The organism is Mesorhizobium sp. L103C119B0, from assembly GCF_000502235.1.
Taxonomy (GTDB): domain Bacteria; phylum Pseudomonadota; class Alphaproteobacteria; order Rhizobiales; family Rhizobiaceae; genus Mesorhizobium.
Map to the genome: position 1 here is coordinate 1 of NZ_AYXE01000012.1, position 56309 is coordinate 56309.

General features: G+C 62.3%; 55 protein-coding genes, 1 tRNA gene and 2 pseudogenes (1 of these 58 running past the window's edge). 23 read left to right on the forward strand and 35 right to left on the reverse strand.

Features of this window, described 5'->3' with window-relative positions:
• Positions 1-213 precede the first annotated feature (213 nt).
• Positions 214-459, reverse strand: coding sequence for a hypothetical protein (locus X728_RS1000000171660; RefSeq protein WP_023804518.1), 246 nt, complete (start codon positions 457-459; stop codon positions 214-216).
• A 276-nt stretch (positions 460-735) separates the two neighbouring features.
• Positions 736-972 (reverse strand): helix-turn-helix domain-containing protein, encoded by a 237-nt coding sequence (locus tag X728_RS147145; protein WP_023716174.1) that lies wholly within the window; start codon positions 970-972, stop codon positions 736-738.
• 165 nt (positions 973-1137) lie between these two features.
• On the opposite strand from X728_RS147145, the gene X728_RS01000000166920 reads away from it, so the two are divergent.
• Complete coding sequence (locus tag X728_RS01000000166920) at positions 1138-1500, forward strand: helix-turn-helix transcriptional regulator (protein ID WP_196815087.1); 363 nt, start codon at positions 1138-1140, stop codon at positions 1498-1500.
• A 165-nt stretch (positions 1501-1665) separates the two neighbouring features.
• On the opposite strand, the gene X728_RS147140 is transcribed toward X728_RS01000000166920, so the two are convergent.
• The 4 genes from X728_RS147140 to X728_RS147125 all read right to left on the reverse strand — a co-directional run bounded on the left by X728_RS147140 (position 1666) and on the right by X728_RS147125 (position 5315).
• Entirely contained in the window at positions 1666-2919 is a 1254-nt protein-coding gene (locus X728_RS147140; protein ID WP_023832144.1) for a CapA family protein, read from the reverse strand.
• A gap of 74 nt (positions 2920-2993) precedes the next feature.
• Complete coding sequence (locus X728_RS147135; RefSeq protein ID WP_023832145.1) at positions 2994-3842, reverse strand: transporter substrate-binding domain-containing protein; 849 nt, start codon at positions 3840-3842, stop codon at positions 2994-2996.
• Positions 3843-3893: 51 nt separating this feature from the next.
• Positions 3894-4643, reverse strand: a complete 750-nt coding sequence (locus tag X728_RS147130; protein ID WP_023832146.1) for an ABC transporter permease subunit — start codon at positions 4641-4643, stop codon at positions 3894-3896.
• Positions 4644-4655: 12 nt separating this feature from the next.
• The gene (locus X728_RS147125; protein ID WP_023832147.1) at positions 4656-5315 is read right to left on the reverse strand and encodes an ABC transporter permease subunit; all 660 of its coding nucleotides are present in this window, start codon (positions 5313-5315) and stop codon (positions 4656-4658) included.
• A gap of 272 nt (positions 5316-5587) precedes the next feature.
• On the opposite strand from X728_RS147125, the gene X728_RS147120 reads away from it, so the two are divergent.
• The gene (locus X728_RS147120; protein WP_023832148.1) at positions 5588-6535 is read left to right on the forward strand and encodes a LysR family transcriptional regulator; all 948 of its coding nucleotides are present in this window, start codon (positions 5588-5590) and stop codon (positions 6533-6535) included.
• Between the two features lie 158 nt (positions 6536-6693).
• Here X728_RS147120 and X728_RS147115 read toward each other — a convergent pair whose 3' ends face one another.
• Positions 6694-7788 carry a site-specific integrase gene (locus tag X728_RS147115; RefSeq protein ID WP_023832149.1) on the reverse strand — a complete coding sequence of 365 codons (1095 nt, stop codon included), beginning with the start codon at positions 7786-7788 and terminating at the stop codon, positions 6694-6696.
• A gap of 128 nt (positions 7789-7916) precedes the next feature.
• On the opposite strand from X728_RS147115, the gene dusA reads away from it, so the two are divergent.
• Positions 7917-8909: a tRNA dihydrouridine(20/20a) synthase DusA gene (gene dusA / locus X728_RS147110; protein WP_031195676.1), complete on the forward strand. Its 993-nt coding sequence runs from the start codon at positions 7917-7919 to the stop codon at positions 8907-8909.
• A gap of 5 nt (positions 8910-8914) precedes the next feature.
• Here dusA and X728_RS147105 read toward each other — a convergent pair whose 3' ends face one another.
• Together X728_RS147105 and X728_RS147100 are read right to left on the reverse strand one after the other, a co-directional pair.
• Positions 8915-9619, reverse strand: a complete 705-nt coding sequence (locus X728_RS147105) for a TIGR02281 family clan AA aspartic protease (protein ID WP_023832151.1) — start codon at positions 9617-9619, stop codon at positions 8915-8917.
• Positions 9620-9632: 13 nt separating this feature from the next.
• Positions 9633-9866 carry a DUF1289 domain-containing protein gene (locus X728_RS147100; RefSeq protein ID WP_031195677.1) on the reverse strand — a complete coding sequence of 78 codons (234 nt, stop codon included), beginning with the start codon at positions 9864-9866 and terminating at the stop codon, positions 9633-9635.
• Between the two features lie 187 nt (positions 9867-10053).
• On the opposite strand from X728_RS147100, the gene X728_RS147095 reads away from it, so the two are divergent.
• Complete coding sequence (locus X728_RS147095) at positions 10054-11052, forward strand: nicotinate-nucleotide--dimethylbenzimidazole phosphoribosyltransferase (RefSeq protein WP_023832153.1); 999 nt, start codon at positions 10054-10056, stop codon at positions 11050-11052.
• 9 nt (positions 11053-11061) lie between these two features.
• Here X728_RS147095 and X728_RS147090 read toward each other — a convergent pair whose 3' ends face one another.
• Positions 11062-12585 carry a HAMP domain-containing sensor histidine kinase gene (locus X728_RS147090; protein ID WP_023832154.1) on the reverse strand — a complete coding sequence of 508 codons (1524 nt, stop codon included), beginning with the start codon at positions 12583-12585 and terminating at the stop codon, positions 11062-11064.
• Between the two features lie 75 nt (positions 12586-12660).
• Here X728_RS147090 and X728_RS147085 point away from each other — a divergent pair, with 75 nt between their 5' ends.
• The 4 genes from X728_RS147085 (at position 12661) to X728_RS147070 (ending at position 15187) form a co-directional block, all read left to right on the forward strand.
• Complete coding sequence (locus X728_RS147085) at positions 12661-13284, forward strand: thermonuclease family protein (RefSeq protein ID WP_023832155.1); 624 nt, start codon at positions 12661-12663, stop codon at positions 13282-13284.
• Between the two features lie 39 nt (positions 13285-13323).
• A complete protein-coding gene (locus X728_RS147080) occupies positions 13324-13935 on the forward strand; it encodes a glutathione S-transferase (RefSeq protein WP_023708349.1) in 612 nt (203 codons plus the stop codon).
• A complete protein-coding gene (locus tag X728_RS147075) occupies positions 13935-14552 on the forward strand; it encodes a uracil-DNA glycosylase family protein (protein WP_023708350.1) in 618 nt (205 codons plus the stop codon). Before X728_RS147080 ends, X728_RS147075 begins: the two co-directional genes overlap by 1 nt.
• 143 nt (positions 14553-14695) lie before the next feature.
• Entirely contained in the window at positions 14696-15187 is a 492-nt protein-coding gene (locus X728_RS147070) for an Lrp/AsnC family transcriptional regulator (protein WP_023832156.1), read from the forward strand.
• 47 nt (positions 15188-15234) lie between these two features.
• On the opposite strand, the gene X728_RS147065 is transcribed toward X728_RS147070, so the two are convergent.
• The 14 genes and pseudogenes from X728_RS147065 to moaA form a co-directional block, all read right to left on the reverse strand.
• Complete coding sequence (locus X728_RS147065) at positions 15235-15804, reverse strand: DUF3299 domain-containing protein (RefSeq protein ID WP_023832157.1); 570 nt, start codon at positions 15802-15804, stop codon at positions 15235-15237.
• 46 nt (positions 15805-15850) lie between these two features.
• Positions 15851-16096 carry a GNAT family N-acetyltransferase gene (locus X728_RS1000000171665; protein WP_280791736.1) on the reverse strand — a complete coding sequence of 82 codons (246 nt, stop codon included), beginning with the start codon at positions 16094-16096 and terminating at the stop codon, positions 15851-15853.
• A gap of 18 nt (positions 16097-16114) precedes the next feature.
• Entirely contained in the window at positions 16115-16435 is a 321-nt protein-coding gene (locus X728_RS1000000171670) for a hypothetical protein (protein ID WP_245266171.1), read from the reverse strand.
• Positions 16395-17099, reverse strand: a pseudogene (locus X728_RS01000000166930) (DNA alkylation repair protein). Before X728_RS01000000166930 ends, X728_RS1000000171670 begins: the two are co-directional and overlap by 41 nt.
• Before the next feature lie 9 nt (positions 17100-17108).
• Entirely contained in the window at positions 17109-17978 is an 870-nt protein-coding gene (locus X728_RS147060; protein WP_023755279.1) for an NAD(P)-dependent oxidoreductase, read from the reverse strand.
• A gap of 104 nt (positions 17979-18082) precedes the next feature.
• Positions 18083-18913, reverse strand: a complete 831-nt coding sequence (locus X728_RS147055) for an ABC transporter permease (protein WP_023832158.1) — start codon at positions 18911-18913, stop codon at positions 18083-18085.
• Positions 18910-19626 (reverse strand): ABC transporter permease, encoded by a 717-nt coding sequence (locus X728_RS147050; RefSeq protein ID WP_023669007.1) that lies wholly within the window; start codon positions 19624-19626, stop codon positions 18910-18912. The genes X728_RS147055 and X728_RS147050 overlap by 4 nt, the downstream gene beginning before the upstream one ends.
• Before the next feature lie 75 nt (positions 19627-19701).
• Positions 19702-20487 (reverse strand): ABC transporter substrate-binding protein, encoded by a 786-nt coding sequence (locus tag X728_RS147045; RefSeq protein ID WP_023688509.1) that lies wholly within the window; start codon positions 20485-20487, stop codon positions 19702-19704.
• A 318-nt stretch (positions 20488-20805) separates the two neighbouring features.
• Positions 20806-21309, reverse strand: a complete 504-nt coding sequence (mobB, locus tag X728_RS147040) for a molybdopterin-guanine dinucleotide biosynthesis protein B (protein WP_023832159.1) — start codon at positions 21307-21309, stop codon at positions 20806-20808.
• On the reverse strand, positions 21306-21938 hold the full coding sequence (gene mobA / locus X728_RS147035) for a molybdenum cofactor guanylyltransferase MobA (protein WP_023706846.1): 633 nt from the start codon (positions 21936-21938) through the stop codon (positions 21306-21308). Before mobA ends, mobB begins: the two co-directional genes overlap by 4 nt.
• A gap of 7 nt (positions 21939-21945) precedes the next feature.
• The gene (locus X728_RS147030; RefSeq protein WP_023832160.1) at positions 21946-22866 is read right to left on the reverse strand and encodes a DMT family transporter; all 921 of its coding nucleotides are present in this window, start codon (positions 22864-22866) and stop codon (positions 21946-21948) included.
• Positions 22867-23093: 227 nt separating this feature from the next.
• The gene (locus X728_RS147025; RefSeq protein ID WP_023832161.1) at positions 23094-23450 is read right to left on the reverse strand and encodes a hypothetical protein; all 357 of its coding nucleotides are present in this window, start codon (positions 23448-23450) and stop codon (positions 23094-23096) included.
• Between the two features lie 96 nt (positions 23451-23546).
• Positions 23547-24047: a hypothetical protein gene (locus X728_RS147020; RefSeq protein WP_023832162.1), complete on the reverse strand. Its 501-nt coding sequence runs from the start codon at positions 24045-24047 to the stop codon at positions 23547-23549.
• A gap of 52 nt (positions 24048-24099) precedes the next feature.
• Complete coding sequence (moaA, locus tag X728_RS147015) at positions 24100-25095, reverse strand: GTP 3',8-cyclase MoaA (RefSeq protein ID WP_031195678.1); 996 nt, start codon at positions 25093-25095, stop codon at positions 24100-24102.
• Positions 25096-25293: 198 nt separating this feature from the next.
• Here moaA and X728_RS147010 point away from each other — a divergent pair, with 198 nt between their 5' ends.
• Together X728_RS147010 and X728_RS147005 are read left to right on the forward strand one after the other, a co-directional pair.
• Positions 25294-25647, forward strand: a complete 354-nt coding sequence (locus X728_RS147010) for a DUF971 domain-containing protein (protein WP_023668999.1) — start codon at positions 25294-25296, stop codon at positions 25645-25647.
• A gap of 65 nt (positions 25648-25712) precedes the next feature.
• Positions 25713-26324 carry a pyridoxamine 5'-phosphate oxidase family protein gene (locus tag X728_RS147005; RefSeq protein WP_023820733.1) on the forward strand — a complete coding sequence of 204 codons (612 nt, stop codon included), beginning with the start codon at positions 25713-25715 and terminating at the stop codon, positions 26322-26324.
• A gap of 26 nt (positions 26325-26350) precedes the next feature.
• On the opposite strand, the gene X728_RS147000 is transcribed toward X728_RS147005, so the two are convergent.
• Positions 26351-26803 carry a MarR family transcriptional regulator gene (locus X728_RS147000; RefSeq protein WP_023668997.1) on the reverse strand — a complete coding sequence of 151 codons (453 nt, stop codon included), beginning with the start codon at positions 26801-26803 and terminating at the stop codon, positions 26351-26353.
• Between the two features lie 48 nt (positions 26804-26851).
• Between X728_RS147000 and X728_RS146995 the strand changes: the two genes are divergently transcribed.
• Positions 26852-27760: an alpha/beta fold hydrolase gene (locus X728_RS146995; RefSeq protein ID WP_023832164.1), complete on the forward strand. Its 909-nt coding sequence runs from the start codon at positions 26852-26854 to the stop codon at positions 27758-27760.
• 45 nt (positions 27761-27805) lie between these two features.
• Here the strand turns inward: X728_RS146995 and X728_RS146990 are convergent, their stop codons facing one another.
• Positions 27806-28204, reverse strand: a complete 399-nt coding sequence (locus tag X728_RS146990) for a rhodanese-like domain-containing protein (RefSeq protein WP_023682502.1) — start codon at positions 28202-28204, stop codon at positions 27806-27808.
• Positions 28205-28266: 62 nt separating this feature from the next.
• A complete protein-coding gene (locus tag X728_RS146985; protein WP_023668995.1) occupies positions 28267-28875 on the reverse strand; it encodes a TetR/AcrR family transcriptional regulator in 609 nt (202 codons plus the stop codon).
• 101 nt (positions 28876-28976) lie between these two features.
• Here X728_RS146985 and X728_RS146980 point away from each other — a divergent pair, with 101 nt between their 5' ends.
• Positions 28977-29723: a 3-oxoacyl-ACP reductase family protein gene (locus tag X728_RS146980; protein ID WP_023832165.1), complete on the forward strand. Its 747-nt coding sequence runs from the start codon at positions 28977-28979 to the stop codon at positions 29721-29723.
• A 212-nt stretch (positions 29724-29935) separates the two neighbouring features.
• Positions 29936-31816, forward strand: a complete 1881-nt coding sequence (locus X728_RS146975; RefSeq protein ID WP_023832166.1) for a murein L,D-transpeptidase — start codon at positions 29936-29938, stop codon at positions 31814-31816.
• Between the two features lie 97 nt (positions 31817-31913).
• Here X728_RS146975 and X728_RS146970 read toward each other — a convergent pair whose 3' ends face one another.
• The 3 genes from X728_RS146970 to X728_RS146960 all read right to left on the reverse strand — a co-directional run bounded on the left by X728_RS146970 (position 31914) and on the right by X728_RS146960 (position 33558).
• Positions 31914-32384 (reverse strand): hypothetical protein, encoded by a 471-nt coding sequence (locus X728_RS146970; RefSeq protein ID WP_023668992.1) that lies wholly within the window; start codon positions 32382-32384, stop codon positions 31914-31916.
• Positions 32385-32475: 91 nt separating this feature from the next.
• Positions 32476-33216 (reverse strand): lysozyme inhibitor LprI family protein, encoded by a 741-nt coding sequence (locus tag X728_RS146965; RefSeq protein ID WP_050589935.1) that lies wholly within the window; start codon positions 33214-33216, stop codon positions 32476-32478.
• An 84-nt stretch (positions 33217-33300) separates the two neighbouring features.
• Entirely contained in the window at positions 33301-33558 is a 258-nt protein-coding gene (locus X728_RS146960; RefSeq protein ID WP_023668990.1) for a PepSY domain-containing protein, read from the reverse strand.
• Positions 33559-33915: 357 nt separating this feature from the next.
• Between X728_RS146960 and X728_RS146955 the strand changes: the two genes are divergently transcribed.
• Positions 33916-35688: an adenylate/guanylate cyclase domain-containing protein gene (locus X728_RS146955; RefSeq protein ID WP_023832167.1), complete on the forward strand. Its 1773-nt coding sequence runs from the start codon at positions 33916-33918 to the stop codon at positions 35686-35688.
• Between the two features lie 129 nt (positions 35689-35817).
• On the forward strand, positions 35818-40140 hold the full coding sequence (locus X728_RS146950) for a cytochrome P450 (protein ID WP_023832168.1): 4323 nt from the start codon (positions 35818-35820) through the stop codon (positions 40138-40140).
• Positions 40141-40170: 30 nt separating this feature from the next.
• Here the strand turns inward: X728_RS146950 and X728_RS146945 are convergent, their stop codons facing one another.
• Positions 40171-40857 (reverse strand): Crp/Fnr family transcriptional regulator, encoded by a 687-nt coding sequence (locus X728_RS146945; RefSeq protein WP_023668987.1) that lies wholly within the window; start codon positions 40855-40857, stop codon positions 40171-40173.
• Positions 40858-41469: 612 nt separating this feature from the next.
• Here X728_RS146945 and X728_RS1000000167895 point away from each other — a divergent pair.
• The 5 genes from X728_RS1000000167895 (at position 41470) to X728_RS0135540 (ending at position 49099) form a co-directional block, all read left to right on the forward strand.
• Entirely contained in the window at positions 41470-43638 is a 2169-nt protein-coding gene (locus X728_RS1000000167895) for a DNA/RNA non-specific endonuclease (protein ID WP_196815088.1), read from the forward strand.
• Between the two features lie 11 nt (positions 43639-43649).
• A complete protein-coding gene (locus X728_RS146940) occupies positions 43650-44627 on the forward strand; it encodes a trypsin-like peptidase domain-containing protein (RefSeq protein ID WP_023832170.1) in 978 nt (325 codons plus the stop codon).
• A gap of 304 nt (positions 44628-44931) precedes the next feature.
• Positions 44932-46062, forward strand: coding sequence for a hypothetical protein (locus X728_RS146935; RefSeq protein ID WP_155923996.1), 1131 nt, complete (start codon positions 44932-44934; stop codon positions 46060-46062).
• The gene (locus tag X728_RS146930; RefSeq protein ID WP_023832172.1) at positions 46059-48719 is read left to right on the forward strand and encodes a DNA/RNA non-specific endonuclease; all 2661 of its coding nucleotides are present in this window, start codon (positions 46059-46061) and stop codon (positions 48717-48719) included. Before X728_RS146935 ends, X728_RS146930 begins: the two co-directional genes overlap by 4 nt.
• Before the next feature lie 107 nt (positions 48720-48826).
• Positions 48827-49099 carry a hypothetical protein gene (locus X728_RS0135540; protein WP_023832173.1) on the forward strand — a complete coding sequence of 91 codons (273 nt, stop codon included), beginning with the start codon at positions 48827-48829 and terminating at the stop codon, positions 49097-49099.
• Between the two features lie 38 nt (positions 49100-49137).
• Here X728_RS0135540 and X728_RS146925 read toward each other — a convergent pair.
• Positions 49138-49212 (reverse strand) — tRNA-Val (locus tag X728_RS146925).
• A 129-nt stretch (positions 49213-49341) separates the two neighbouring features.
• A complete protein-coding gene (locus tag X728_RS146920) occupies positions 49342-50025 on the reverse strand; it encodes a phosphoglycolate phosphatase (RefSeq protein ID WP_023691328.1) in 684 nt (227 codons plus the stop codon).
• A gap of 154 nt (positions 50026-50179) precedes the next feature.
• Between X728_RS146920 and rpiA the strand changes: the two genes are divergently transcribed.
• The 3 genes from rpiA to gor all read left to right on the forward strand — a co-directional run bounded on the left by rpiA (position 50180) and on the right by gor (position 53031).
• Positions 50180-50911 carry a ribose-5-phosphate isomerase RpiA gene (rpiA, locus tag X728_RS146915; RefSeq protein ID WP_023832174.1) on the forward strand — a complete coding sequence of 244 codons (732 nt, stop codon included), beginning with the start codon at positions 50180-50182 and terminating at the stop codon, positions 50909-50911.
• Positions 50898-51515, forward strand: coding sequence for a DUF2059 domain-containing protein (locus X728_RS146910; protein WP_023668979.1), 618 nt, complete (start codon positions 50898-50900; stop codon positions 51513-51515). Before rpiA ends, X728_RS146910 begins: the two co-directional genes overlap by 14 nt.
• A 124-nt stretch (positions 51516-51639) precedes the next feature.
• Positions 51640-53031, forward strand: a complete 1392-nt coding sequence (gene gor, locus X728_RS146905) for a glutathione-disulfide reductase (protein ID WP_023832175.1) — start codon at positions 51640-51642, stop codon at positions 53029-53031.
• A gap of 74 nt (positions 53032-53105) precedes the next feature.
• On the opposite strand, the pseudogene X728_RS01000000166935 reads toward gor, so the two are convergent.
• A pseudogene (locus X728_RS01000000166935) lies at positions 53106-54292 on the reverse strand (magnesium transporter).
• A gap of 289 nt (positions 54293-54581) precedes the next feature.
• Positions 54582-56309, reverse strand: the 3' portion of a protein-coding gene (locus X728_RS146900) for an ABC transporter ATP-binding protein/permease (protein WP_023682514.1). 159 nt of this gene lie beyond the right edge of the window; only the last 1728 of its 1887 coding nucleotides appear in the window; its start codon lies off the right edge, out of view; its stop codon occupies positions 54582-54584.

Genomic DNA, 56309 nt, shown 5'->3' on the forward strand with positions numbered 1-56309 from the left:
CCTGGCTAGGGCTTGGATTGCGCCCTGTCAGGTCGATTCCATTGCGGCATGAAAGTCCGCTTGTGAAAATTCGTGCTTAGAAGCTGACAGTCCCCTTTCGGCCCCTTTTCAGTCGTTCAATGTCACCTGTGCGGATGGCCGCACCTAGTGCAAAAAGCAAGCGGGACGTCGGCGATGAGATTTAGACGATCGCTCGAAGCTGCGCGTTGTTCGCTATTGCCGTTTGGCCAAGCGCACGCCAGCGCCACCGCCGTTTTCCGAAATGAACTCGATGCCCGCCCTTTCCAGGGCACCACGGATCGCATTCCGATTTGCTATTGTGATTGGAGGGACGCCATCCGCAGCTTCTGCGCGCCTAACTGTGGCTACTCCCACGCTCGCCGCATCGGCCAAATCTTCGGCACTCCAACGTATTAATCCTCGCGCTCCTCTGATCTGGGCGCCCATAATTTCTTTCATATCATCTAATTTCAAGTTGATCACTTATGGCTCATGTGATATGAAACCGCTCACATAGTTTTTCTGCTTCCAAAGTTTCATAGGAGCAGGGGCTCACATTTGGACTCGGCTGAGGACGTGCGTCGGGGAGTCATCCCAGCCTGACCACAACCAAGCTTCAGGAAACTCGGATCATGGCTGATTCCGACAATACCACGACTTTGCCTCTCGTCACCCGCCGGAGGGTAGTTGTGGCGGTTGCAGCTGCGAGAACCTGTCCTTCCGCCAACGGGACATTCAAGCCTGAGGATCTAAGAGCCGAACACCTTCACCCTTTTGACCAGCGGATAAGAATTCGACACCCGCCTTTATCAGGGCCGCCTCAATGGCCTGCAAAGTGCTGATCCGGGAATCTACCTTGCCGTTTTCCAACCGGGTCAGAGCGTTCAGCGACACGATTGCCTTGTCCGCAAGCTCCTGCTGCGACCAACCAAGCAAAGCTCGTGCGGCTCGAATCTGTCGTGGACTGACCATGAGGCCACAATCGGCAGGCAGATTTTCTTTGCCACCAATAGGGTCATTTTGCACCCCATAAGGTATATAAAATGGCGAGTCGACCTGCAGATCACATCGGTGCGGAGAGCCCGGCGCGTGGCGACAGACTCTCTGTCCGGCTGACTAATGGAGGATCGAAAGGCCTTGTTGAAACCGCAACGCTCAGTCCTCCTTCGGACGGGGCCGAAGCCGAAGATCGAAAGCGACCCGCATCCCGCCGATCAGCATGTCGGCAGGCAGATTGCGACGGTTCGCGTCCAATCGGACGTATCGCAAGCCCAGCTTGCCCGATCCATCGGCATCAGTTTCCAGCAGCTGCAGAAATACGAGAACGCGCGCAATCGCGTGAGCGCGTCGATGCTTACGAGATCGCCAGTTCGCTCGGCGTTCCTGTCGGCCGCTTCTTTGAAGGCCTGCCGGGAAACGATGAAACCCGCGTCGAGGCGCGGCCCCTGCCGGTCGATGAGCGCCTGGATTTCATTGCCAGCGCGGAGGGTCGGCGACTGATTGAAGGGCTAGTGAAACTTCCGCCGCGTGTGCGCGGTCGCGTCTCGTCCCTGATCGCGGCGTTAGGAGAAGAACTGGCCCAGCTAGACACAAAGGCAGATAGCGAGACGGGCGGCGAGTCCCCGCCGGCGGAATGCAAGACGGTGTGAGCGGTCGGTCGGGCCGTCAGCCGAATTTTCGTGCAGCGGGCAGGACGATGCGGCCGCAAGTCGGGGACACTTCGATTTCGACGCCGAACGCCCGCGATCGGGTCGCGAATCCCTCGAGGATGTCTCGCGCCGCGCTTCCAGCGACGGCGACGGGTACCAATCTGCCCGTTGCTGATCCGAGAGACTGAGCTTTCGCGCCGATCACGACGGGCAGGAGGTCTATTCCTGCGAGGTTTCCGCTCCCATCATAGCGGCAGGCCGCGACGATGCTTTGCCAGACTTCCGGTGGATCCCATTCGGTTTCCTTCGGGTGGACGTGGAAAAGGAAATTTCCGAGGCCGTAGAAGATCGGCGAGCCATTGTAGATTTCCACTGCCTGCAGCACCGGAGCACCGTGGCTGACGAACAGGTTGGCGCCGGCGTCGATGCACATCCTGGCAAAGGCCTGCACCCAGCGCGGCACGTTCTGCCAACCTGGTTCCCAATCATGGTGGTGCAGATAGGCAATGACGAAATCGCCTTGTGCCGCGGCGTGCCGGATGGCGGACAGATGGATGGCTGCGCTCTGCTGGTCGACTTCGATGAGGCGGCCGAAATCGGCGGCTTGCGTGAACACGGTGCCGTAGAAATTGATCTCCTTGCCGGCTGCCACCTCTACCGGGTCCTCCGGTTGCGCATAGTTGGCCAGTTCAAACGGGGAGCTTTGCAAATGGGCGCCCAGCCTTGCCAGTCTGCTGAAATGTCCGTCCGGCACCCCCATCTTGCGAACGGTGCTCAGGCGATTGACGCCCGGCCGAGCCGGCCGGAAGGCCGTACGGTCTTCGGCATACATGTTGGTCGGGCCAGGGCCTGCATCCATCGCAAGAAGTGCGACCTCGCGCGCGCCCAGCTGGCGGCGGCCCGGTTTCCTCGCATCCGTCTCGTCGGCCCCGATGCCGGCATGGAGGAAGCCCCGCGCTTCCACCTCCTCCAGCGTCGACAGGATGCCGCCAACGCCGAGATCGAAGGCGTGGTTGTTTGCGAGCGCAAGCGCGTTGAAACCGTTCGCCTGCAATGCGTCGAGCACTTCAGCCCTGGAATATCCGAAGTATTTGCCCTTGGTCGGCCACCCGCCGTGCTTGCCCAGGATCGTCGACTCGAAGTTGGTGAAGACGACGTCGCCTTGTCGCAGGAAGTCCGTAACCGCGATGAAGCGTTCGTCTTTGATGTCACGGATATCGTGCTTGATCAGGGATTGGCCGGTAACGACCGCGCAGAACTGGTCTTTCATGGGGCTCGCCTTGAAGGAGGGGAGGGCGCTGGCATTCCGGCCGGCGCCACGTCAATGTCGAAGTCGGTTGCTGCCTATTGCGCGACTGCAGGCGAGATATCGCTTTTGAACCATTTCAGGCTCAGCGCCTTGATCGTCCCATCCTTGGTGGCCGCGTCGATGGCCGCGTTGAACCTGGCGAGCAACTCCGTATCGTCTTTGCGCAGACCTGCGCCGACGCCCGGCCCCCAGAGCCCGCCATTCAGTTCAGGGCCGAAAAACACCACATCCGAACCGGAAGGCGTCTCCAGGAAATCCCGCCAGGTGAAGTAGTCGGCGAGACCGCCGTCGATGCGACCCGCGGCAAGATCGAGCTTCATGTTGTCCTGGCTGTCATAACTGCGGATGGTCACGACATCGCCCAGCATCTCCTTCACGACCGCTTCCGAATTTGACGAGCGCAGGGCCCCGATCGCCTTGCCGGCGAGTGTCGATCTGAGGCGTTCAATGGTCGCCTTCTCCTTGTCCCCGATGGTCGAGAGGTTGACCTTCTGCTTGATGTCGCCAGGATCGAGACCCAGGTTCTTGCGCACAACGAACTGGTTGAAGCCGGTGGCGTAGGGAACGGAGAATGCGATCTTCTGCTTGCGCTTTTCCGTGATCGCCATGCCGGACATGATGACGTCGAACTTGCCGACAAGCAGTGCCGGGATGATCCCGTCCCAATCCTGCGGGACAAAGGTACATTTGATCTCGATGCGACGGCACAGCTCCTGTCCAACATCGATATCGTAACCGTAGAGTTGACCGTTCGCGTCGGTGCTGTCCCAAGGCGGCGAGGCGCCTTCGGAGGCGATCGAAATGACGCGCTCGCTTTCGGCGCTCGCCGGGAATGCCGACATCAGGGATGCGATAGAAACAGCAATAGCCAGGGGTATGCGCATGATGCACCTCTTCGTTGGTTTGGATAGGAAGGGCTGCCAAAAACCCGCAGGTCAGGGCAGGGGCGTCGTGATCTCTGGGTCAGGTAGGGCGGGGCGCAATCGCGCCTTTCGTCGACGCACCGGATGGCCGTCCGTCGACAGCCGCCGTTCCAGGAATTGGATCGCCTTTACGGAAATCGATGTCAGCGATAGATAGATCGCTCCGGCGACGATGAAGATCTCGTAGGGCGCGAACGTCGTCGAAACCATCTGTCTCGCCATGCCGGTGATTTCGAGCAGCGTAACGGTGCTCGCCAGGGACGAACCCTTGATCATCCCGACGATCTCGTTCCCATAAGCCGGAAGCGAAATCCTGAAAGCGATCGGGAAGGTGACCAGGCGAGCGATCTGCAAGCGTTTCAAGCCGAGAGACGTGGCCGCCTCGGTGACACCCTTAGGTACGGACTGGAGACCCCGGCACAGGATCTCGGTGGTGTGTGCCGCGCTGTTCAGCGAGAATGTCAAAAGGGCGCACCAGAAAGGATCGCGCAGGATGACCCAGAAGATGCTGGCTCGCACCGCCTCGATCTGAGCGAGGCCATAATAGAGCAGGAAGAGTTGAACCAGCATCGGCGTGCCGCGTATGACATAGGTGTATGCCAGCACCGAGAGCGAGAGGCCGGGACGTCCGAACGCGCGGATGAAGGCCAGCGGCACGGACAGAAGAAATCCGGCAGTCAGTGACAAGACCGTCAGGGTCAATGTGAGACCAACACCGGAAGGCAGGACAACCAGTGCGTCAAACATCAGGCCGAGGTTCATGGTCGCTCCCTCCTACCGGCCGAGGGCCGGATAACGTCGCTCAGCCAGCCGGATCGACAGCAGCGTGACGGTGGTCAGCGAGAGGTAGAGAGCGGCGGCGGCAAGGTAAAAGGTCAATGGTGCGCGCAAGGATCCGGCCCCCACATACGCAACGCGCATGATGTCGGTCAGACCGACGATGGAGACCAGCGCGGTATCCTTGAAGAGCGAGATCCAGAGATTGCCATAGGCCGGCAGCGCCAGCCGCAGCATCTGCGGTCCGATGATGAACACCCAGCGCTGCCAGGCGTTCAGCCCAAGCGACTTTGCCGCTTCGGTTTGACCCGCGGGTACCGCCGCAATCGCGCCGCGAAACACTTCGGTCGCATAGCCGCTGAAGACGACCGAGAGCGCGATAACGCCTGCGGTGAATGCGTTCACCTCCACGTACCGGCCGGCGATCTTGCTGGCAAGGGTCGTTCCGCCGAAGTAGATGAGCAGGATAATGAGAAGTTCTGGCACACCACGGACAACCGTCGTGTAGGCCGTCACGACGCTGTTGAGGCGCGGCTGTGCCGTGCCCTTCGAAATGGCCAGAAACAGCCCGAATGCCGTACCCAGGCAGCCGCTGACAAGAGCCAGGCTTATGGTCACGGTGAGTGCGACAACAAACTGAGTAGTAAAACCACCCATGGGGCGCTTTCCTCGACTCGCAATACCGCAGGATACGCCGGCCCTTTGTCGCGCGGACTCAGACGTATAACCCAAGGTTGCGAATTGTTATATTCGTAATTTGGAGTTAATTTGAGATATTAGTTCATTCTATCGCTTGAAATTGCGCACTCAATCTATAATTTTTATTATTTTATCTATAACGCACCGTTATATACTGAGGAGGTTCGTTGCTTCCCAGGTTGGCGTTATCTGCTTCCCGGGTGGCGTTATCAGGGAAAGGAGCGCAGGGAATGGAGTTGCTGCAGAGCGACCTGAAGCTCCGTCAACTGAAGGTCTTCCGAGAGGTGTTGCGGGCCGGTTCGACAAGGCGAGCGGCGGCAGCGCTCGGGATAAGCCAGCCGGCCGTCAGTCAACATGTGAAGCAACTCGAGACCACGCTCGGCATCACACTCTTCAAGAGATCAGCCAACCGCATCGTCCCCTTGCAGGAAGCCTGGGAACTCCTGCGAAACGTGGAACTTGCCCTGACGTCGCTGGATCGGCTGGAAGCGTCGATCTTCGCTATGAAGAACGAGGAAAAGCAGAGGATTGCGATTGCCGCGCCTTCTGTTTTCGGTTTCGTGACCTTGCCCAAGGTCGTGGCGATCATCCACTCAAAGACCGCCTCGAATGTCCGGTCACTTTCGGGAAGCTACGAGCAGATCGGCGAGCACATACTGTCAGGGCGTGCCGAACTCGGAATCTCGAGGCTGCCCTTGGATCCAAATCTGTTTGAGTGGGCGCCGCTTGGGTCGGCACGAAACGTATGCATCTTTCATCCCGACCACCGTTTTTCAAAACAGACCTGTATCGATGCTCACGACCTGGCAGGCGAAACGATCGTTGACATCGATCCCCAGTTCGCCGCCCACCAAATGAACTTCAATGCCTTACGCTTCGCCGGCGTTGAGCCGGACATACTGGTAGAATTCGATTGCAACGGTCACGAAGCCGGATACGTCTCGGCTGGCCTAGGCATTTCGATAACCAATGAGATCATTGCGCGTGAGTACGCGGCGTTTCACTTGGGAATAAGGCCAGTGGAGCCGTCCGCGCTCTATCACTACGTTGCGATTTGGCAGAAGGGCCGGACCTTTTCCAGCGTATTGAATGTCTCGCTCGAGGCGATCATCGCTGCGTTTTCCACGGAGCCGCCTGCGGTTTCCTTTGGAAGCGCCAATTTATTGGCGGTCGGCTAGGCTGCCCTCGCAGCTCTTGACCGTGTGCAGGGTTTCCGGCTGAGATGCGTATGTCAACGCAACATCTTCCAATCCTTGCGACCCGTGACAACATCGCTCAATCCATCCTGGATTCGTCGTTGTCCTCCCAGCAACGGCGGATGTCTGGCAATGTGGTATTAACCGATTGCTTGCCGCAACTCCGCATGTGGCGGTGTTTGTTGAAGCCTCGCCGCGATCACATGAAGTTGCTCCGGCCTCAAGTGGGTATACCGGCGGAGCATCTTCCAATCCTTGTGCCCGGTGACCATGGCGACCTGCTCGATGGTGAAGCCAGCTTCGAACAGGCGGCTTGTGCCTTCGTGACGCAGGTCGTGAAAGTGCAGATCCTCGATCTCAAGTTCATGACAGGCACGTCGGAAGGCGGTTCCGGCCGACTTCCCATTGTAGGGGAAGATGCGTCCCTTTCCCTCAGTGGAGAAACGCTGCTCTTCGAGGATCGCGCGGGCGTCGTAACCACTCACATCGAGGAGCGGGATACGCATGTGATTGCCCTTTTTGTGGCGTGGGTCCTTGCGATCTCGTATCAGCAGGGTGTTGTTGCGGTCGTTCAGGTCCTCCCACGTGGCGTTGCAGATTTCCCCGAGCCGCATGGCGGTGGCGATCGCAAAGCGGATGATCTTGTCGACGGGGATAATCTGGAAGTTGTTTTCTCTGAAGTACCGGATCAGGGCCTCTATCTCGCCAAGTGTCGGTCGCCGATCGCGTTCGTTGCCCTTGCCAACAAGACCCAAGCGGGCGAGGGCGACACGACCAAGTTCCACCGGCTCCGCTGAATAAGGCAGTCCATACACAGACGCGCCGTGCACCAGCAATGTCCGGAGGTATCCGATGTCTATTCCAACGGTGACAGGTCCGGCGCCTTCCTCGGCTCGTTCCTTGCCGAACTTTATGACCTGTTCGCGACTGAGATCCGCGATGTTGAGCCTTCCGAGCCTGGCTCGTAGCAGGTCCAGGCTGAATGCCTTCGAACGCCCGATCAACTTGCCAACTTCCGTCATATCGGCGATATGCAGGTCGATCAGGTCGGAGACCGTTTTGATCCCGTCCTTGTGCTTGGGAGCAGGCTTCTGACCCAGGCCGATTTCTCGCTCAATTCGGCGCGCCCACATCTCGGCGTCCTTGCGGAACGAGAAGCTGGTGCTGAGGTAGTGGCCCTTGCAGCGAACCTGCACACGCCACTTGCCGGAAGCCAACTTGTTGATGGATGCCATGGGTGGTCTCTTTTTCGTGCACGCTGTGTGCACAGGGAGGGGTACAAAATGCGAAAACTGACGGATATCGTGTCGTACAAACGGCGAACGTGTGCACGTTTTAAGGCCCTGAAAATACGAGAAAAAGCGTGATAAATCAAGACCATAGGATTTCCGTTGCGCCTATGATGGATTGGACCGACCGGCATTGCCGGTTCTTCCACCGCCAGTTGACGCGGCGTGCGCTGCTCTACACCGAAATGGTGGTGGCGGACGCCGTCATCCATGGTACGCGCGAGCGGCTGCTTGGTTTTGACGAGACCGAACATCCGGTGGCACTGCAACTCGGTGGCTCCGATGCGCAAAAGCTGGCTGAGGCGGCGCGCATCGGCGAGGGCTTCGGTTACGACGAGATCAATCTCAATGTCGGCTGTCCGTCCGACCGCGTCCAGTCCGGCACGTTCGGCGCCTGCCTGATGAAAGTGCCTGACCTCGTCGCCAATTGTGTGGCGGCGATGAAGGCGGCGGTGAAAATCCCGGTGACGGTCAAATGCCGCATCGGCGTCGACGAGCAGGATCCGGAGCCCGCGCTCGACGCGCTGGCCGACGGCGTTTTCGCGGCCGGCGCCGACGCGCTGTGGGTGCATGCGCGCAAGGCTTGGCTGGAGGGTCTGAGCCCGAAGGAAAATCGCGACATCCCGCCGCTCGACTATGACAGGGTCTATCGCCTCAAGGCTAGAAAATCGAACAAATTCATTGGCATCAATGGCGGCGTTCAATCGCTCGAAGAGGCGGCTCGCCACCTCGATCATGTCGATGGCGCCATGCTTGGCCGCGCCGCCTACCACACGCCAGGCATCCTGGCCGGCGTCGACGCGGCATTCTACGGCGACAAGGCCGGCGCCTACGATTTTGCCGCGCTGATCGACGCGATGGCCGACTACGCCGCGCGGCATATCGAGCAGGGCGGGCGGCTCGGCCACGTCACCCGCCACATGGTCGGGCTGTTCCACGGCCTGCCGGGCGCGCGCCGCTTCCGGCAGATACTGTCCACCGACGCGACGAAACCCGGCGCCGGACCGGATGTGCTGAAGGCAGCGTTCGCTGCCGTCGATTTCGACCGTGTTGAAAAGGCCGCTTAGGCAGTTCAGTCGCGCAGAATCATCCGGTCGCCGCGCACGTCGAAACCCGACAGGGAACCGATGAAGTTCATGCCGAGCAGGCTCTGGCTGAGCGCGCCGGGCGCGGCGACCATCACCTGCATGTTCTTGCGCACGATGCCGCCGATCGCCAGTTCGTCGGTGCGCACCGAAGCGGCGCGTGCCATGCCATTGGCGGTCGAGACCGGGACGGTGAAGCTCAGCGCTGCCGGATTGAAGCCGGCCGCCTCCGCGTCTTCGGCGGTGAGCACTGTACTGGTCGCGCCGGTATCGACGACGGTGCGGATCGGCGCGCCGTTGATCGTGATGCGGGCCTCGAAATGGCCGCTGTCGGCCTTGTCCAGGGTCACGGTGGCATGGCCGTCCTCGACGCCGAGCGCCAGCGGGCTGCCGGGAACGAGGCCCGCCGTCACCCGGCTGGCGAAATCCTGCAACTCGTAGCGGTACTGGTAGCCGGCGACGAGCGCCAGCACGATCAGGGCCCACGTGCCGAGATTGCGGGCCATGACGCCGAGCGGCCTGCCGGACCGGACAAGGCCGGCGCTGACGAGCAAGCCGATCGCCCCCAGCCAGACCAGACGGCTGAAATCGTAATTCTCGATGCCGAACGTGCTGCCGGCGTCGTTGTTGATCATAAGCAGCACCAGCCCGAGGCCGATTGCCGCCATCACCATCCAGAACAGTCGGTTCATTGGACCTGCCGTTTCAAGAGAGGACGCCGCGCTCGCGCGCCATGCGGCTGCGGCGTGTTTCCCGGCGCGGCCGGCGCTCGACCGTTTCCAATCGGGCCGGCAACTCGGCCATGACGCTGCGGCGTAGCTCCGGCGTCATGCCCATCCAGGCGCCGATTTCATCACGCGTGCGGCCACAGCCGAAGCAGAAGCCGGTTTTCATGTCGATCGAACAGACCAGGATGCACGGGGATTCGATGGCCGTCATGACTTTCTCTTGCAGGTTCCGTCCGGAATCCCTCGTTCCATCTCCACATGGTGCAACGGCAAAGCCAATGCAAGCCCTTCGGAATGCGGCGCGGGCAACCGCTTTCGCGCCAATGTCGAGGGGAGTTGTGCCGGCCGGGCAAGGCGGTTATGCCGCTGATCAACCACAGGGGATGATCAGGACCGACATGACCAGCGCGCTGCCCTTCGACGATTTTCGCAATCTGCTGGCGAGCCTGCCGGCTGCCGATACAGTCGCGGAAAACAGGGTGCGCACCCTGTTTTCCAAGGCCGACAAGCCGAAAGCCTCGCTTGGCCGCATCGAGGACATCGCCGCCTGGCTTGCTGCCTGGAGCGGGCGCGCCCCGCCGGCGGTGAACCGGCCCCTGATGGCGATCTTCGCCGGCAACCATGGCGTGACCCGCCACGGCATCTCGCCGCGCCCTGTCGCTGCGACCGCAAACGCCGTTGAGCTGTGCGCTGCCGGCGGTGCGGCAATCAACCAGATCTGCGTCGCCAACAATCTTGGCCTCAAGGTGTTCGATCTGGCGCTGCACATTGCGACCGCCGACATCACCGAGGACGCCGCCCTCGACGAACGCGGCTGCGCCGCCACCATGGCCTTCGGGATGGAAGCCATCGCCGGTGGCGCCGATCTGATTTGCCTCGGCGATCTCGGCGTCGGCAACTCCACCGTTGCGGCGGCCTTGTGCGTGGCCCTGTTCGGCGGCAGCGGAGCCGACTGGGTCGGCCCCGGCTCCGGTGCCGACGCGGCCATGCAGGCGCGCAAGGCTGATGCAGCCGATGCAGCCGTCGCCTTCCATGGTGCGGCTCTGAAGGACCCGTTGGAAGCACTGCGCCGGGTCGGGGGCCGCGAGTTTGCGGCCATTGCCGGCGCCATCCTCGCCGCCCGGATGCAAAAAATCCCGGTGCTGCTCGACGGCTTCGCCGCGACCGCCGCCGCTGCCGTGCTGCATGCCGCCAACCCAGGTGCGCTCGACCATTGCCTGCTGGCCAGTCTGTCACCGGAGCCCGGCCAAAGGCTTGCCGCCGAGCGGCTCGGCCTCAGGCCGCTGTTCGATCTCGGCATCAGCCATGGCGAAGGGGTAGGGGCCGCCCTTGCCGCCGGTCTGGTCAACGCGGCGGCGCTTACCAGTTCGGGCATGGCGGCGGCGGTCAAAGCCTAGAACAAGCTGTCAGCGTCGGCGAGCCGCCGCGACCGCCTTTGTCGGCAGCGCCGGCAGTTCCTCCATCACTCGGGCGAGCGGGAAGATGGCGATTGCCTCGGTGCCTTCGCGCAATTTCGACTGAAGTTCGAATTCGCCGCCATGCATGGCGAGCAGGCCCTGCACAATCGGCAGTCCGAGCCCGGTGCCCTGTTCGGCGCTCTTGATGGCGATCGAGCCCTGGCCGAAGGCCGACAGCACGATCGGGATTTCGTCTTCCGGTATGCCCGGCCCATTGTCCTTGACCGAAATGTACTGGCCGCCGCCCGCCGTCCAGCCGACGCGCACGCGAACTTCGCCGCCGGTGGCGGTGAATTTGATGGCATTGGACAGGAGGTTGAGCGTGATCTGCCGCACCGCGCGCTCGTCGGCGAACAGCCGCGGCAGGGCACTTTCGAAATCCTGGACGATGCGGATGTCCTTGTTGCGCGCCTTCAATTCCATCATGTGGCAGCAATCTTCGGCGATGTTGAGCAGCATCACCGGCTCTTCGTTGAGCTGATAGCGGCCGGCCTCGATGCGCGACAGATCGAGGATTTCGTTGATCAGGTCGAGCAGATGCTGGCCGGAATCGTGCACGTCGCGGGCGTAGTCGCGATAGGTCGGGTTGCTCATCGGCCCGAGCACCTCATTGGCCATCACCTCGGAAAAACCGAGAATGGCGTTGAGGGGCGTCCTCAGCTCATGGCTCATAGAAGCAAGGAAGCGCGACTTCGCCAGATTGGCGTCTTCGGCCCGCCGACGAGCTTCGTCCGACATCGATTTCGCTGTCTCCACCTCGGCGAGCAGCGCGTCCTTTTCGGAGCGGAAGGACAGAAGTATCAGCGACGAGCGGTTGAGATGGCGCGCGATATAGGCAAAGAACGGCAATGCCGCGACCAGCAGGGCGACCATGATCGTCCCGACCGGCACCCAAAATTTCGTTTCAGCATAGGCATAGACCGCCACCGGAACGACGAAGGTGGCAAGCAGAGAGCCACGCAAGGACGACGCCATGATAGCGGTCGCCGCCATGGCCAGCAGCAGCACCACCGCCTTGGCGGCCTGGAACTGGTCGATCTGGCAGGTGGCGCAGCCGAGCCATGCGAACCACGCCCAGCCGAGGCCGCACAGCGAATGTCCGATCAGGAATTCCCTGCGGGTGCGAACAGGATTGAGCTCGGCGGCTTCGGTGCGCTCGACGCGGCGCGCCATGAAGGCGACGATCGAATAGCAGATCAGGGTGAACAGCGCCCAGACGCTGATCTGTTTGTCCACACCGGCCAGCAGCCCGGCCGCCGCGAACGCCAACACCAGCAGTGGGATGATGGCTGCGCCGCGCACCATGGTCCCGGCATGCAGCTTCAGCAGCTCGCGGTCGAAGTCGAGATTGCCGACCTGCTGCGAAAGACGGTCGCGCGTCTTGCGCACCGCGCGCGCCACATCGCTGTTGCGGTGCGGTTTCCGGCGGTCCACAATGAATTTATCCGCTGTGTTCGAGCGTAGCAGAGGCATGGAAACTTCGATTTATGCGCGCAGCGATCTCAATTCGTTAAGCTACGTTCGAATGATTAAGAGACTGTTTGCCATATGAGCCGTTCGTGGTCGCCAAGGCCGCGCCGGCGATACCATCCGCCGCCGCCGCGAAGCCTGTGGCGCAAGCTGCTGGATTACGCGCTGACGGTCATTCTGCTCGGCCTGCTGATCCTGCTCGCCGCACGCCTCGACCGTTTCGAGACGCGCAAGGCGCAAGGGGCGGCGATCGTCAACGATGGCGATTCACTCACCCTTGGCACCGAACGTATCCGCATGCGCGGCATCGACGCTCCGGAATACCAGCAGATCTGCCGTAGGGATGGCGCAGACTACGCTTGCGGCAGGCTGGCACGCCAGGCGCTGGTGCGGCTGATATCAGGCAATCCGGTGACCTGCAGCGGCTGGCAGCGCGACCGCTACGGCCGCCTGCTCGGCGATTGTAAGGCCGGTGGCAAGGATCTCAACCGGGCCCAGGTTGAGGCCGGCTGGGCCATTGCCTATGGCGATTTCGACGCCGAGCAGGCCATTGCCCGCGCCGGCAAGGTTGGCATCTGGGCCGGCACTTTCGATGCGCCGCAAGAGTGGCGCGAAAGCCACCACGACGGCCCGCTCGAAAGAAAGCACGGCACGCTGGCTTCGGTCGGTGATGCCTTGCGAGAGATGTTTCGCTTCTGGTGACGAGCACTATAGTTGAAGGACCAGATCGGGAGGATAAGCATGAAACTGTTCGACGGCGGCCGCGCCCCCAACCCGCGGCGAGTACGGGTTTTCCTCGCCGAGAAGGGCATCGCAGTGCCGCTGGTGCCGGTCGACATGGGTGCGATGGGGCACAAGCAGGAACCGGTCAGGTCGCGCAACCCGCTGCAGCGGCTGCCGGTGCTCGAGCTCGACGACGGCACCATTCTCACCGAATCCGTCGCCATCTGCCGCTATTTCGAGGAACTGCATCCCGAACCGGCGCTGTTCGGGCAAGGCGCGCTCGGCAAGGCCAAGGTCGAGATGTGGCAAAGGCGCATGGAGTTCAATCTGCTCAGCTGCGTCGCCCAGGCTTTTCGCCACATCCATCCGGCGATGAAGGAATGGGAAATTCCGCAGATCCCCGAATGGGGCGAGGCCAACAAGGCGAAAGCGGTTGAATTCCTGAAACTGCTCGACCCCGAACTGGCAAACCGCGAATTCGCCGCCGGCGACGCCTATTCGATCGCCGATATCACCGGCATGATCGCCATGGATTTCATGAAACCGGCGCGCATCAAAGTGCCGGACGAGTGCACAAACGTGCTGCGCTGGTACAGTGCCGTCTCCAGTCGCCCGAGCGCTTCCGCCTGATGGAGGCGGAACTCGAACGCCTGACGGCAAAGGTCCGCGCCTGCCGCATCTGCGTCGACACTCCAGTCGGCAGGCCACTGCCGCACGAGCCGCGCCCGGTGCTGCTGCCATCATCCAGCGCCCGCATCCTGCTCGCCGGCCAGGCGCCAGGCACAAAGGTGCATTCGTCCGGCATGCCGTTCACCGACGCGTCCGGCGACCGCTTGCGAAGCTGGCTGGGCGTAACCAGCGAGGAATTCTACGACACGGAAAAATTCGCCATCGTGCCGATGGGGTTCTGCTTCCCCGGCCAGGACGCAAAGGGCGGCGACCTGCCGCCGCGCCGAGAATGCGCGCTGGCCTGGCGCGCGCCGCTGATGGCGCTGATGCCGCAGATCGACCTCGTCTTGACAATCGGCTCCTACGCGCAATCCTGGCATATGGGCGCCACGCGCCGGCCGTCGCTGACCGAAACCGTGAAGGACTGGCGCACCATCTGGGATGCGCCGGCCAGCCTGAAAGTGCTGCCGCTGCCACACCCGTCATGGCGCAACTCAGGATGGCTGAAGCAGAATCCATGGTTTGAAATGGATTTGCTGCCGTTTCTGAGATCGGAAATCCGCTATCGCATAGATTAGACTTTAAGCAAGATATCACTCGCTTTTGTGCCATCCGGCAGAATTTCTTTCTTGTGAAAGGTCGAAATAAGAGGGAGTATAGCCAATCTATTCCCAAAGCGCGTCGCGCCCGAGGGAACGCGGCCTGCACCAGGAGCACCTTAATGGATCGCCTCGACAGAAAAATTCTCCGCCTCCTGCAGGAGGACGCGACGCTCGCGGTTGCCGATGTCGCCAAGAAAGTCGGCCTGTCGACGACGCCGTGCTGGCGCCGCATCCAGAAGCTGGAGGAAGAGGGCGTCATCAAGCGGCGCGTCGCCATCCTCGACCACGAAAAGGTCAATGTGCGCGTCACCGCCTTCGTGTCGATCCGCACCAATTCGCACAGCCATGAATGGCTGCGGCGTTTCTCGGAAGTCATCCAGGAATTTCCCGAAGTGGTCGAATTCTACCGCATGAGCGGCGACGTCGACTATCTCCTGCGCGTCGTGGTGCCCGACATCGCCGCGTATGACGCCTTCTACAAGCGGCTGATCGCCAAGATCGAGATCCGCGACGTATCGTCGTCCTTCGCCATGGAGCAGATCAAGTACACGACCGAAATGCCGCTCGACTACATGCTGCTGGACAAGGAATCCGGCGCCAACGCGGCCTGAGCGCGGTTGTCCGTGACTGGGCGGTGACGCTGCACAGCAGGCGGCGCTTAGTCTTTCTTTTTGTTGAGGAAACTCCAGGGCGAGTTGACCGGCAGCGTGATCGTGTCCGGCACCGTGTCGACTGCCACCACATCGGCTTTGCGTAGGGTGTAGCCGGACTGGATGATGCTGACGCCGTCGAGAATGAACAACTGGCTCTTCTCCAAGCCGGGCCGCAAGGCGCCGGTCACGGCAACCGACTCATAGGACTGCGACATCTTGTAGGGACGGGCCGGCGTCACCAGCACGATCTGGTTGGGCGGCGGCGTCGGCATGTGGCTGCAAGCGCCTGTCCACGGCACCAGCAGGAATTGGTAGACGAGATCGCCATCACGGTCGACCGGCAATGCGTAGCCGGCTAATTGTACTATCTTGTCTTGCAGGTTGAGCGACAATGTCTCGCCACGATCGGGCAGTTTTGCCGCAATCATCGGCAGGCCGGCATCTTCGGCCACCGCCTGCGTCGCAGGACGCAGATCTTTCCAGAAGATGTGCGCGGTTTGGCCTGAGGCGTTGGTAGCGGTGAACACCAACAACGCGGCTGCAAGCGCCAAGGTCGATTTGAGAGGACTGCTCATCGGCCGCTTCCTTTGTGCAGGAGTAAAGACGCCGCGGCCGATCGCGTCAACGCTCGAGCCGCATCACATGTCTGCGAGAGCCGGCCATGCCGACCTCATGGAACCCGCGAGCGATGAACATGTCGCGAAACCCCATGAAACGGTAGCTCGGCGATGCCTCGCCGACCGGGTAGGCCTCGATCACGCCGGCGCCCTTGGCAAAGGCGTGATCTATGGCAGCGTCAAGCAGCGCGGCCGCCAGCCCGCCGCCGCGCAGCGCCCTTGGCACATAGAAGCAGACGATCGACCAGATGCCGGTCTCGTCATCGTCCTATTGCGACGTCAGCTTCCGATATGTCTGGCGCGGCGCGACCGAGCACCAGCCGACGGTCTTGCCGTCAATCTGGGCCAAGATTCCGACCGGCGTGCCGGCCTCGACAAGCGCCATCATGGCCCGTTTCAACTCGGCGTGCTGAACATGCTCGCGGCGGCCGGGCAGGGGCCGCCAGGCCATGCACCAGCAATACTTCGGACGCCCTTGCGCTTCGAAGAGGCCTTCGAAATCGGCGCGCGTCTGCCGCGTCACCTCGGTGAACCGGACGTTGGCCAGGTCAGCCTTTTCTGGGGGCGATCCGCTCGATGATCTTGGCATTGGTGAGTTCCCGTACGGCGTCCTTGCCAATCCAGCGAGCCGTCTTGTCGGTCTACTGGGCCAGCCGTTCGGCCACGGCAAGGGCAGCACCGTGCATCTCCAACGATCGCTTGCCGATCGAACGAAGCGCCCAGTTTGCCGCCTTCTTCACGAAATTGCGGCTGTCGGCGGCATGCGCTTCGATGATCGGCAGGAAGCCGAGGAAAGTCGCCACCGGCTCCTGCTTCCGGTGCACGACGGACCACGCCATCATCGCAAAGGCCGTGCGTCGAACGAACTCGCGCTCGTCCGCCGCGAACTCTTCAATCAGCTCCTTCCAGGCGTCCGTGTCGACGAAGAGATCGGAGACGCCGTCGACGATATCCCAGGAATCGAAGGACGCGGCCCATTGTCGTGCATCCGCGGCTGAGAAGCGCTTCGGGTCGGCCGTGACGGAAGCGATGAACTGCGCCTCCATGATGCCGGTCTGCCAAAGCTCGAAAGCACGCTCGTGGTTGCGCTTGATCTTTTTGGCGATCTGCCGCTGCATGCCATGCGAGATGCCGAGCGCGCGCTCGATCTTGATGCCGTAGCGCAGCATACCGCGGCGATTGTCCTCCGAGCCGATCGAGCGCAAATGGGCGACGATCTCATCGGCGCTCGATTGGGGCGAAAGCTCGGCCATTGCGAACGCCTATTTTTCCAGGCGCGCCAGCAGGGACGAGGTGTCCCAGCGCTTGCCGCCCATCGCCTGCACATCCTTGTAGAACTGGTCGACAAGGGCGGTCACCGGCAGTCTCGCGCCATTGCGGTCGGCTTCATCGAGGCAGATGCCGAGATCCTTGCGCATCCAGTCGACGGCAAAGCCGAAATCATATTTACCGGCATTCATCGTCTTGTGGCGGTTCTCCATCTGCCAGGACCCGGCAGCGCCCTTGGAAATCACCTCGATGACCTTCTCGATGTCGAGCCCGGCCTTCTTGCCGAAATGGATGCCTTCGGCCAGTCCCTGAACCAGCCCGGCAATGGTGATCTGATTGATCATTTTCGTGAGCTGGCCGGCGCCCGACGGACCCATCAGCCCGACCATCCGGGCAAAGGCGTCGATGACCGGCCTGGCCTTGTCGAAGGCAGCCTGCTCGCCGCCGACCATCACCGTCAGCACGCCGTTCTCGGCGCCCGCCTGCCCGCCGGAAACCGGCGCGTCGAGGAAGGAAAAGCCGGCCTTTTCAGCGGCGTCGGCCAGTTCGCGCGCGACTTCGGCCGAGGCGGTGGTGTTGTCGATGAAAACGGAGCCTTTTTTTATCGCGGCGAAGGCGCCATCGGCCCCGGTCGTCACCGAGCGCAGATCGTCGTCATTGCCGACGCAGGAGAAGACGAAATCCTGGCCCTCTGCGGCCTCTGCCGGCGTCAAAGCAAGCTTGCCGCCATGCTGGGCAACCCATTGCTCGGCTTTCGCTGCGGTGCGGTTGTAGACGGTGACCTCATGGCCACCTTTGTTCCTGAGGTGCCCGGCCATGGGATAGCCCATCACGCCAAGACCGAGAAATGCCACAGATGCCATGGGTTTGCCCTTCAGATGAAAGCGAAATTGTCAGCGCAAGCTCTAGGCACTGCACACAATTCGTCAAGACGCGCATGAGCCGATCGACTGGTACAGCCGACCGCTCAGCGGATCAGATGAATGGTGATCCGTCGCTCGATCCATTCGACGCCGTGGCGCAGGATCTCGACCATCACCAGATAGACGATGGCGACCCAGACATAGGCCTGGAAGTCGAAGGACTTGGCGTAGGCGAGCTTCGCGTTGCCCATCAAATCATAGACGGTGATGATGGCAACGATGGCAGAGGCCTTGATCATCAAGACGAGCTCGTTGCCGTAGGGTCGGAGCGCCACGATAAACGCTTGCGGCAGGATGACCTTGCGCAGCGTCTGCAGCTTGTGCAGGCCGAGCGAAGCAGCGCCCTCCCATTGGCCCCTCGGAACACTCTCGATGGCGCCGCGCAGGATTTCGGCCTGGTAGGCGGCGGTGTTGAGCGCGAAGGCGAACACACCGCAATTGAAGGCGTCGCGGAAGAACCACCACAGCCCGACGGATTCGAGCTGCACCCGGAATGAGCCCAGGCCGTAATAGACGAGATAGACCTGGACCAGCAGCGGCGTGCCGCGGAAGAAGTAGACGTAGCAATAGGCCAGGACGGACAGATAGCGGTTCTTCGACATGCGGGCATAGGTGACGGGCAGCGAAAAAAGCGCGCCGAGCACCATCGAGATGGCCACCAGCGCAAGCGTGGTTCCCAAGCCCTGCAGATAGGCCGGCGCGTATCTGGCGAAGAATTCGCCATTCCAAGCGTAAACCAGATAGACGGCGATGCCGATGCCGAACAGGATCCAGAAGCCGACCAGCGCGTAGCCGACGATACGGGCCCGCGGCCAGCCTCGCGCCCGTGGTGGTGGCTTCTCGATGCCGACGGCGGCGCGCGTCACGACGCTCATCGTGCCTCCCTCCTCCCGAGCGAACGCAGGATGAAGCCGGTGGCGATCGACGACAGGATGGCAAGGATAAGGAACACCATCGCCGCGACGCTGTAGAACAGGAAGGAATGTTTGGTGACACGGGCCGCCACGCCGGCGTTGCGCAAGGTTTCAGCCAGATTGACGACCGACACCAGGGCCGTGTCCTTGAGCAGGCTCAGCCAGCAATTCTCAAGGCCGGGGAAGGCGATGCGCAGCAGCTGCGGCAGGATCACCTTGCGCATCGTCTGCCATTTCGACAGCCCGATCGCATAGCCGCCCTCATACTGGCCCTTCGGAATGGCGCGAAAGGCCGACAGGAAGACTTCGCTGGAATACGACGAAAAGATCAGCGACAGCACGATCATGCCGGCGAGGAAGCTGTCGACATCGACCGTCGCTTCCGGCCTGAACAGACGGATGACATACTGCAAGAGGATCGGCATGCCGAAGAAGAACAGGAAAAGCGTCACCAGTTCCGGCAGTCCGCGAAACACCGTGGTGTAGATGTTGGCAGCCACGCGAAGCGACGGCTCTTCGGATTGTTTTGCCCAGGCGACGAAAAAGCCGATCGTCAGGCCGATCGGCAGTGTCGCCAGCGCGAGCGCAATGGTGACCAGTGCGCCATAGGCAATATCGTCAATCCAGCCATCGGGTCCCCAAGTGAGAAGTATCCATATGTTCTGGCTTGGCATTGACGGGTCTTGTCTCCACTTCTGTCAGGCCAAGGCGGCAGCAGGAAATTTCCCCTGCCGCCTTGTTTCAGACGATCAGGACTCGGCGCCGAAGACGTCGAACTTGAAGTACTTGTCGTTGATTTCCTTGTACTTTCCGTTGGCGCGGATTGCGTCGATGGCGCTGTTCAACTTGTTGACCAGATCCGTCTCGCCCTTGCGCACGGCGATGCCGGCGCCCGGTCCAAAGATATCGACCGGCTGCGGCGAAGGCTGGCCGAGAATCTTGCAGCAGGCGCCATCAGGCGAATCCAGGAACTGTTGCAACACGACGATATCGTCCTCGATCGCGTCGAGACGGCCATTGGCGAGATCAGCCTGCTCTTCGGGGCTGCTCGGATAGCCCTTGACCGTGCTGTCCGTATAGGTTTTCGAGGCATAATTGAAATGCGTCGTGGTGGTTGCGACGCCGATGGTCTTGCCGGCCAGGTCTTCCTTGGTCACGCCCTTGAGGGTCGAATCCTTGGGTACCGCGATCGCCGACGGCGTGTTGTAGTATTTGTGGGTGAAGTCGACCTTCTCGGCGCGCTCCGGCGTGATCGACATCGAGGCGACGATGGCGTCGAACTTGCCGGCCTGCAGGGCCGGAATGATGCCGTCCCAATCCTGGGCGACGAAGGTGCACTTGACCTTCATCTCGTCGCAGAGCGCCTTGGCGATGTCGATGTCGAAGCCCACGAGCTGGCCGTCGGAGGTCAGGTTGTTGAATGGAGGGTAGGCGCCTTCGGTGCCGATTCTCAGGGTCGTTTCCTGAGCCTGGGCGACGCCGAGCGTCAGCAGCGCAGCCGATGCGGCGAGCGCGATACGCAGTGCAATACGCATGATAGTCCTCTCTTTATGGCTCCCGGCCGTCGTTCCGGAACGGCTCTGTGGGGCGGTGCTTTTGACCGCCCGCTGGCGCGATACTCCCACTGTTTTCGGGAGAAAAGCAACTGTAAAACCGTTGCTTGCGGGATTTGCGGGTCCAGCCAATGCTGACGCCGGGTTAATGCATGTCGCCCAAAAGTGTGCAGCGGTTTTGGGACAACGACATGCATAAATAAAACAACCTGAAGCGCGTCGCATGAGGCCGTTCGGCGCGACGCGCTCAGACAATGCAACGGCTGAAGAGGGCGGCTGAACCGGGCTCGGGCAGGGGCCTCAAGGTTTGAGGCCGGTCATGCGCTCGATGAAGTCGGCTATCCCTCCCGTGTCGTCGAGATCGAACACAGGCAGGCTTTCGCCGGCAACCGCGAAGTCTGCGGCGATCGCCACGATATGTCCGTCGTTCGCCGACAGCGGCGAACGGTCCTTGGCATCGAGGCGCCGGGTCTCGATCTTTTTGTGCGCCTCGCGCTTGTAGCCTTCGACCAGCACGATGTCGCATAGGGCCAGCCGCGACAGGACCGCCTCCAGCGTCGGCTCCTCCTCACCGCGCAATTCATGCATCAGCGCCCAGCGTTTGCCCGACACCACCGCGACCTCGGTGGCGCCCGCCTGGCGGTGGCGAAAGCTGTCGGCGCCAGGCTTGTCGATGTCGAACTCATGATGGGCGTGTTTGACCGTCGACACCGTCCAGCCGCGCCGGACGAGCTCTGTGACCAGCTTCTCGGTCAGTGTGGTCTTGCCGGAATTCTTCCAGCCGGTGATGCCGAAGATGTTCATGGGCCGATGCTCTGCAACAGACGCTCGGCCACCGCAAGGTCGTGCGGTGTGTTGATGTTGAAGAACGGGTCGATCTCGTCACTGCCGTGGGTCAGCAACGGAAATTCCACTTCGACACAGTCGTGCCGCTCGATGAAGGCGGAGACGCGCCTGTTGTCCTCGTCGATCAGGAAATGGCGCAAGGCCTCACGCAGCCCGAGCGGCCACAGCGCAAAGGTCGGATGCCGCCTGCCGCCGGAACTGGCAACAGCGATGGAGCCTGGTCGCTCGTCAACAGCCGCAGCCAGCCTCTCGACCAGGTCCACCGGCAGGAACGGCGTGTCGCCGGCGGCCGTCGCCAATGCCTTGAAAGCGGTATTCGCTGCCGCCCATTCGAGGCCGGTGAGAATTCCGGCCAGCGGTCCGGCATAGCCTTCCACCGCATCGGCGAGAACCGGAAGACCGGCCGCGGCGAAGCGCGCCGGGTCACTATTGGCGCTGAGCGCCAGCGATCCGACCTGCGGCGCCAGGCGGGCAACGACATGGTCGAGAAGCGGACGCTCGCCAAGCGCTAGCAAAGTCTTGTCGCCGCCGCCCATGCGCCGTGACAGGCCTCCGGCCAGGATAATTCCTGCAATGTCTTGGCTCATGGCCAACCTATATGCCGTCCGGCGCCATGTCGGGTCCAGCGCTTTCGGCCGCCGGCTTCTGCCGGCCGACGACCCGTTCGCGATAGAGCGCGTAGAGGCCGGAGCCGATGATGATGGCGGAGCCAACGATCATCGGCAGGTCGGGGACATCGCCGAAGATGATGAGGCCAAGCAGCATCGACCAAAAGAGGGCGGTGTAGCGGAATGGCGCAATGAAGGAGATGTCGCCGGCCCGCATTGCCATGATGATGAACTGGTAGCCGATCAGCACCAGCACCGCCGCCAATGCCAAAAGTGCCGTGCCTTTGCCGGACATCGGCGTCCAGCCACCCATCGGCGACAGCAGCACGGCGCCAACGATGGTCATGGCGATTGCCGTTGCCGTCGACACCAGCAAGGTCGGGATAGCCCTCGGGATGCGCTTGGTGGCGAGGTCACGTACTGCGCAACAGGCGACGCTGACGAGTGCGTACAGCGAATAGATGCTGAAGCCTTCGAAGCCTGGCCGCACGATGATCAGCACGCCGCCAAAGCCGACCGCGATCGCCAGCCAGCGCCGCCAGCCGACCGCTTCGCTGAATACGAGTGCCGCCCCCATCGTCACCGCCAGCGGCAGCGCCTGCAGCACCGCCGAGACATTGGCGATCGGCAGATGCGCCAATGCGACAAGGAAGGCGACGGTGGCGCCGGCCTCGGCGACCACGCGAAGCGCCACCAGCGGCTGCAGCATCGAGCCCGGCCGTGCGAGCGCGCCTTGCTGCCAGGCGAGCAGGCCGACGAGCAGCGACGCAAAGGCGCCGCGCACCAGCATGACCTGCGCCATGTTCATCGATTCCGACGAGAACTTGGTGATGGCGTCGTTGAGGGTGAAGCCGATCATGGCCACCATCATGCACAGCGCGCCGCGAATGTTTGGGGAAAGAGGCAAGGGCGTTACCGGTTTTGCAAGAGCAATTCCAGGAAAAGTGTGAAACGGTTTTCCGTCCGGAATTGCGTGAAAACAAAGAATAAAGCGGTTCGACGTTTCGGCGAAACGGTGAACCGCTCAAGCCTGTAGCAGCCGGCGGCAAGACAGCAACGTCAAAGAAATAGGCCACGGATTTTCACCCGTGACCCATAGAAATCCCTGAGAGGGCTGGCCGATGACCGGCAGGCTCATTTCGGCGTCAGCACCTCGGTGCCGCTGCCGTTCTTGCCGGCGATGGTCCACAGGCCGTGCAGCGAGCCGTCATCTTCTACCTTGTAGACGACGAGACCGATTTCCTTGCCCATGACATAGCCGGCGGAGAAGGCATCGTCGTTGCGCATGCAGATGCCGTCCGACGATGATCCGCCCGTCTCCCAATGGATGGTGCAGGTGGTCTCGCTGGTCAGTGTGATGGTGGCTTCGCCGCCATATTTCGAGCCGTCGAAATTGGTGCCCGCAACGGTGTAGCTGCCACTGATGGACTGTGCTGCTGCCGGCGCGGCGGCAAACCCAAGCATTGCAAGAGAAAGTAAGAATGTGCGCATGTCGTATTCCCCCAAACCGAGCGACGAGCCGCTATAGGCCGAAATTTAGGGCGGAACGCGATGGCGGTAAATCGGGTTTGCAGCGTCGAGAGCGATTTATTCCCAGTGTTGCTCAGCCCCATGCAGGCTGTCGCCGATAGCGCCGACCAGTGGGTCGTACTTGGCCTTGAGCGAGGCGGGATATTCGATCCAGACTGTATGGATTGCATCCTCTTTTTCGAAGACGATTCGGGTATAGAAGATCTTGTCGCCTTTGGTGCCTGAGACCACTGCCCAGTTCTTACCGGTTTTGCTGTAAGTGACCTTTTCCCCAGAGTCAGGGTCGGCTTTTTCCTTTTCAACCAGATTGTCGGGCGTATCTTCCGTCAGCTTGTATCCGCCGTAACAGGACAAGCTCGCACCATCGGGGCTAGCCCATTTTCGACCGTCGCCATTGAGGGACTCAGGCATCGGCTTGCTGAAAATCTGGCTCGGGAACGTGCACACCGTGCCATAGCGCGCATTGATGTAGGTGAACGGCTTTGCGAGCGCCACTGTGGTCGCCAATGATAGGGCCACGACCAGCGCTGACAGCCCGGTTTGGCAAACACGCTGCATGGAAATCCCCCTCGCTTCCAACGGAAGCATTCTGCACCAATCGCGGAGAAAATCAGCCGCCGGTGACGCTCATATGTCTCGACACCGACGGGCGGCTGGTGCGGCGGTCGATGATGAAATCATGGCCTTTCGGCTTGCGGCCGATCGCTTCGTCGATGGCAGCAGCGACCAGCTCGTTGCCTTCCGAGGCACGCAACGGCGCGCGCAGGTCGGCGGCATCCTCCTGACCCAGGCACATATAGAGCGTGCCGGTGCAGGTCAGCCGCACGCGGTTGCAGCTTTCGCAGAAATTATGCGTCATCGGCGTGATGAAGCCCAGCCTGCCGCCGGTCTCTGCGACATGGACGTAGCGGGCCGGACCGCCGGTCTTGTAGGGGATGTCGCTCAGCGTGAACTGGCGCTCGAGCGAAGCGCGCAGCAGCGATAGCGGCAGATACTGGTCGGTCCGGTCGGCGTCGATCTCGCCCATCGGCATGGTTTCGATGACGGTCAAGTCCATGCCGCGGCCATGTGCCCAGCGCATCATCTCCGGCAGTTCGGCGTCGTTGAAGTCCTTCAGCGCAACGGCGTTGAGCTTCACCTTCAGCCCCGCCGCCTGCGCGGCATCGATGCCTTGCATGACCTTGCCGAGATGGCCCCAGCGGGTGATGGCGTGGAACTTGTCGGCATCGAGCGTGTCGAGCGAGACATTGATGCGCTCGACACCGCAATCGGCAAGCTCAGCGGCAAAGCGCGACAGCTGCGAGCCATTGGTGGTCAGCGTCAACTCTTCCAGCGCGCCGCTCTTCAAGTGCCGCGACAACTGGCGCACCAGATGCATGATGTTCTTGCGCACCAGCGGCTCGCCGCCGGTGAGGCGCAGTTTGCGCACGCCCTTTTCGATGAAGACGGTGCAGAGCCGGTCGAGTTCCTCGAGTGACAGCAGGTCCTTCTTGGGCAGGAACGCCATGTCCTCGGCCATGCAATAGGTGCAGCGGAAATCGCAGCGGTCGGTGACCGACACGCGCAAGTAGCTGATCGTGCGACCGAAGGGATCGATCATGTCCATGCGTTCAAGCATTCCCGTGGCTGCGAGTGGCGCCGTTATATACGGCTATGTGATACGATCCAACCCGCCATTCAAGATAGCCGCTCTCGATCTTTGGTGACATTCCCTGGCCGACATCCGGTGTCGGCCGGGTCCAAATGGCCTTTTCCGCTCGCGCGAAGCAGCGTAGGGAAGGGCGGATTGACGGGATGCAGAACAATGACGGCGCCGAAGGAACTCAGGGTCTCGAAGGACAGAAAACTGCTGTCCGTCACCTTTCCCGATCATCGGCCGTTCGAACTGCCGGCCGAACTGCTGCGCGTCGCTTCACCCTCGGCCGAGGTGCAGGGCCATTCGCCGGACCAGCGGGTGACGGTTCCCGGCAAGCGTAACGTTGCTATCCTGAAGATCGAGCCGGTCGGCAACTACGCCGTGCGCATCACCTTCGACGATTTCCACGACACCGGCATCTTCACCTGGAATTACCTGCACACGCTTGGCCACGAAAAGGACGCGCGCTGGAATGCCTATCTCGCCGAGCTCCAGGAGAAGGGACTGAGCCGCGACCGCTAGTTCGGCACTGTCGGCAAAACGTCATTGACTGGGGGTAACGCTGGCAACGGTTCGGAGACGGGAAAATGTCTGACATCACCACGGTCGAACAGCTCGAAGCCCTCTACGGCCTGCCCGGCGAAGCGTCGACGGTCAAGGAACTCGACCACGTCATTCCCGAATATGCCGCCTTCATCGAAGCCTCGCCTTTTGTCGCCCTGGCGACGAGCGGGCCGGAAGGGCTGGACTGTTCGCCGCGCGGCGATCTCGCCGGCTTTGTGCGCATGCATGACCCGAAAACGCTGATGATGCCGGACAGGCGCGGCAACAACCGCGCCGATTCGCTTAAGAACATCATCCGCGATCCTCGCGTCGCGCTGCTGTTTCTTGTGCCGGGTTCGGGCACGACGCTGCGCGTCAACGGCCGCGCCCGCATCACCACCGACGCCGCGCTTTGCGCCTCCTTCGCCGTCGAAGGCAAGCCGGCGCGCTCGGTCACCGTGGTCGATGTCGATTCGGTCTATTTCCAGTGCGCCCGCGCCATCGTTCGCTCGGAGCTGTGGAACCCGGCAAAGCACGTCGACCCGAAATCGCTGCCGACACCCGGAACAATCCTGGAAGTCACCAGCCGCAAGAATATCGATGCCGGTACTTACGACAAGGAATGGCCGGAGCGGGCGAAGAAGACGATGTGGTGAGGTGGGAGGCGCGTGGATCGAACGGCTCAGGTATCCTTCAGCACGTCATAGATCTTGCGCATCTGTTCGCCGATCATATCGCACTGTTCCGCTGTCGACTGGCTCATCGCCTTTTCGATCAGCGCCATATGCACCTTCAGCGCCTTCATCAAAAGCTCCGTGCCGGCCTCGGTAAGCGTCAGCCGCAGCACGCGCTTGTCCTTCTCATCGCCTTCGCGGCGCAGCAGGCCGCGCGCCTCGAGCTGCGGCAACAGCATGGTGATGTTGGAGCGGCCGACCAGCAGCTTGCGGGCGAGATCGTGCTGCGACATGCCGGGATGGCGATAGAGGTTCATCAGCACGTCGAGCTGCGCCGGCTTGAGATCCAGCGGCGCCAGCTTTACCGCCAGCGCACGCTCCAGCACATGGCAGGCGCGCGCCACCGCGACCCAGTTGCGAAAGCGCGGGTTGTCCCAGGGCAGCTCTTGTTTAATGTTCATGTTTGAACTATTATGTTCATGCTTGAACGGAATGGATGGATCGCCACTATGGCATCATTTGGACTGAAGGTCATCCGGGGCGTGTTCGGCGCGGCCGAGCTTGTGGCGCCGCGTCTGAGCGGGCGCGCGGCCTTCGAACTGTTCTGCCGCACGCCGAGCGTGAAGGCGCTCAGCGACGGCGAGCGGCGTGCGGTCGACCGCGCCGCCGGCTTCATGGCCGAGGCGCGCCATCATCGGCTGACGACCAAGGCCGGCTGCGTCATGGTGCACGAATTCCGGCCCGAGCCGGGCAGGGCGTCCGCCGGCACGGTGCTGGTGGTCCATGGCTGGCGTTCGCGCACGGAATATATGCGGGCGCTGATCGAAGGCTTTCGCGATGCGGGCTACCGGGTCGCCTCGCTCGACCTGCCGGGCCATGGCCAGTCGCTGGGCCGTCATCTCAATATGGTCAATGCGGTCGAGGCGGTCAGGGTCGCCAGCGAATGGTTCGGTCCGTTCAAGGCGATCGTCGGCCATTCCTTCGGTGGCGCCGTCGCCGCCAATGCCATTGCCGGTTCGATCAGGGGTATCCACCCAGTGGCGACCGAGCGGCTGGTGCTGGTGGCCGCGCCAAGTTCCCTGCCGGCGATCTTCGCCGACTTCAGCCGCATGCTCAACGTCGGCCCGCGTTCGCAAGTTTCCATGGCCGATCAGGTGAAAAGGTTGTCGGGCCGGCCGCTGCACGAATTCACCGGCGATCGCCAGCTGGCCGAAGCGCCGGTGCCGACTCTGGTCATCCACGCGCCGGACGACCGCGAAGTTCCGGCCGACCATGCCAGGCGCTACGCCGGCGCCGGCAGCCATGTGCGGCTGCACTGGGCCGATGGGCTCGGCCACCGTCGCATTCTCGCCGACAAAGGTGTCATCGAACGCGCTGTGACCTTTGTCAAAAACGAGCGCGAGCCGATACTGCATTGATTCAATCGGTGTATTGTCCGACACCGACAACGCCGGAGCGGTGAGCTAGCCCTTCTTCTTGCCGCCCGGCTCGACGGGCAATCCGGCCGCCTTCCAGGCGGTATAGCCGCCAAGGATGTGCTTGACCGGCGACAGCCCCATATCCTGCGCCGTCTTGGTGGCCAGCGCCGAGCGCCAGCCGCCGGCGCAAAAGAAGACGAAGCTCTTGCCCGAGGCAAAGAACGGCTTGTGGTAGGGGCTTTCGGGATCGATCCAGAATTCCAGCATGCCGCGAGTGACATGTTTGGCGCCGGGGATCTGGCCGTCCCGCTCGATCTCGCGTGGATCGCGCAGGTCGACGAAGATGGTGTCCTCGTCGTCGAGCAGCCCGGCCGCTTCCTCGGGCGAGACCACCTCGATCTCGGCATTGGCCTCGTCGAGCAACTCGCGATACCCTTTTTTCACGGATGATCCCTCCCGGCGCATTTCGCCGCCGACTGGATTTCCAGCACAAGCTCCGCGCTTTGTCACGCTGTTCCGACCAGCCCCTGCCACGCCGCCATCGCTCCGGCCACTGTGGCCATCAGCGCGTCGCACGAGGCGCCGTCGCGGGCCTGGATCGACATGCCGTGCTGGACCGTCGCATAGAAGGTCGCCGCCGCGTTGCTGTCGAAGCCCGCCGGCAATTCGCCTTCCGCCACACCGCGTTCCAGCCGTCTCAGCAAGAGGGTGTGGTTTTCGGCGCGGCGGCGGCGCAAATCATCGCAGATCGCGCCGCTGCTTGAATCCTGGTGCAGTGCGCCCAGCGCGATGAGACAGCCCTGCGGGCGGTCGTCCTGAGAGTACGCTTTTGCCGTCTGGCGCAGGAAATTCTCGATCGCCTGGCATGCCGTCGGCGCTTCGTCCAGCGCGCTCCAGATCTCGGTGCCTTCGTTGCGGGTGTAATACTCGGTCGCTTCCAGAAACAGCGCCTCCTTGCTGCCGAAGGCGGCATAGAGGCTGGGCGAGCTGATCCCCATCGCCGCGGTCAGGTCGGCGATCGAGGTGCCCTCATAGCCTTTGGCCCAGAACAGCTCCATCGCCTGCCGCAAGGCGGCGGTTCGATCGAAGGTGCGGGGACGGCCTCTTTCCGGCATGACGATCTTTTCTGTGTTGATCGGTACATAATTCACTTGACGTCGCCAGGCAAGGTTGCCAGATATTTATATATCGATCGTTACATAAACGGAGAAATGACATGTCAACGAACGGATTGAACGGCAAGGCAGCACTGGTCACCGGCGGCAGCCGCGGCATAGGTGCTGCGATAGCAAAACGGCTAGCGGCCGATGGCGCCGACGTCGCCATCACCTATGTCAACAGCGCGGCGCCGGCCCAAGCTGTCGTCGCCGAGATTATAGCGGCAGGTGGTCGCGCGATCGCCATCCAAGCCGACAATCGCGACGCCGCCGCCATCGAAGGCTCGGTCGCCGAGGCGGTGAATGCCTTCGGCCGGCTCGACATCCTGGTCAACAGCGCCGGCATCTGGCGCGCGGCGCCCATCGAACAGATGTCGCTGGCCAACTTTGACGAGACCATTGAGGTCAATCTGAGAGCGCCGTTCGTGGCCTCGAAGGCGGCAGCGGCTCACATGGGCGAGGGCGGCCGCATCATTTCGATCGGCAGCAATCTGGCCGAGCGCGTCACCGACACCAGCCTCAGCGCCTATTCGACCAGCAAGGCTGCGCTGGTCGGCCTGACCAAGGCGCTGGCGCGAGACCTCGGTCCGCGCGGCATCACCGCCAACGTCGTTCATCCCGGTTCGACCGACACCGACATGAACCCGGCCGAAGGCCCGCATGCCGAACACCAGCGGCGGAAGATGGCGACGCCCCGCTTCGGCAAGGCTGACGAGATCGCCGGCATGGTTGCCTGGCTCGCCGGTCCGGAAGGGCGCTTCGTCACCGGCGCCGCGCTCACCATCGACGGTGGCGCCAACGCCTGAAGCAGCAGCCGCTTTGACCGGTCTGGGGCGGCAACGCCGCTCCAGACGTCACGATGTTGTGAAACCGTTCTGCAACAGGCCCGCGGAAATTTATGGAAGCTTAACGAAATCGGTATGAATCGGTATAGTAGCGCCTTACATCCGCCATGCGGTTGGCAAGATCGTCTAGCGGCGCGGAACGGGAGCCGGCTTGCAGCCGGAGCGGGTGATTAATGAAATTCCTCGGAAATAAAGCCACCGTGATGCCGCTTGCAGTGGCGGCAGCACTGGCCTTCGGTGTGCCGCAGGCAAGCGCGCAAGGCCTGTTCGACATGCTGTTCGGCGGTGGCGTCAAGCACAGGCCGCAAGGCGAATTCCCGCCGCCGCCAAAGCGCAAGCCGAAGCCCGCCGTATCGGGCGGCGGCGGCACCAGGATCAGCAGCCCGTCCTACTACACCTACAAGGCCGACCGGCTGGTGCGCGTCGACTTTGCCGCGTTGGTGGCAGCACCTCCCCAGGTGGCAACAGCTGAAGACGCCGCCTTTGTGCCGTCGGCGACCAGCACTGCCTTCCGCGAAGCCGTTGCAGGTCTCAGTGACTATGAACTCTATGCCGAGCCCGATATCGCCAAGGCACTGATTGCCTATTACTCTGCCAATCCTGATTTCATCTGGGTGAACGAGGGCAATCCCAATGCCCGCGCCCAGGATGCGGTGCGGGTGCTTGGCGAAGCCGCAAGCTATGGTCTCACGTCGGCCGACTACACGGTCGAGGTGCCGGCAGCCAACGCATCGGCAGTCGATGCCGACGCCCATCTGAAGGAACTCGTCCGCTTCGAGATGGCGCTGTCGGCGCGCGTACTGCGCTATGCCCGTGACGCCCAGAGCGGGCGCGTCGATCCCAATCGCATCACCGGCTACTATGAATTTCCGCCGAAGCCGGTCGACATGGAAGGCGCGCTCAAGACGCTGGCCCACACCCAGGAAGTGCGCACCTACCTCGAATCGCGGCACCCGCAGAACGCGGAATATCAGGCGCTGCGCGTCGAACTTGAATCGCTGCAGGCGAGCGCCGAAAACGAAATAGTCGTCGATCCCAAGCTGTTGCTGAAGCCCGGCGAGACCAGCGCCGAACTGCCGAAGCTGCTGACGCTGATCGCGCGCAATCTCGACGACGAGATGGGCGGCGCCTATGGCGAGATCCTGTCTCGTCTCGGCACCAGCGATGTCTATGTTCCCGAACTGGTTCCGATCATCAAGGCCGTGCAGGTGAAGGCCGGCATGAAGGGCGATGGGGTCATCGGCCCGCGCACCGTCGCCTCGCTCGCCGGCGCATCCAAGGCAGACAGGCTGCAGAAGGTGCAGGTCGCGCTGGAAGAATTGCGCTGGATGCCGTCCGATCTCGGCAGCCCGCGGGTGTTCATCAACCAGCCCGCCTTCACCGCCAGCTATATCGACAATGGCGAGGAGAAGCTGAAGACCCGCGTCGTCATCGGCCGGACCACCAACCAGACCGCCTTCTTCTTCAAGGAGATCAAGCAGGTCGATTTCCATCCCTATTGGGGCGTGCCGCAGTCGATCATCGTCAACGAGATGCTGCCAAGGCTGCGTGGCGATCCGGGCTATCTCGACCGTGCCGGCTACGAGGTGACCGACTCGCGCGGCAGGCGGGTTCCCTCTTCCTCGGTCAATTGGGGCGCCTACGGCGCCAACATTCCCTACAGCGTGCGCCAGCAGCCGAGCGAAGCCAATGCGCTGGGCGAACTGAAGATCCTGTTCCCCAACAAGCACGCCATCTACATGCACGACACGCCGCAAAAATCCTTCTTCCAGCGCGATATGCGGGCGCTCAGCCATGGCTGTATTCGCCTTCAGGATCCACGTGGGATGGCGGCGGCGGTGCTCGGCGTCTCGGTCGACGACATCGCCGAAAAGCTCAAGCACGGCCATGCCAGCGAAGACGTGACACGCACGATTCCCGTCTATGTCTCCTACTTCACTGCCTGGCCGGACCTGTCCGGCAAAGTCGAATATTTCAACGACGTCTACGACCGCGACACGCGGCTGATGCAGGCGCTGGACGCGACCGAAGCGGTGCGTTCGCCGACGAGCTGAACCAGCGGAGTTCCTCGTTCAACGAAACGAGGAACTCACTTTGTCTCTCTGGTTTTATTAGATTTTTGGCCGATAGACGGTCGCCCGTTTCCTGCGATCAGCGCTGGATGAGCGGACGCCGGAAGCCGGCGTCGCGGCCCGCGATCAGCCAATAGACCAGGCCGGCTACGAGGCCGGCGGCGGCGATGATGCCGATATCGGCCCAGCGTCCGGCATCCTCTTCCGCGGCCGGCCAGACCAGGAAGAAGCCGGCTGCAGCGGCAGCGGCGCCAAACAGCATGTGCACCAGGAAATTGCGCAGGGCAAAGAATTCGGCGAGCAGCGCGAAGATCAGCGTCTGCAGGCCGGTCAGCACGATCGTCAGGAAATAGACGACCATGCCGAGCGGCGGCCACAGCAGCACGACAATGGGCGAAAATTGCATGGCGCCGAAATAGTCCGGCGCGTTGGGCAATACGGCGAGTGCGCAATATATCGCCACGACCGCGAACAATCCGATCAGCACCGAAACGAAATAGCCGGCAAGCATCATCAGGATGCGCTTCAAAACATGCTTAACCATGGCCATGCACCCCCGTGCCCTGCAACTGTTACGCGCACTCAGCCATCAAAGGCGGATCGGCGCAAGAGTGCATCCAGCAGTGCTCTGCGGCAAATCTTCAGGCGCCGCCGCATAGATGTTGTGAATCCGGCAAAACCCATGTGCCTTTTATCGTGAGGTCGACGCCGTAATAGACCCGCCCGCGCTCGTCGCCCTGCGGACAATCCCTCGGGATCGATATCAGGCACATGACGACAGGATCGCCGGCTTTCGAACTGGCAAGGCCAGGCTCCCGCTCGTAGGAAACCCCGGCGCCGCCATTGCTGAACCGCGCCAGGCTGCCGGCTTCAGGGCCGGCGGTTTCCAGCGGGTCGTCGCCGAGCCGCGTCGTCAGCGCGGTGATGTGGGTCAAGGCGCATTGGCCGATCGACGAGGGCAGGGGCTGGTCGGGGCTGCCCGGATGGCGGGCCGCGGTGTCGAGCGCCTTCTTGCCGATCAGGGCGATGTTGTAATCCTGCACCCAGGACGGCGCATTGCCGTAGGTCTGCAGCGCATTGTTCTGGGCGCTGACGATGCAGGCGGCATCCTGCCCGCAGGCGTTCCTGTCAGTGATGAGCGCACGGGCGATCTTGCGCTTGTCGCGGCCAAAGGCTGGCTCGAAACCCGTAAAGGCCTTGGCGACCAAGGCATCAATTGCCGACAGTTGCGGGTCGGCACAGATTGCCTTTTCCACCGGCAGGCTGGCTTTGCGGCAGTCGAAGGACGGCCCGTCGGCACGCGCTGGACCAAGGCAGACCGCCCCGCCAGCAAGTGCGACGACAAGCGCAAACGAGTTGGCAATTCGATTGGAAGAAAGCATGGTCGCCCCGTTGTCCGACAACTGCCACCATTCTAGGCAAAAAACGCAGCGGACGGAATTGCCGAAGCGGTGTCGGTATCGGCGCTATTTCGGTTCGGCGGTCACGGGATCGAAGGTGATTTCGACTTTCGCCTTGTCGGCGGTGTAATAGGTGACGGTGTAGCCGTCCTTGTCCCAGTCGACCTCCTTCACATAGCGAAAGCCATCGCGCTGCTCGACCTTGGCGATGATTGCCGACAGTTTCTGGGCATTCGTCGGCGGCAGCGGGCTGTCATCCGCGGCAAAGGCCGTCGAGCCGGCCAGAAGAACGACGACACCGGTCGCCAGAACAAGATTTCGCATGATTACCCTCATTTCACGTTGGTATGAACCGCACCGGAAACTCGCAGGCAGCACAGTTTGTTCCGAGATGTGACGTCGCGCAGGTTCCGTGAAGCTGGGGATCGCCGCGATCAGAGCGACGGCACGCCAATATTTGCGCCAACCGCCGGCCAACCATGAGTGCTGCCACGGCCCGCGCTGGACAACCCGATGGTGGTAGAGCTTTGCCCAAGACCCTGCTAGACTTCTGGTCCTGGCGGGGTGGCATGGCGCGCCAACCCCGCCGGAATCTTCATCTCTTAGCGCGCGGCGAAGTGTTTCAGGAACGGGTCGTCGCCTGTGCTGGACCAGAACCAGAAAGGGAGCGGGGGCTCGAACATGGCTGTACGGAACTACACCCGTCAGCTGGCGACAATCATTTCTATCGATGCCGTCGGGTTCTCGAGGCTGATGGGCATCGACGACGAGTCTGCTGTCGCGGCATTCGAGGAACGGCGCGACATCATCGCCGACAGTTGTGGCACATTTGGCGGCCGCACGTTCGGCGACGCCGGCGACAGCATCATGGCCGAGTTCGGCAATCCGATCGAGGCGTTGCGCGCGGCCTTCGATTTCCAGGGCCGCATCGTCGCCCTCAACGCAGAAGTTACCGACGACATGCGCATGCCGTTTCGGGCCGGCATCAACACCGGCGACGTCATCGTGCGTGGTGGCCGCCTCTACGGCGACGACGTCAACATCGCAGCGAGAATCCAGGAATTCGCGCCGGGCGACGGTCTCGCCGTTTCGGAGACGACCTGGCACCATGTGAAGGACAAGACGGCGGCCGAATTCACCGATCTCGGCGAATTCATGCTGAAGAACATCGCCTTGCCGGTGCGCGTTCTGATCGCCGGCCGCAGCGGCAACGGATCCTCGCCGGCGGCGTCGTTCGCGGCCATTCCCCAGGCCAATGCGCAGCAGAAGCTGTCGTCCAAGGGGCCGCCGGCGATCGCCGTCCTGCCCTTCCACGCCGATGGCGGCGAGCATGACATCGGCTACATGGCCGACGGCATCGCCGAGGACATCATCTATGGTCTATCCAACACCAGATGGCTCTCGGTCATCGCCAAGGGCTCCAGCTTCCAGTTCCGCGACGACACGCTGGGCACCCGGGTGATCGGCAACGCGCTCGGCGCGCGCTACATCGTCAGCGGCACGCTGATGCGCAATGGTGGCCAGATCCGCCTCAACACCTCGCTGGCCGACGCGTCCAACGGGCGGCTGGTGTGGTCGCAGCGCTTCGATCGCGATCTGGTCGACATCTTCAACCTGCGCGACCAGATCGGCGCTGAGATTGTTTCGATCCTCGACAAGGAGGTCGACCGGGCGGAACAGGCACGCACCTTCCAGGTTCCCTGGGAAAGCCTGGAGACCTGGCAACTGGTGCGACGCGGCCGCTGGCACATGAACCGGCGCACCCGTGGCGACACCGAAACCGCACTCGAGTTCTTCCAGAAGGCGTACCGCGAGGACGCCAACTCGAGCGCCGTGCTCAATGAACTGGCGTGGTGGTATTTCTGGCGGGCATGGCTGCGTTTCGGCGACAGCGACGATTTGAACAAGGTCGAGCAGTTTGCCCGCAAGGCGTTGCTGGTGGACAGCCTGGATGCACGCCCGCACGCCCATCTCGGCGCCGTCGACATCATGCGCGGCGAACCGCGATCGGCCGTCGACCATTTCGAGGAAGCGATCCACATCAATCCGAGCTTTGCCTTCGCGCGCTCGGCCATGGGCAGCGCCCAGCTGCTGCTCGGCAATGCCGCGTCAGCGATACCGTTCTTTCTCGATACCGAGCGATTGAGCCCGTTCGACCTCTACCGCTTCCACAATCTGGGGGAACTGACGGCGGCCTATTGTTTGGTCGAGAACTGGCCGGCGGCGATCGCTGCCGCCGATCGCTCGCTCAACCTGTCTCCCGGCTATTTTTATTCCAGGTTCCTGAAGATCGGCGCGCTGATGCGAAGCGGCCGGCCGGAACAGGCGCGGCGCGAGATGACCATTTTCACCACCCGGCATCCTGATTTTTCAGAACAGCGTGTGCGCTGGATACCTTTCACCGACAAGGCCGCGAACGAGTTCCTCGTCGCCAATTTCCGACTGGCCAAATGAACATGGCGTCAATGCTGGCTGGAACATGGACCAACTGTGAAAAGATTCACATACGTGCAACCGATGCAAACCTAGGCGTTGAACGGCCGGCATCGCAATAACGTGGATAGCCGGGGGGCTTGAACGCGCATGACCGAACTGAAGTATTTCGACGCTATTCGCGCGGCCCAGAAAAACCAGCGCCCGCTGTCGGAAATGCCGCCCTTCGATCTCGGCCGGATCCGGAAGACAGGGCTGATTGCGCGCATCGTCGGGTCTCTGGCCGAAGACCCCCGCTGGGCGCTTTCCTTGTTGCGGCGTTTCCGGCCGACCGGCAAGCTCTTCGGTGTTCTCGTGGTCACCAAGAACGCCGATGTCCGCGACATATTGGAGCGCGGCGACGAATTCCAGACCCCATACGGCCCGGAAATGACCGAGCTTGCCCGGGGATCCAACTTCATCCTCGGCATGCAGGACGGCGCCGACTACCGGCGCATGAAATCGTCGGTGCTGAGTGCATTCCCGCCGGCCGAGGTCGAAGCCGCCGTCAGGCCGATCGCGGCGCGTCATTCGCAAGAGATCATGACGCGCGCCAGCCCCGGCTTCGATGCGATCTCCAAGTTGATGAAGATCGTCCCGGTGCACATCTGCCGCGATTATTTCGGCGTCGAGATCGACGATGAATCCGAATTCGCCGACTGGGCGATCGCGCTGAGTGCGCTGTTCTTTTCGGACCCGACGGCGAGCCCCGTCATGCGCGAACTCGCAGTGGTGGCGGGCGACCGTCTTCTCAAAGTCATCGATCGCTCCATCCAGTCGGCGAGGGACCGGGGCTTGAAGGCCGAGCAACCGCTGGCGAGGCTGGTTGTCCAGACGGATCAGGGCCGCCTGTCGCGGGACGACCTCAATTCGATCATGCTGGGCATGATCGCCGGCTTCGTCCCGACCAATGTGTTGGCCGCCGGCAATTGCCTCGACGTGATCCTGTCGCGGCCCGACGCACGGCAGGCTATCGATGCCGCATTGGCCGAAAACGATACCGCCAAGCTCGACAGGGCCGTCCTTGAAGCCATGCGCTTCAAGCCGATCTGGGTCGGCCCCTGGCGCTACACGGCCCGCGACGCGATCATCGGCAAGGGTACGCGCCGCGAGCGCCTGGTGAAGGCCGGCACGGTGGTGATGCCGGCGACGCTGTCGGCGATGTTCGATGCCGACGCCGTGCAGAACCCGGACCAGTTCGACACATCGCGCCCGTATCGCGACTACATGGTCTTCGGCCACGGCATTCATCAGTGCATCGGCGCCGAGATTGCCAGGATCCAGATCGGCGAAAGCCTGCGCGCCCTGTTCCAGAAGCAGGGCGTGCGCCGCATGCCCGGCAAGGCCGGGCGGATGACCCGCATCGGCGCCTATCCCGAAACGCTCAAGGTCGATTTCGAACGGGCAGAACTCTGCCGCACCGTAACGCAGTCTATGGTGACGGTGGTCTGCCCGGTCACCCGATCCGCGTCGCTGGATGCTGTCCGCGACAAGGTTGCCAGCCTCGGCAACCCGGCCGTCGAAGATATCCGCACCGCGCTCGACATTGCCGGCACCGTCCACTTCACCAGCCTGACCGTGGTCGGCACCGGCGAGATCGGCGCTGATTCCGGTCAGGAAAAAGGAGCTCTGGTTCTCGAGATTTCCGGTGACGGCAGCATCGACGATGTCATCGATGCGGTCACGCACGCCATCGGGCACCGGCTGCGGCCGATCTTCAAGGATGTCTGCGATCTGCGCGATGGCGGCGCATTGAACGATTTCCTGCGCAAGCACAATGTCGACATATCGCCGTCCTTCGGCAGCAATGCCGGACTGGTGTTTTCGGGCACGCCGGGGCACTCGGTCCAGCGTATCAAGGCCGAGCAGCAGCTTTTCGAAGCCGTGCGCGACATCGTCGAGCGGCCACGCAAAGGCGCCGGCAACGCTCCTGCCGTGCTCGCTGAAGTTCGCCAGCATGTCCAGTCATTAGGGACGTTTGCCTGGGCGTTCGAGCCGGCCGAGAGCCTGCTGGAAAAGCCGCCGGGTCATTGGGGCCGTGCCCTGATGACGACGTTGCTGGTACCGCCGGTCTTCGTCACGGTGGCGATCATCTGGGCTGCTTGCTGGTACATGACCTACGGTGTGGTGTTCGGCAGATCTATCGACATCAGTTCCCAGGAAATCTCCTTCACCGCCATAGCCGTAGCAATCACCTCACTTCTGTTGTCGGGACTTGGAGTGTTGGTGGCAGCGGCGCTGCTGGCGTTTTCGTGCTTGCTGGCGCTGCGACGCCGCGAGGACAGGGATCGGCCGGAAAGCACATCGATCGGCATATCTGAATTGAACGCGATACTCGTCAAGGAGGGCCACGCGGCACAAAACCATCTGACTGCGATTTCGACGATGAAGGCCGGCATTCTGCGGCGGCTGGCGCTCAGGTTTTCCTTCTACCTGATCTCGATAGCTGCCCAGAAGGTATTCAAGCCAGGCTTCCTCAACACCATCAACACCATCCATTTCGCCCGCTGGATACTGCTGCCCGGCTCCAACCGATTGATGTTCTTCTCCAACTACGGCGGCAGCTGGGAAAGCTATCTTGAGGACTTCATCGCCAAGGCGTCCGCTGGCCTCACCGGCGTGTGGAGCAACACCGTGGGCTATCCACGCACACGATGGCTGTTCCTGGACGGCGCGCGCGACGGCGATCGTTTCAAGCGCTGGGCGCGGCGCCAGCAGGTGCCGACCCTGTTCTGGTACTCCGCCTATCCCCAAATCAACACAGAGCGCATCCGGATCAATTCCCAGGTCAGGCGCGGCATTGCTTCCGCCGTCGGCAACGAGGCGCGCGACTGGCTGAGCTTGTTCGGTTCGCTACGGCGCCCGGCGAGCGAAACAACCACCGTTCAAAAGACCACTTCGCTGCTGGCCAATATCAGCTCTGCCTTTCCGGCGCCTCTCGAGCAGCAGCTGGAAACCGGCGAGATCCAGTCCATCTTCTTCGGCCCGCTCGGCCCGCTCGCTTATTCGCATATGCTTGCGATCCGGGTGCCGGACAAGTTGCCGGCGCCCAAGCGCAGAGCCTGGCTCGATTTCGTTGTCGAGCAGACGAGTTTCGGCGAAGGCAGGCCCGCCGGGCGAGCTATGATAGTCGCCTTTGGTCCCGGTGGCCTGCGGCAGTTTGGGCTCGACGAGGGTGTGGAGGGCGATCCACTGGAAACATTTCCGATCGCCTTTCGCCATGGCATGGGCAATCCCGAGCGTGGGCGCATACTGGACGACCGAGGCCGCGACGGCCCGGACGAATGGGAGTGGGGGTCGTTGGAGAACCCTGTGGACCTGGTCATCGTCTGCTATGCTGAAGACCCGGGACGGTTGAAGACCGAGATTGCCACCGTGAGACGAAAGACGACCGGTGCAGGCATGAAGGTCGTTGCCGAACTGCCGCTCGCCGTAAACCGGGGTCCGACCGACACGAAGACGAAATCGTCCGACGGGGCAAAGCGTGACGATCGGTCGGAACGTGGGCCAGCCTACGAGCATTTCGGTTTCGCGGACGGGATTTCGCAGCCGATTGTCCGGGGCACGACCCGCGCCAGCAGGGGCGCCGCGCCCATGCATCTGGTCGCGCCCGGCGAGTTCCTGTTCGGCTATCGTGATGAGCATGGGTTCTATCCAGCCTCGCCCTCGGTAAGCGCATCACGCGATCGGACCGGAATCCTTTCGCAGGTGCGCCGTAGCCGGCTGATTCCGGGCCTGCCGCCACCGCCGCGCGATTTCGGGCGCAACGGTTCATTCCTGGTTATTCGCCAGTTCGAGCAGCACGTCGACGTCTTCAACAACTACTGCAAAAAGGCTGCAGCCTTGGTCGCGAGCCAACTCGGCAACCAAGCCATCACGCAAGACTGGATTGCCGCCAAGATGCTCGGCCGCTGGCAGAACGGTAGCTCGCTGGTGCGCAACCCGGATCATCCGGGACGCGTCATCGACAACAACTTCGCCGCTGGCGCCGAGGATCCGCAAGGCCATCGCTGCCCGCTTGGTGCCCACATTCGCCGTTCCAACCCACGCGACTCGCTGGGTGAGGACCGCGATACGCAGATCAATATCGGCAAGCGCCATCGTATCCTGCGGGTCGGCCGTACCTATGAGAAGCAGGACGGCAAGAATGGCAAGGTCGAAAAAGGGCTGCTGTTCATGTGCCTCAACGCCGACATAGAGCGCCAGTACGAATTCATTCAGCAGACCTGGGTTTCGTCGGCCACGTTCCAGGGCCTCGTCGCTGAAAAGGACCCGACGATTGGTTCGCGCAGCGGTGATGGCAGGTTCACCATTCCGTCATGGGAAAAGGTCACGACGCTCCGTGACATGCCGCAATTCGTCACCACCAAGGGTGGTGGATACTTCTTCATGCCCAGCCGCTCGGCGCTGCGCTACCTGATTTCGCGGCTCTGAGTCTTAGCCGGGGCTGATTCGGGATCGGCGTCAGTCGTCGTCCTGCGATTCGGCGATATGGCGCAGCGCCCCGGTGTCGGTGATGCGCAGGCCGCCACGTTTGATGGCAATGAACGAGCGGTTGCGCCAGTCGTTGAGCGTCTTGTTGACGGACTCGCGCGTGGCGCCGAGGAACTCTCCGAGTTCCGATTGCGAGATCGGGATCCAGCCGGCGCTGTCGGCCATCACCTTGGCCAGGAAGACCAGGCGTTTGGCGAGCCTCGCCTCGATGCCGAAGAAGGCCTGGTCGCCGAGTTCGCCGCTGACCCAGCGCAGCCGGGCGCACAGAAGTTCGATCATCGCGCGTGCCAGCGGTGGATTTCTCTCAATGCGATCAAAGAGTTGTGTCCTGCTGAGCGAAACCAGCTCGCAAGCGGTCAGGCAGATGGCGGTGGCGGTGCGTGGCCGCCCGTCAAGCGCGCCGATCTCGCCGACGAGGCTGCGCGACAGCTCGATATTGGCCACCAGCTTCTGCCCGCCAGGCGAATAGATCGAGATTTCCACCGTGCCGCTCATCACCCCGTAGATCCGGTCGGCGGCATCTTCCTGGACGAACAGATGCTGGCCGGCGGCGTAGCGCTCGACCTTGCAGCCGCTGAACAGGATATCGAACAGCTTTGGATCGATGCGTGCCAGGCGCGGCAGATCGTTTCTGTCGTTTGGGCCGCCAAAAGCCATGTTCCAAATTCCCAATTGCCGCAATCGGCGAAGTTTAAGGGCCGAAGTCTAAGGCAAGAGTGCACCGCGTCAAAGGCCGGCGTTCATCCCTTGCGATTACGCCTTCTAAAGGCTTGGCGCAGTGGTCGCGCCCAGTGCCTGGCTCGTGCCGGGCGGAAAGCCGCCTGCACGCGCGGCGAGAGGAGCCGCGCGTGCAGGCGCCAACTGATAAAAATGGATAGGTGATAAAATTTCTGTAAAACCGAGCGGCCGCAATGGCCCTTCCACCCGTTGCGATAGGTGGGCGCAAACAGCGTGAGCGTCTGTGACGGAGATCACATACGGCATCGCTGAAATAATGCGAGCGTCATACATCGCGCGAGCGACTGCGGCAAAGAGACATGCCGACGTTGCACTCCGGTCATCTTCGACGCGAGTTGATTTGTTTCCTTGCCTGCCAATCAGAATTGCACCAGTCTAAAATGGGGCAATACAGTTCTTTACTTCGACAGAACCTTTGAGGGCGACTATGCCGGTCAGCAGAGAGCAGCGAATCCGTCAATATCTCGANAATATCTCGATTTCGTCACCGGGGGCGAGGGGACTGAATCGGTCCTCGGCAACATGGAGACGATGGCAGGCGGCCTGGAATCCCTTGCGCCTGCGGAAGCCGGCAAGACGGAGGCGGCGTTTGAATCGGCGCGCGCTGGCCTGGAGAGCCTCGCGCGGGGCGCCGAAGTCGCGCCCGAGCAGCTTTCCGATCTGGAAGCCATAATCATCCCGGAGTTGCGGCCGGTCTATGACATCAAGGATGGCACCTTTACGACGCTGACTTTCGACGGCGCTCCGACACCTGGCCATTCGCTGTGGACGAAGCTTACCAGCGAGGCCGCATTGAAGCAGCGCATCGAAGCCGCCCTGCCGGCGATCGGGCGTATCGAACTGTTGTGGGACACCAATATCCCTTACGGCGGCACGGGCTTCGTCGTCGGCCGCAACCTGTTGATGACCAACCGTCATGTGGCGCAGATATTTGCGGACGGCCTTGGCGACCGCAATGTGCAATTCATCAACGGCCGCGCCGCCGGCATCGACTTCACGCGCGATTCGGCGGCAGGAAACGTCTTCAAGATCCGCAATGTCCGGATGATCCATCCCTATTGGGACATGGCGATTCTCGAAGTCGAAGGCCTGCCCGACAACATCACGCCGCTGTCGCTCGCGGTCGCCGACGCGCGCGATATGCTGCGCCAGGAAGTCGTCGCCATCGGCTATCCGGCGTTCGACAATCGCAACGCGGTCGATGTCCAGAACGAGTTCATGCGCAATCGTTTCCAGGTCAAGCGCCTGCAACCGGGCATGCTGCAGGGCGGCTTCGATACGGAGAGTTTCGGCAAGATCGTCAGCGCGGCGACACATGATTGCTCGACCACTGGCGGCAACTCCGGCACCGCCATGATCAACCTCGCCACCGGCGAGGTCGTGGCGCTGCATTTTGCCGGCCGCTATCTCGAGCGCAACTACGCCGTGCCCACCGGCGCGCTCGCCAAGGACCAGCGTGTCGTCGACCTCGGCCTCAATTTCGCCGGCGCCGCCAGCGGCGGCCCCAACGATTGGGGCGCATGGTGGAACAAGGCGGACAGTGGGTCGCCGGCCGAGGGCGTAAACCTGGTTGAAGTCGGCGGCGCCCAGCAGATCCCGGGCGTCGCCACCCAGACGCCTCCATCCGGAGGCGTCGTCGTTTCGCCGGGCGGCAGCGTCACCTTCGAAGTGCCGTTGCGCATCACCGTCTCGCTCGGCGCAACGCCTGGCCATGAAGCGGTCACGGAATCGGTCGAACTGGAAGCGGCCAAGCCGACCCCTCCAGGCGGCGCATTCGTTCCCAAAACGGTCGCGGACTATGCCGGCTATAAGGGCTACGACGAAAAATTCCTGTCCGGCGGCACCAAGCTCGCGCCCGTCGTGGTGCCGATGCCGGAGGCCACCGACCTGTCCGTGCTGGCGCAGCTCAAGGCAGGGGGCACGCGGCTAGATTACCAGAATTTTTCACTCAAGATGCACGCCAAGCGGCGGCTGGCGCTGTTCACCGCCTCCAACGTCACCGAGGAGAGCAATCTGCGCGAGCCGGAAAAGGGCCGCAACTATTCGCGTGGCGGCCTGTTCAGCGAGCGCTGGTTCCCGGATCTGCGGCTCGACGACAAGTATCAGATCCCCGATGTCTTCTACACCCAGGATCAGGGCGCCTTCGACAAGGGCCATATCGTCAGGCGCGATGACGTGGCCTGGGGCAGCACCTTCGAGCTGCTGCTCAGGGGCAATGTCTGCTCCTTCCATGTCACCAACTGCTCGCCCCAGGTCGAAGGCTACAACCGCTCCGACAGCGGCGAGAAGAACTGGGGCGATCTTGAGAACCACGTCCTGTCGGAGGCGGCGAGCGAGCGGCTTTGCGTCTTCGCCGGGCCGGTCCTCGCCGAAGACGACCGGACCTTTGCCGGCAAGGGTCCCAAAGGCACCAGTCTTCGCGCGCTAGTGCCGCGCCGCTTCTGGAAGGTGGTGGTCGCCCGCGTCAGTGACGGCATCGCCAGCTACGGCTTCGTGCTCGAACAGGATCTGTCGGACACGCAGCTTGAGTTTGCCGTCTCCGACGAGTTCATCGGCGCCATGTACCCGCTGACCGAAATCTCCGAAATGACCGGCGTCAGCTTCGACCAGTCGCTGGTCGATGCCGACCAGTACGAAACGGTTCGCGGCACCGAAATTGCCATGCGGGCGGGATCACGCAAGCGGAAGAAGAACGGCTAGGGGAGCGTCCAATGACCCAGTGGACGCAAACGGAGCTGACCAGCCTCAACCGGATCCTCGCCAATCTCTATCCGATGATCGGCGATGGCGTGCGTGTCGCCAAAGGGGTTGGGTTGGCCACGTCGCAAATCGCCTTTGACAACAAGGCTATCAACAACTGGTTTGCGATTGTCCAGCGCGCAAAACAGGAAACCAAGGCCGATGACCTCGTCGCCTTTGCGCTTGATGAGAATCCCGGCGACGAGGCATTGCTGCAGGCAAAGCAGCATGCCCCGCCACCACCGGTCGAAGGGCCCGCCACTGCCAAGTGGAGCGGCGTACCAGGCCAGCTCGAAAAGATACTCGGCGACAAGAGCACGCTGGTGCCGATCAGCTATCTCGAACTCGGCCTTGTCAGGGCAAGATCGGTGGTGCGCATCAAGCGTGCGGATGGCAGCTCCGGCACCGGCTTCATGACCACCGGCGGGATCCTGATCACCAACAACCATGTGTTGCCTGACGATGCCTCATTGGCCGGCACGGTGGTCCAGTTCAACTATCAGCGCACCGTTGCCGGGCTCGACGCGCCGCTCGATCAGTTCGACATCGACACCGCCGTGCCTCTTCGTACCTCCAAGGACAATGATTGGTCCGCCGTCCGCATCAAGGGCGATGCCTCCAAATGGGGCGAGTTGGAATTGAAACCCATGACCGTCAAGGCCGGCGATCATGTCAACATCATCCAGCATCCCGGCGGTGCGCAGAAACAGATTTCGTTCGTCGCCAATGTCGTAGCCTTCGTCGGCGGCGGCCGCGTCCAGTATCTCACCGACACACTGCCGGGTTCGTCGGGCTCGCCGGTCTTCGACACCGACTGGAACCTGATTGCGCTGCATCACAGCGGAGGCTGGCTCACCGAGCCCAACGCGCCTACCAAAAGCACATACTATCGCAACGAAGGCATCGCGATCGACACCATCATCCAAGACCTCGCGGCAAAGCCTGTGTAGATGGTGAGCTATGCAGACCGATGGCGCAGCTCGATGCGCGGCGATTTGGGACTACGGCATGTAAATTTTTTCGGATGTGACGGTTTATAACGCCACACACCAAACACCAGGGAGTTCAGAGATCAGCGCCTATTTCGACCTCAGGCTTCAACTGGCTGATCTCTACCCATTGCCTCCCGATTGGTTGCAGGTAACCAAGGACGCTGGAATCGTCGCTGGCGCCATCAACCTCCAGGGGGCGGCGCTTACAGTCTGGTTCAACATCCTTGACTATGCGTTGACCAATAAACTGTCGCAGGCGCTTATGACTGCCGTCGTGGCGCAAAATCCGCAGTGCGCGGCCCGGTTCAAGGCCTATCTGGACGAACTCGCCGCGGGCCAGAAACCGACGGCCGAGTTGCCCGGCCTGACGACCGACGATCGGGTCAACACCGCGCTCGCAGGCTTCAACGCCGTCAACCAGCAGTCCAAGGACATTCAGGCCACGCTTGCCGCCGACAACGGCCTCACCAATGTCACCAGCCAGATCGATGTCCTCAAGACCTACAAGGACCTGCATGACCATCTGCAGAGTTTTCAATACGGCATCGGCAGCTTCCAGAACCTGCTGGTCGCCGCCCGCGACATGGGGGCCGACCTGGAGCAGGTCCGCGTCATGCGCAATTTCCTCAAAATATTGAAGCTCTTCTGTGTCTCTATCGGAGAGTCGGTCATGGAGCTGCCGGCGGGGCCGGCGCTTCACGATATCGAGCAGGCCTGGCTCGACGACCTCAAGGCGGCTGCGATCAAGTTGCAGGCTGCCATCGATAACAAGTCTCCGGACGCCTACGACGCGCTGTTTGACGTGCGCACCGTGCTACGCGTCGTGCCGTCGCGGCTCAACCAGCAGATTTTCGTCACGGCAAAGAACCTGCCCTTCGGACTTTTGGCCACCGGTCTAGATACGATAGCCGGCAAACTTCCTGCAGAAGAGCCGTCCGTGCCCTTGATCAAGGCCGCGCATGACGCGATCATGGTGCTGTCCTCGACCATCTATGCGCGCGTCGTCGAGCACAAGCTATGGCAGGACATCGACAACAAGCTGGCCAGCCTTACCGACATGATCGAGCCGATAGAAGGGGGCGCTGCGGCGGACAAGTCGCTGCCGTTCCAGTTTTCGCCGCTGTGGCGAAACCTGGAAGTGAAGGTCAAGGTTCTTGCCGACCTCGACCCCACTGGAGCGTGGCGGGAGACGCTCGTCGACTACTCCACCGACGTCAACGACCAGCTATCGCGCGAGACCGTCGATACCGCCTTCATCCTTGCCTTCGAAGCCTATCGGGACGAGGCCCAGCAACGCTTCGTCCAGGTCGATCTGGCGCTGAAAACGGAATGCGCCTCGATCGTCCGCGTCAGCACGCCTTTGCACAAGATCATTGAGGACCTGGGGCCATGAGCGATGAACTTGCGACAGGCACGGAGACCGAAACTCCGGCCGATTTTATTTCGCTGAGCGACATCCGGATCGCACATCTCGAGCTGATGCGCATCGCCAGCAGCAATGAAGCCGTCGACCCATCGATGAGCCGCAGCGACAAGGCCGGCGCCGAGACGACGGAAGCCAGCATCGACAACACGGCCCCCGATGCGCAGGCCATCCGCGACTTCCTGGCCAAGGCACGGCGCGCCGGCAGCACCATCGCGCGGGAATCCGACCGGCGCGCGGCGCAGCGCATACTCGATTATTGGTCCGCCGAACTAGTCACGCGGCCGGGCATCACCTCAGCCGACGTCAGCCCGGTGCGGCTCGCGTCTTTCGCAGGTGGCGGCGGCCTTGAAACGGTCGCTGTCGCGGCGGACGATCCGGGGTCGGTTGCAACGGATGCCATTGTCGGGCCGGCCAAAGCCGGCCCCACGGCCTCTGGGTCCAACGAGCAATCCGCTTCCGACGACGAACTGAGTTCGGACGAACTCACCGAGCGCTTTCGCATCCGCGTCGCCGCCCAGGCACGGCAGTGGAAGAACACCGGCTACCCCGGCTATCTCCTGCGCGGCGAAGCGCTGAAGGAGGCCGCCGAGCTTCCACAGGGGCCAGACATTGCCGAATTCGTCGAGGCGAGCGCCAAGGCGGAGACGGACAGCCAGAAGCAGCGTGATCGCAGCAAGAACATATTGATCGCGCTGTTCGCCATGCTGGCTGCGATCCTCGCTGGAACTACCTATTTCGCATTTAACCAGAGGAATTTCGCATTTAACCAGAGGAATGATGCCGTCATCGCGCGTGCCAAGGCCGAGTCCGCGGCGAACGACGTCGTGGAACTCAATAAGCACCTAAGCGCTGCGCTCGCGGACACAAAAAGCGAACGCGTACGAGCAGAGGCCGCGCGCGACGCTGCCTTGAAGAATGCCGAGGACGCTGCCAAAAGACTGCGTGAGCAGCAAGACACGCAGGCCACCTTGCGGTCTGCCATCGGGCTTGTAATCGACCAGCTCAAAGGCGGCGATGTGTCCCTCGAAAAGCTGACACCCGATTTGAAGCAGGCGGTGCTTGTCGAACTGGCCGGCCGGATCAAAAGCAGCGAGATCAGTCTCCGCGAGTTGCCGGCGCCGCTGCAGAGCGCACTTGAACCGCTGCTTGGCAAGTTGACCGACAAGCTGCCCAACATTCTCACGGGTTATAAAGTCGAGTTCATTCAGGCCAACATAGCCCTGCCCAGGCTGACCGGCGATCTGGCAAGCGATGCCTTGGCGAGGCCGCTGGATTATATCAACTACTCGCTGGTCATGGGCCGAAGCCACCGCATGGCCATCTATTCAGCGGTCAATCTGGACCGGTCGCAAAGGATGCCCTTGCAAGTCACCGGCGGCGGATTGAGCATTGATGACCGCCTGAAGCCCAGCGAACAGCCCGACGGCAGCTGGTACCCTGCTGGTCCCAACCCCCGCTGGCTGCCGGCGCAATTGGCCAACGCCAGCGACATCGCCTGGGGTGAGGAATTCACAAGCGATCCGGCAACGGCGGCGCTCAAACTGGCGCGGTATGCCGATGTCCTGCCCAACACGATGCCGCAGTCGCCGGCCTTCTACGACGATATGTGGGCGCCGCTCGAAAACTGGGTGCGCACGCAGCACAATCCGCTGGCCAATCAGGTGACCATCTTCAGCGGTCCCGTCTTCCGGCCCGCCGACCAGCCGGTCGACGGCGTACCGGCGCCGTACGCCTACTGGAAGCTCGCCGTCTCTTCCGTGCCGGCTGCCGAGAAGGGTGAGGTGAAGGAGCCGGAGCTCGTCATCGATGCGTATCTCATTCCGGCCGACGCCACAGGCGCGTTCAAGCCCGAGAATTACCAGCTCTCGGTTGCCGAGCTGGAAAAGGCAACGAGCCTGAATTTTGGCACTCTCATCGAATGGACGGATTCGGTAAAGAACCCTGGCCCGAATGGAACAGTCGCCGACGAACTGGCGGGGCGCGTCAAGCTGCTCGACAAGGCAAATGATGCACTGCTCGGCGAATTGACCGCGGTCCTCGGCAATCAGGATCTGCCGGTGCCCGAACGGCGCAAGATCGTGGCGGCTCTTGTCGAGATGGCCGGCCTGCGAAGCATGACCGGAATGAGCCCTGCCGGGCGCCTCAACGTGCTTGACGCGTTGCTCGGGGTTCCCTCTGACTTGTGGAACCGCCAGGACCCGGATTCGCTGCTTGTGTTCGCCGGTGCGCGCCGGGCGATTGCCGATCTCGCAATGTCGGCAGCCGAGGGCCAGGCGATCATTGGCGACCAGGATCGCGACGCGCTCAACACACTGAAGGATCGACTCGGCATCCAGCCCAGCACGCAAACGGTTTACGTCCAGTTCGCCGGCATGACGCGCGAGGACGCCCAGGCGCTTTCCGCAAAAATGCGCGCTTTGGGCTGGGGCATTCCAAACCCTGGCGAGGAACGAGTGGAGGCGGCAGCCGGCAAGAACGAGGTTCGCTACAATCCATACAACGACGCCGACCGCCGCGCCGCGGAACTGCTGGCCGCCGACCTGACCGCCGCCGGCCAGACGGTGACTGCGCGTGCGGTACCGGTCATCGGCGCCCACACGCTGGAGATCTGGATCAGCATGTAGCGGCGCCGAAAAGCCGGCAGCCGAAAAAAGCGGTTCGTCAAAAAGCCGTGATGCGCCGCTCAGATATAGCGGCGACAATACGGGCAATTTCACTCCAGGGGTTTTCAATGCGCACGCGTCACGCCGTCATGCTTGCACTTTCCGCGCTTTCCATTCCAGCCGTCTCCATGCCGCTGCAGAAAGCCAGCGCGCTGGAGCCTGAAAAATACACGGTCTATTGCGCCAACGATCACATCGAGGTCTCGTTCTGGGATCTCGAGCAGATGAAGGTGCGGAACGGCTCTGATGTCTGCCAGTTCCAGAGCTATACGAGCTACTCAAGCGCGTTGAACTTTGCGCAGAAGAATTTTGGTGGGGAAGGGGCGAGTTGCAGCTGCTAGGAGTGCTGGCTTGGAGTGTGCTGTTCCGGGAAAGAAAATGGTGGGCGATGCAGGGATTGAACCTGCGACCCCACCCGTGTGAAGGGTGTGCTCTCCCGCTGAGCTAATCGCCCGCTCGTTGCCCGAAGGCCAAGCGAGCCGCGATATAAGGGAGGCAGGGTTGTGAAGTCAAGGCGATGCGCCCGCCTTCTACGCCTGAAATAGGCCGAGGGCGGACGCTGCCGCGCAATCGCCCGTTTCGCTCAGCCGGCCGCAGCTGCAATCAGCCGTTCCGCCAGGTCGAGCGTCAGCGCGTCGAAATGCGAAATCACCGCCGACGGCTCGAATTCTCTGACATGGCGGTCGGTGTAGCCGAAATCGACGGCGACCACCGGAATGCCGGCGGCCTTGGCCGTGTCGATGTCGGTCTGCGAATCGCCGACCATCAGCGCATGGTGCGGGTCACCGCCGGCGAGCCTGATGGTTTCGGTGAGATGGCGCGGGTCGGGCTTGCGGAAGGCGAACGTGTCCTGGCCGGCGATCGCGGCGAAATGCTTTGTCAGGCCGAGCGCCTCGATCAGCGCTTTCGAATTCGCCTCATATTTGTTGGTGCAGATGGCGAGCAGATAGCCGGCCTTCTCGAAGCGGGCGATGGCTTCGACGACACCGGGGTAGGGGCGCGACTTGCCGGGGATGTTGAGTGTGTAGTGGTCGAGGAACACCTTCAGCAGCCTGTCGTGCTCCTCCACCGCCAGCGATTTCTGCTGCGCGGTATGCGCGCGCTCGATCATCACCCGTCCGCCCTGGCCGACAAAACGCCGGAAGCCGGCCTCGTCGACAGCGGCAAGCTCGCTGGCGGCAAGGCTGTGGTTGAGGCTGTCGAGCAGATCCGGCGCCGTGTCGATCAGCGTCCCGTCGAGGTCGAACACGATGATCGGTTGGGTCATGGCCTGTCCTGTGGCTGATGCATTGCAGGCAGGCGATAGCGGCTGCGCTTCTTTCAGGCAAGCCGGTGCGAGCCAAAGTCTTTGACCCTGCGGGCAAAAGTGCTAGGAGCGCGCATTCAGAAAAATCAGAACCAAGCCAAACCCCGGGGCGAGCATGGACGCGAGGCAGTTGAAAGTCGAGGCCGCGCGGGCAGCCCTTGCCCATGTCAGCGACGGCATGCGCATCGGCATCGGCACCGGGACGACGGCCGACGAATTCGTGCGGCTGCTGGCCGAAAAGATCGCCACCGGCTTGTCCGTCATCGGCGTGCCGACGTCGGAGCGCACCGCAGCCCTTTGCCGCGAACTTGGCGTGCCGCTGTCGACGCTTGAGGAAACGCCCGAGCTCGACCTTACCGTCGACGGCGCCGACGAGATCGACGCGGCGCTGACGCTGATCAAGGGCGGCGGCGGCGCGCTGCTGCGCGAGAAGATCGTCGCGGCGGCATCTCAGCGCATGATCGTCATTGCCGATCGCTCGAAGATGGTCGAGACCCTTGGCCGGTTTCCCTTGCCGATCGAAGTCAACCAATTTGGCTTGCGCGCCACCGAAATCGCGGTCGCGGCAGCGGCCAAAAGTCTCGGCCTTTCCGGCCCGGTTACATTGAGGATGACGGGGGGCCAGCCTTTTGTTACAGACGGCGGCCATTTTATCCTCGATGCATCTTTTGGCCGCATTCCGGATACAAGAGCGCTTTCGAATGCTCTCCATGCCATTCCTGGTGTGGTCGAGCATGGTCTTTTCATCGGGCTGGCGTCAGCGGCCATCATCGCCGGCGGCGACGGCATCCAAACCGTCCATGCCGCCCGAAAACCAGGGAGTTCTACCGATCATGATGTTGCATAACCGGGTTCGCAATCTTTGCGCCGTTCTGGCGGCTTCGGCCGTTTTCGCCTTCTCTTCCCCGGCGTTCTCGCAGGAGATCACGGAATCGCATCTGAAGGCGGCACGGGCGGCGGTCACGGCAATCCACGCGACCGACTCGTTCGACAACATCCTGCCGCAAGCGGCGGCCTCGCTCGAGCAGCAGCTTATCCAGAAGAACCCTGATATGCAGGAGCTGATCGGCAAGACCGTCAGCGAAAAGGCACTGGCGCTGGCCTCGCGCCGTGCCGATCTGGAGAAGGAAGCAGCGCTCGCCTATGCCAAGGTGTTCTCCGAGAAGGATCTCACCGACATCGCCGCCTTCTACAATTCCGATGCCGGCAAGAAGCTGCTCGACAACGGCCCCAACGTGACGCGCGAACTGGTCAAGGCCGCCGACATCTGGCAGAACGGCCTGGCGCGCGATCTCGCCCAGCAGGTCGGCGAAACGCTGGCAGCCGCCGCGAAGGCCGCTGCTCCGGCCGCGCCTGCGCCGGATAACGCAACTGCCCCCGCCGATGGCGCTGCACCTGCCGACGGCGATGCGCCCGCAGACGGTGACCAGCCGGAAGCGCCGAAGAACTAAGACGTCTGATTTCGCCACCGGCATCCTTGCCGCTGGACCAGAAAGCCCGGTGGAAACCGGGCTTTTCTTTTGGCTTCATGCGGCCTACCTGTCTCAAACATTTCTTGAGGCAAGGAACAGCAGCATGGCCGGTTACGACTACGATCTCTTCGTCATCGGCGGCGGCTCCGGCGGGGTGAGGGCGGCGCGCGTGGCGGCAGCGCTCGGCAAGCGTGTCGGCATCGCCGAGGAATACCGCTATGGCGGCACCTGCGTCATCCGTGGCTGCGTGCCGAAAAAACTCTATGTCTATGCCTCGCAATTTCCCGAGCATTTTGCCGACGCCGCCGGCTATGGCTGGACGGTGCCGGAGGCGAGCTTCGACTGGCCGACGCTGGTCGCCAACAAGGACCGCGAGATCGCCCGTCTGGAAGCGATCTACGAAAAGAACGTGAAAGGCGCCGGCGGCGAGACGTTCCACTCGCGCGCCATGCTGGTCGACCCGCATGTCGTGCATCTCCTGGGCGATGACCGCACCGTCACCGCCGACCAGATCCTGATCGCCACCGGCGGCCGGCCGGCGCCGCACCCGGCGCTGCCCGGTCACGAGCATTGCATCTTTTCCAATGAGGTTTTCGACCTCAAGCAACTGCCGAAGGCGATCATGATCGAGGGCGGCGGCTACATCGCCGTCGAATTCGCCAATATCTTCCATGGCTTGGGCGTCGACACCACGCTGGTCTATCGCGGCAAGGAGATACTGTCGCGCTTCGACATGGACCTGCGGCGCATGCTGCACGAAACCATGGAAAAGAAGGGGATCAAGATCCTCTGCCACGCCGTGTCGGAATGGGTCCGCAAGCGGCCGGACGGCAGGCTGGATGCGTTGGTCACCGGCGGCAAGGTGCTGACAGTCGACCAGGTCATGCTCGCCATCGGCCGCCTCCCCAACACTGAGAATATGGGCCTGGAAGGCGTCGGCATCGAACTCGGCAAAACCGGCGCCATCGTTGTCGACGAATATTCCCGCACCAACATCGACAACATCTGGGCGATCGGCGACGTCACCAACCGCGTGCAGTTGACGCCTGTGGCGATCCACGAAGCCATGTGCTTCATCGAGACCGCATTCAAGGGCAATCCGACCGCGCCCGACCACGACACCATTCCGACCGCCGTCTTCTCACAGCCGGAGATCGGCACCGTCGGGCTGTCCGAGGACGATGCCGTCAAGCGCTACTCCGATATCGAAATCTACCGCGCCACATTCCGGCCGATGCGGCACACGCTGTCGGGCCGCGACGAAAAGATGCTGACGAAGCTGGTGGTCGATGGCGCCACGCGAAAAGTGCTCGGCGCGCACATCCTCGGGCCGGACGCCGGCGAGATGGCGCAGTTGCTCGGCATTCCGCTGAAGGGCGGCGTCACCAAGGATGATTTCGACCGCACCATGGCCGTCCACCCGACGGCAGCGGAGGAACTGGTCACCATGTACAAGCCCACCTACCGCGTGAAGAACGGCGTGCGGGTCGATTGACGCCCGCGCGCTCGATCTTGAAGAACCCCCCATGGCAGCCGCTGTTGCCACCGCGATGGGAGGCCTGAAGCTTATTACAACAAAGTGCCGCGCAGGATGACCAGCGCCACCGAGAAATAGATCACCAGGCCGGTGACATCGACCAGCGTGGCGACGAACGGCGCCGAGGCGCTCGCCGGATCGAAGCCGATCCGTTTCAGCGCGAACGGCAGCATCGACCCCGACAGCGAGCCGAAGGTGACGATACCGACAAGGGCTGCCCCCACGGTCGCCGCGATCAGCGGCCAATGCGGCCCATAATCGTAGAAGCCCATATACTGCCAGAGCGCGATGCGGCAGATGCCGACCACGCCAAGCATGGCGCCGAGTACCAGGCCGGTTGGCAATTCGCGCAACGCCACCCGCCACCAGTCACGAAGGCCGATCTCGCGCAGCGCCAGCGCGCGAATGACGAGCGAGGTCGCCTGCGAACCGGAATTGCCGCCGGAGCTCATGATCAGCGGAATGAACAGAGTGAGCACGATCGCCTTCTCCAGTTCGCCTTCATAGCTTTGCATGGCGTTGGCGGTCAGCATCTCCGAGATGAACAGCGCGCACAGCCAGCCGCCGCGCTTCTTGATCATCGCGAGAAAGCTCATCTTCATGTAGGGCTCGTCGAGCGCCTCCATGCCGCCGAAACGATGCGCGTCCTCGGTCGTCTCCTCGATCATGGTGTCGATGATGTCGTCGATGGTGACGATGCCGAGGATCTTGCCGTGGTCGACGACGGGAACCGCGAGCAGGTCATATTTGGAGATCGTCTGCGCCAGTGTCTCGCGATCGGTCAGCGGCGTCACCGTCACCGGGGCGCGATCCGGCGCCACCGACAGGATCGGATCGTCCGGCTCGCCGGTGATCAGCCGGCGCAGGCCGGTCGCAGCGTTGCCCGCAGCGGCGGGACCAACCCGCCGAGCAGCTCGGAGCGCGCCGGTTCGTCCAGTTCGCGCAGGATATCGGCGGCGCGGTCGACCGACATGGCGGTCAGGAGCTTGCACGCCTTGGCGCGCGGCAGCGCCTCGGCCAGATCGGAGGCGCCGTCGAGTTCAGGCTGGTCGAAGATCTCGACCAGCCGCTCGAACGGCATTTCGCAAAGCAGTTCTATCGCGGTATCGCGAGATTCCCGGTTCAGGGCCTCGACGACATCGGCGACGTGATCATTGGCAAGGATACGCGCGATAGCGACGGCATCGTCGCCCGCTACGACGGGGGTAAATTCGTTCATGGCTCACTCCTTGCCGTCCGGCGGGACGTGAGCCGTTAGAGGTCACATCGAGGCGGACGGCGGTTGCGTTCGACTACTGTCGCCAGGCATGGCGCGGTGACCTTTCTGCTCGCGGGTTCGAGTTGGAATTCAGCGAGCGGGCGCAACATAGGAGCGCATCTTGGCGAGTCAATCGCGGGGGTGGCGGAAAACAGCCGGGAGCCGGCCCAATCGCGAGACTGTGATGATTATTGAAGGGGAGGGAGCGAGTGCCCCGCCGCCAGTGGCGGAACGCGCTTCGGCGTGGCTGCTATTTCTGCTTCAGCCGGCGTGAAAAACGCATCCATTTGTCCTCGACCGGCCGCGGCTGCGTAAGGATGGTGGTGAGCTCGCGCGGAAGGTTCGGAACAAGCGGCCTCTTGGTGGCGACGCCGTCGGCGATCGCGACCACGCTGTGGTAGAATTCCTCGCCCGAGGCCGAGCGTGGCGCCACCGCCTCATGCATGATGCTGATCACCGTGACATCGGGACAGTTGTCCTTGATGGCCTGGTGGAAGGCGATCTTGCCATCCGGATCGAGCGCGCCGGTCGCTTCGTCGAGGAACAACAGTCCCGGTTGCTGCAGCACGATGCGGGCCACAACCAGCTTCTGCTTCTGGCCGCCGGACAGCAGCTGGTCCCAGATCTTTCCCTCGCGGCTTTCATCGGCCATGTGTTCGATGAAATCGCCGAGGCCGGCCTTGTGCAGGGCTGCCGCGACCTGCGCATCGCCATAGTCGTCCTCGGAACCGGGCAGGCACACCAGCTGCTTCAGCGACACCTGCTGCAGCTTGACCTCCTGGGCGGCATAGAAGCTCCTCACACCGTCAGGGAAGACGATGGTGCCGCGGCCATAAGGCCACAAGCCGTTGATCGCCTTGATCAGCGAAGTCTTGCCGCAGCCGGATTCGCCCTTGAGGAATGCCCACTCGCCGCGCCGAAAGCGCAGATTGGCTGCGCTCAGGAACGGCGTGGCGTCTTCACCCTGATGCGCCAGTTCAAGCTTCTGGATGGTCAGGCCGAAGACCGGGTTCTGGCTGGCATAGTGGAAATCGGAACGGCCGGTCTGGCTGTAGAATTCCTGCGGCTGTTGGACGTTTTCAATGGCGTGCGCCAACTCGATGACGCGCTGGCTGTTGGCCCGCAAGGTGGCGAGACTCGGCATGACATGGATGAACCAGGAACATTTGCTGATCAGCGCGTTGACCTGCTCGGAACCGGTTATGTAGCCCTTGAGGTCGACGCCGTTGTGGATGAACGGCACCAGACCAGGTCCGTAGGCGACAACTTTGGCCCCGACGAAATTATAGACCGATTCGAATCCCGCATAGAGGGTGTTGACGATGTTGAGCTTCGACCAGGTGGTATCGATATCGAGATAGAGCCGTCCATGTATCGTCTTTTGCACGTCTTCGCCTTGCGACGCCGACACATGGAAACTGCGGCGCAACAAGGTGATCAGCTCGCTGCGATAGGTGCCTTCGGCCTTCTGCATCCTGACATTGAGCCACTCCAGCATTCCGCCGAGTTTGATCGCGATCCAGGTATTGACCGGCACGTAGATGGCAACCGCCAGGAGAGCGAGGACGGCGCTGCCATAGCTGCCGAGGGCATCCAGGCCTTTTACCTCCACGGAATTCGCCAGCAAAGCGCCGCCGACAAAATAAAGTGAGGTGAAGACGCCGAAGACACCTTGGGCAAGCCCGATGGCGCCGCCCGCCATGTCTTTGATGGATTCCTGCACGCGCTGATCGATGTTGTCGGGCGCTGGCGCATCTGGCGAGCCATTCTGAGCGTGGTAGTGAGTATGGTTGGTATCAAGCAGCGCCGCATTGAAACGCGCGTTCAACCAGGCGCGCCATTTGCGATGCAATGTCGCCGATACAAATTTGCAGGCGCCTATGATTCCCATGTCCTTGAACACGACCAGCAGCACAAGCAGGCCGGCATTGGTAAGCACTGATTCAAGGGGCGTGGTATTCGCGGCGTCGTGGAAAAA

Coding starts and splice junctions, on each gene's coding strand:
- X728_RS1000000171660 (WP_023804518.1), bottom strand. CDS start 459: ATGAAAGAAATTATGGGCGCCCAGATCAGAGGAGCGCGAGGATTAATA.
- X728_RS147145 (WP_023716174.1), bottom strand. CDS start 972: ATGGTCAGTCCACGACAGATTCGAGCCGCACGAGCTTTGCTTGGTTGG.
- X728_RS147140 (WP_023832144.1), bottom strand. CDS start 2,919: ATGAAAGACCAGTTCTGCGCGGTCGTTACCGGCCAATCCCTGATCAAG.
- X728_RS147135 (WP_023832145.1), bottom strand. CDS start 3,842: ATGCGCATACCCCTGGCTATTGCTGTTTCTATCGCATCCCTGATGTCG.
- X728_RS147130 (WP_023832146.1), bottom strand. CDS start 4,643: ATGAACCTCGGCCTGATGTTTGACGCACTGGTTGTCCTGCCTTCCGGT.
- X728_RS147125 (WP_023832147.1), bottom strand. CDS start 5,315: ATGGGTGGTTTTACTACTCAGTTTGTTGTCGCACTCACCGTGACCATA.
- X728_RS147120 (WP_023832148.1), top strand. CDS start 5,588: ATGGAGTTGCTGCAGAGCGACCTGAAGCTCCGTCAACTGAAGGTCTTC.
- X728_RS147115 (WP_023832149.1), bottom strand. CDS start 7,788: ATGGCATCCATCAACAAGTTGGCTTCCGGCAAGTGGCGTGTGCAGGTT.
- X728_RS147105 (WP_023832151.1), bottom strand. CDS start 9,619: ATGAACCGACTGTTCTGGATGGTGATGGCGGCAATCGGCCTCGGGCTG.
- X728_RS147100 (WP_031195677.1), bottom strand. CDS start 9,866: ATGACGGCCATCGAATCCCCGTGCATCCTGGTCTGTTCGATCGACATG.
- X728_RS147095 (WP_023832153.1), top strand. CDS start 10,054: ATGACCAGCGCGCTGCCCTTCGACGATTTTCGCAATCTGCTGGCGAGC.
- X728_RS147090 (WP_023832154.1), bottom strand. CDS start 12,585: ATGCCTCTGCTACGCTCGAACACAGCGGATAAATTCATTGTGGACCGC.
- X728_RS147085 (WP_023832155.1), top strand. CDS start 12,661: ATGAGCCGTTCGTGGTCGCCAAGGCCGCGCCGGCGATACCATCCGCCG.
- X728_RS147080 (WP_023708349.1), top strand. CDS start 13,324: ATGAAACTGTTCGACGGCGGCCGCGCCCCCAACCCGCGGCGAGTACGG.
- X728_RS147075 (WP_023708350.1), top strand. CDS start 13,935: ATGGAGGCGGAACTCGAACGCCTGACGGCAAAGGTCCGCGCCTGCCGC.
- X728_RS147070 (WP_023832156.1), top strand. CDS start 14,696: ATGGATCGCCTCGACAGAAAAATTCTCCGCCTCCTGCAGGAGGACGCG.
- X728_RS147065 (WP_023832157.1), bottom strand. CDS start 15,804: ATGAGCAGTCCTCTCAAATCGACCTTGGCGCTTGCAGCCGCGTTGTTG.
- X728_RS1000000171670 (WP_245266171.1), bottom strand. CDS start 16,435: ATGCCAAGATCATCGAGCGGATCGCCCCCAGAAAAGGCTGACCTGGCC.
- X728_RS147060 (WP_023755279.1), bottom strand. CDS start 17,978: ATGGCATCTGTGGCATTTCTCGGTCTTGGCGTGATGGGCTATCCCATG.
- X728_RS147055 (WP_023832158.1), bottom strand. CDS start 18,913: ATGAGCGTCGTGACGCGCGCCGCCGTCGGCATCGAGAAGCCACCACCA.
- X728_RS147050 (WP_023669007.1), bottom strand. CDS start 19,626: ATGCCAAGCCAGAACATATGGATACTTCTCACTTGGGGACCCGATGGC.
- X728_RS147045 (WP_023688509.1), bottom strand. CDS start 20,487: ATGCGTATTGCACTGCGTATCGCGCTCGCCGCATCGGCTGCGCTGCTG.
- mobB (WP_023832159.1), bottom strand. CDS start 21,309: ATGAACATCTTCGGCATCACCGGCTGGAAGAATTCCGGCAAGACCACA.
- mobA (WP_023706846.1), bottom strand. CDS start 21,938: ATGAGCCAAGACATTGCAGGAATTATCCTGGCCGGAGGCCTGTCACGG.
- X728_RS147025 (WP_023832161.1), bottom strand. CDS start 23,450: ATGCGCACATTCTTACTTTCTCTTGCAATGCTTGGGTTTGCCGCCGCG.
- X728_RS147020 (WP_023832162.1), bottom strand. CDS start 24,047: ATGCAGCGTGTTTGCCAAACCGGGCTGTCAGCGCTGGTCGTGGCCCTA.
- moaA (WP_031195678.1), bottom strand. CDS start 25,095: ATGGACATGATCGATCCCTTCGGTCGCACGATCAGCTACTTGCGCGTG.
- X728_RS147010 (WP_023668999.1), top strand. CDS start 25,294: ATGACGGCGCCGAAGGAACTCAGGGTCTCGAAGGACAGAAAACTGCTG.
- X728_RS147005 (WP_023820733.1), top strand. CDS start 25,713: ATGTCTGACATCACCACGGTCGAACAGCTCGAAGCCCTCTACGGCCTG.
- X728_RS147000 (WP_023668997.1), bottom strand. CDS start 26,803: ATGAACATTAAACAAGAGCTGCCCTGGGACAACCCGCGCTTTCGCAAC.
- X728_RS146995 (WP_023832164.1), top strand. CDS start 26,852: ATGGCATCATTTGGACTGAAGGTCATCCGGGGCGTGTTCGGCGCGGCC.
- X728_RS146985 (WP_023668995.1), bottom strand. CDS start 28,875: ATGCCGGAAAGAGGCCGTCCCCGCACCTTCGATCGAACCGCCGCCTTG.
- X728_RS146980 (WP_023832165.1), top strand. CDS start 28,977: ATGTCAACGAACGGATTGAACGGCAAGGCAGCACTGGTCACCGGCGGC.
- X728_RS146975 (WP_023832166.1), top strand. CDS start 29,936: ATGAAATTCCTCGGAAATAAAGCCACCGTGATGCCGCTTGCAGTGGCG.
- X728_RS146970 (WP_023668992.1), bottom strand. CDS start 32,384: ATGGCCATGGTTAAGCATGTTTTGAAGCGCATCCTGATGATGCTTGCC.
- X728_RS146965 (WP_050589935.1), bottom strand. CDS start 33,216: ATGCTTTCTTCCAATCGAATTGCCAACTCGTTTGCGCTTGTCGTCGCA.
- X728_RS146960 (WP_023668990.1), bottom strand. CDS start 33,558: ATGCGAAATCTTGTTCTGGCGACCGGTGTCGTCGTTCTTCTGGCCGGC.
- X728_RS146955 (WP_023832167.1), top strand. CDS start 33,916: ATGGCTGTACGGAACTACACCCGTCAGCTGGCGACAATCATTTCTATC.
- X728_RS146950 (WP_023832168.1), top strand. CDS start 35,818: ATGACCGAACTGAAGTATTTCGACGCTATTCGCGCGGCCCAGAAAAAC.
- X728_RS146945 (WP_023668987.1), bottom strand. CDS start 40,857: ATGGCTTTTGGCGGCCCAAACGACAGAAACGATCTGCCGCGCCTGGCA.
- X728_RS1000000167895 (WP_196815088.1), top strand. CDS start 41,470: ATGGCAGGCGGCCTGGAATCCCTTGCGCCTGCGGAAGCCGGCAAGACG.
- X728_RS146940 (WP_023832170.1), top strand. CDS start 43,650: ATGACCCAGTGGACGCAAACGGAGCTGACCAGCCTCAACCGGATCCTC.
- X728_RS146935 (WP_155923996.1), top strand. CDS start 44,932: ATGACTGCCGTCGTGGCGCAAAATCCGCAGTGCGCGGCCCGGTTCAAG.
- X728_RS146930 (WP_023832172.1), top strand. CDS start 46,059: ATGAGCGATGAACTTGCGACAGGCACGGAGACCGAAACTCCGGCCGAT.
- X728_RS0135540 (WP_023832173.1), top strand. CDS start 48,827: ATGCGCACGCGTCACGCCGTCATGCTTGCACTTTCCGCGCTTTCCATT.
- X728_RS146920 (WP_023691328.1), bottom strand. CDS start 50,025: ATGACCCAACCGATCATCGTGTTCGACCTCGACGGGACGCTGATCGAC.
- rpiA (WP_023832174.1), top strand. CDS start 50,180: ATGGACGCGAGGCAGTTGAAAGTCGAGGCCGCGCGGGCAGCCCTTGCC.
- X728_RS146910 (WP_023668979.1), top strand. CDS start 50,898: ATGATGTTGCATAACCGGGTTCGCAATCTTTGCGCCGTTCTGGCGGCT.
- gor (WP_023832175.1), top strand. CDS start 51,640: ATGGCCGGTTACGACTACGATCTCTTCGTCATCGGCGGCGGCTCCGGC.